The sequence below is a fragment of the Caballeronia sp. LZ008 genome, assembly GCF_031451435.1.
In the GTDB taxonomy this organism is placed as follows: Bacteria; Pseudomonadota; Gammaproteobacteria; order Burkholderiales; family Burkholderiaceae; genus Caballeronia; species Caballeronia zhejiangensis.
This window is the reverse complement of the sequence record NZ_JARUXK010000001.1, coordinates 1254832-1309781: the sequence shown is the minus strand read 5'-3', so window position 1 is coordinate 1309781 and position 54950 is coordinate 1254832. Positions and strand designations below refer to the sequence as shown.

General features: G+C 63.6%; 62 protein-coding genes and 1 tRNA gene (1 of these 63 running past the window's edge). 32 read left to right on the top strand and 31 right to left on the bottom strand.

What is annotated here, in order from left to right:
• Positions 1-941 carry the 5' portion of a pyridoxal phosphate-dependent aminotransferase gene (locus QCE49_RS06215; protein ID WP_175980108.1) on the bottom strand. Its footprint begins 298 nt before the window's first position, so only the first 941 of its 1239 coding nucleotides appear in the window; its start codon is at positions 939-941; the stop codon falls past the left edge of the window.
• A 419-nt stretch (positions 942-1360) separates the two neighbouring features.
• On the opposite strand from QCE49_RS06215, the gene QCE49_RS06210 reads away from it, so the two are divergent.
• The 12 genes from QCE49_RS06210 to QCE49_RS06155 all read left to right on the top strand — a co-directional run bounded on the left by QCE49_RS06210 (position 1361) and on the right by QCE49_RS06155 (position 14189).
• Complete coding sequence (locus QCE49_RS06210; RefSeq protein WP_008349815.1) at positions 1361-1735, top strand: Mth938-like domain-containing protein; 375 nt, start codon at positions 1361-1363, stop codon at positions 1733-1735.
• A gap of 312 nt (positions 1736-2047) precedes the next feature.
• The gene (locus QCE49_RS06205) at positions 2048-3721 is read left to right on the top strand and encodes a glycosyltransferase family 39 protein (RefSeq protein WP_250459687.1); all 1674 of its coding nucleotides are present in this window, start codon (positions 2048-2050) and stop codon (positions 3719-3721) included.
• A 97-nt stretch (positions 3722-3818) separates the two neighbouring features.
• A complete protein-coding gene (locus QCE49_RS06200) occupies positions 3819-4190 on the top strand; it encodes an SMR family transporter (RefSeq protein ID WP_008349817.1) in 372 nt (123 codons plus the stop codon).
• Between the two features lie 52 nt (positions 4191-4242).
• Positions 4243-5400 (top strand): DegT/DnrJ/EryC1/StrS aminotransferase family protein, encoded by a 1158-nt coding sequence (locus QCE49_RS06195; protein ID WP_250459685.1) that lies wholly within the window; start codon positions 4243-4245, stop codon positions 5398-5400.
• 29 nt (positions 5401-5429) lie between these two features.
• The gene (locus tag QCE49_RS06190) at positions 5430-6467 is read left to right on the top strand and encodes a glycosyltransferase (protein ID WP_008349819.1); all 1038 of its coding nucleotides are present in this window, start codon (positions 5430-5432) and stop codon (positions 6465-6467) included.
• The gene (locus tag QCE49_RS06185; RefSeq protein ID WP_250459683.1) at positions 6464-7450 is read left to right on the top strand and encodes a formyltransferase; all 987 of its coding nucleotides are present in this window, start codon (positions 6464-6466) and stop codon (positions 7448-7450) included. The genes QCE49_RS06190 and QCE49_RS06185 overlap by 4 nt, the downstream gene beginning before the upstream one ends.
• Positions 7447-8493 carry a bifunctional UDP-4-keto-pentose/UDP-xylose synthase gene (locus QCE49_RS06180; RefSeq protein ID WP_008349823.1) on the top strand — a complete coding sequence of 349 codons (1047 nt, stop codon included), beginning with the start codon at positions 7447-7449 and terminating at the stop codon, positions 8491-8493. Before QCE49_RS06185 ends, QCE49_RS06180 begins: the two co-directional genes overlap by 4 nt.
• 9 nt (positions 8494-8502) lie before the next feature.
• The gene (locus QCE49_RS06175) at positions 8503-9399 is read left to right on the top strand and encodes a polysaccharide deacetylase family protein (RefSeq protein ID WP_008349825.1); all 897 of its coding nucleotides are present in this window, start codon (positions 8503-8505) and stop codon (positions 9397-9399) included.
• A 71-nt stretch (positions 9400-9470) separates the two neighbouring features.
• Positions 9471-9932 (top strand): peroxiredoxin, encoded by a 462-nt coding sequence (locus QCE49_RS06170; protein ID WP_008349827.1) that lies wholly within the window; start codon positions 9471-9473, stop codon positions 9930-9932.
• A gap of 398 nt (positions 9933-10330) precedes the next feature.
• Entirely contained in the window at positions 10331-12196 is a 1866-nt protein-coding gene (locus tag QCE49_RS06165) for a PhoH family protein (protein WP_244808054.1), read from the top strand.
• A gap of 198 nt (positions 12197-12394) precedes the next feature.
• Entirely contained in the window at positions 12395-13324 is a 930-nt protein-coding gene (locus QCE49_RS06160) for a C40 family peptidase (RefSeq protein ID WP_033536115.1), read from the top strand.
• Positions 13325-13382: 58 nt separating this feature from the next.
• Positions 13383-14189, top strand: coding sequence for an SDR family oxidoreductase (locus QCE49_RS06155; RefSeq protein ID WP_175980104.1), 807 nt, complete (start codon positions 13383-13385; stop codon positions 14187-14189).
• Between the two features lie 39 nt (positions 14190-14228).
• Here the strand turns inward: QCE49_RS06155 and QCE49_RS06150 are convergent, their stop codons facing one another.
• The 8 genes from QCE49_RS06150 to QCE49_RS06115 form a co-directional block, all read right to left on the bottom strand.
• Complete coding sequence (locus QCE49_RS06150) at positions 14229-15239, bottom strand: inorganic phosphate transporter (RefSeq protein WP_008349834.1); 1011 nt, start codon at positions 15237-15239, stop codon at positions 14229-14231.
• A 95-nt stretch (positions 15240-15334) separates the two neighbouring features.
• Positions 15335-15961 (bottom strand): DUF47 domain-containing protein, encoded by a 627-nt coding sequence (locus QCE49_RS06145; RefSeq protein ID WP_008349836.1) that lies wholly within the window; start codon positions 15959-15961, stop codon positions 15335-15337.
• Positions 15962-16099: 138 nt separating this feature from the next.
• Positions 16100-17488 (bottom strand): replicative DNA helicase, encoded by a 1389-nt coding sequence (locus QCE49_RS06140; RefSeq protein WP_008349838.1) that lies wholly within the window; start codon positions 17486-17488, stop codon positions 16100-16102.
• A 123-nt stretch (positions 17489-17611) separates the two neighbouring features.
• Positions 17612-18067, bottom strand: coding sequence for a 50S ribosomal protein L9 (rplI, locus tag QCE49_RS06135; RefSeq protein ID WP_175980103.1), 456 nt, complete (start codon positions 18065-18067; stop codon positions 17612-17614).
• 29 nt (positions 18068-18096) lie between these two features.
• The gene (gene rpsR, locus QCE49_RS06130; RefSeq protein WP_007000150.1) at positions 18097-18372 is read right to left on the bottom strand and encodes a 30S ribosomal protein S18; all 276 of its coding nucleotides are present in this window, start codon (positions 18370-18372) and stop codon (positions 18097-18099) included.
• A 2-nt stretch (positions 18373-18374) separates the two neighbouring features.
• On the bottom strand, positions 18375-18674 hold the full coding sequence (gene priB / locus QCE49_RS06125; RefSeq protein WP_175980102.1) for a primosomal replication protein N: 300 nt from the start codon (positions 18672-18674) through the stop codon (positions 18375-18377).
• Between the two features lie 33 nt (positions 18675-18707).
• Positions 18708-19079, bottom strand: a complete 372-nt coding sequence (gene rpsF / locus QCE49_RS06120; RefSeq protein ID WP_008349848.1) for a 30S ribosomal protein S6 — start codon at positions 19077-19079, stop codon at positions 18708-18710.
• A gap of 131 nt (positions 19080-19210) precedes the next feature.
• Positions 19211-20164 (bottom strand): LysR family transcriptional regulator, encoded by a 954-nt coding sequence (locus QCE49_RS06115; RefSeq protein ID WP_008349850.1) that lies wholly within the window; start codon positions 20162-20164, stop codon positions 19211-19213.
• 168 nt (positions 20165-20332) lie between these two features.
• On the opposite strand from QCE49_RS06115, the gene gcl reads away from it, so the two are divergent.
• The 4 genes from gcl to lysM all read left to right on the top strand — a co-directional run bounded on the left by gcl (position 20333) and on the right by lysM (position 24714).
• On the top strand, positions 20333-22108 hold the full coding sequence (gcl, locus tag QCE49_RS06110) for a glyoxylate carboligase (protein ID WP_175980101.1): 1776 nt from the start codon (positions 20333-20335) through the stop codon (positions 22106-22108).
• Positions 22109-22178: 70 nt separating this feature from the next.
• Positions 22179-22979: a hydroxypyruvate isomerase gene (gene hyi / locus QCE49_RS06105; RefSeq protein ID WP_034473676.1), complete on the top strand. Its 801-nt coding sequence runs from the start codon at positions 22179-22181 to the stop codon at positions 22977-22979.
• 27 nt (positions 22980-23006) lie between these two features.
• A complete protein-coding gene (locus QCE49_RS06100) occupies positions 23007-23915 on the top strand; it encodes a 2-hydroxy-3-oxopropionate reductase (protein WP_008349855.1) in 909 nt (302 codons plus the stop codon).
• Between the two features lie 304 nt (positions 23916-24219).
• The gene (lysM, locus tag QCE49_RS06095) at positions 24220-24714 is read left to right on the top strand and encodes a peptidoglycan-binding protein LysM (RefSeq protein ID WP_244808052.1); all 495 of its coding nucleotides are present in this window, start codon (positions 24220-24222) and stop codon (positions 24712-24714) included.
• 783 nt (positions 24715-25497) lie between these two features.
• Here lysM and QCE49_RS06090 read toward each other — a convergent pair.
• The 6 genes from QCE49_RS06090 to QCE49_RS06065 all read right to left on the bottom strand — a co-directional run bounded on the left by QCE49_RS06090 (position 25498) and on the right by QCE49_RS06065 (position 31438).
• Positions 25498-26499 carry an asparaginase gene (locus QCE49_RS06090; RefSeq protein ID WP_309779723.1) on the bottom strand — a complete coding sequence of 334 codons (1002 nt, stop codon included), beginning with the start codon at positions 26497-26499 and terminating at the stop codon, positions 25498-25500.
• Positions 26500-26520: 21 nt separating this feature from the next.
• The gene (locus QCE49_RS06085) at positions 26521-27447 is read right to left on the bottom strand and encodes a CysB family HTH-type transcriptional regulator (protein ID WP_008349894.1); all 927 of its coding nucleotides are present in this window, start codon (positions 27445-27447) and stop codon (positions 26521-26523) included.
• A 25-nt stretch (positions 27448-27472) separates the two neighbouring features.
• Positions 27473-28531 carry a sulfate/molybdate ABC transporter ATP-binding protein gene (locus QCE49_RS06080; RefSeq protein ID WP_008349896.1) on the bottom strand — a complete coding sequence of 353 codons (1059 nt, stop codon included), beginning with the start codon at positions 28529-28531 and terminating at the stop codon, positions 27473-27475.
• Between the two features lie 16 nt (positions 28532-28547).
• Positions 28548-29444: a sulfate ABC transporter permease subunit CysW gene (gene cysW, locus QCE49_RS06075; RefSeq protein WP_250459681.1), complete on the bottom strand. Its 897-nt coding sequence runs from the start codon at positions 29442-29444 to the stop codon at positions 28548-28550.
• Positions 29441-30325: a sulfate ABC transporter permease subunit CysT gene (cysT, locus tag QCE49_RS06070; RefSeq protein WP_250459679.1), complete on the bottom strand. Its 885-nt coding sequence runs from the start codon at positions 30323-30325 to the stop codon at positions 29441-29443. Before cysT ends, cysW begins: the two co-directional genes overlap by 4 nt.
• Before the next feature lie 90 nt (positions 30326-30415).
• Positions 30416-31438, bottom strand: coding sequence for a sulfate ABC transporter substrate-binding protein (locus tag QCE49_RS06065; RefSeq protein ID WP_280519315.1), 1023 nt, complete (start codon positions 31436-31438; stop codon positions 30416-30418).
• Between the two features lie 258 nt (positions 31439-31696).
• On the opposite strand from QCE49_RS06065, the gene lexA reads away from it, so the two are divergent.
• The 3 genes from lexA to QCE49_RS06050 all read left to right on the top strand — a co-directional run bounded on the left by lexA (position 31697) and on the right by QCE49_RS06050 (position 33597).
• Positions 31697-32374, top strand: coding sequence for a transcriptional repressor LexA (lexA, locus tag QCE49_RS06060; RefSeq protein ID WP_008349903.1), 678 nt, complete (start codon positions 31697-31699; stop codon positions 32372-32374).
• 197 nt (positions 32375-32571) lie between these two features.
• Positions 32572-32898, top strand: a complete 327-nt coding sequence (locus QCE49_RS06055) for a hypothetical protein (protein ID WP_008349906.1) — start codon at positions 32572-32574, stop codon at positions 32896-32898.
• Positions 32899-32997: 99 nt separating this feature from the next.
• The gene (locus QCE49_RS06050) at positions 32998-33597 is read left to right on the top strand and encodes a DUF2939 domain-containing protein (protein WP_008349909.1); all 600 of its coding nucleotides are present in this window, start codon (positions 32998-33000) and stop codon (positions 33595-33597) included.
• Positions 33598-33632: 35 nt separating this feature from the next.
• On the opposite strand, the gene QCE49_RS06045 is transcribed toward QCE49_RS06050, so the two are convergent.
• Positions 33633-34142, bottom strand: a complete 510-nt coding sequence (locus QCE49_RS06045; protein ID WP_033535751.1) for a universal stress protein — start codon at positions 34140-34142, stop codon at positions 33633-33635.
• A 313-nt stretch (positions 34143-34455) separates the two neighbouring features.
• On the opposite strand from QCE49_RS06045, the gene nodI reads away from it, so the two are divergent.
• Entirely contained in the window at positions 34456-35418 is a 963-nt protein-coding gene (gene nodI, locus QCE49_RS06040; RefSeq protein WP_250459677.1) for a nodulation factor ABC transporter ATP-binding protein NodI, read from the top strand.
• A 4-nt stretch (positions 35419-35422) separates the two neighbouring features.
• Complete coding sequence (locus tag QCE49_RS06035; RefSeq protein WP_175980093.1) at positions 35423-36268, top strand: ABC transporter permease; 846 nt, start codon at positions 35423-35425, stop codon at positions 36266-36268.
• A gap of 61 nt (positions 36269-36329) precedes the next feature.
• Here the strand turns inward: QCE49_RS06035 and gnd are convergent, their stop codons facing one another.
• The 3 genes from gnd to QCE49_RS06020 all read right to left on the bottom strand — a co-directional run bounded on the left by gnd (position 36330) and on the right by QCE49_RS06020 (position 40751).
• The gene (gene gnd, locus QCE49_RS06030) at positions 36330-37310 is read right to left on the bottom strand and encodes a phosphogluconate dehydrogenase (NAD(+)-dependent, decarboxylating) (RefSeq protein ID WP_244808049.1); all 981 of its coding nucleotides are present in this window, start codon (positions 37308-37310) and stop codon (positions 36330-36332) included.
• 5 nt (positions 37311-37315) lie between these two features.
• On the bottom strand, positions 37316-39409 hold the full coding sequence (gene tkt / locus QCE49_RS06025; protein ID WP_250459675.1) for a transketolase: 2094 nt from the start codon (positions 39407-39409) through the stop codon (positions 37316-37318).
• Positions 39410-39698: 289 nt separating this feature from the next.
• Positions 39699-40751, bottom strand: a complete 1053-nt coding sequence (locus QCE49_RS06020; RefSeq protein WP_244808047.1) for an NADP(H)-dependent aldo-keto reductase — start codon at positions 40749-40751, stop codon at positions 39699-39701.
• 177 nt (positions 40752-40928) lie between these two features.
• Between QCE49_RS06020 and QCE49_RS06015 the strand changes: the two genes are divergently transcribed.
• The 5 genes from QCE49_RS06015 to QCE49_RS05995 all read left to right on the top strand — a co-directional run bounded on the left by QCE49_RS06015 (position 40929) and on the right by QCE49_RS05995 (position 43994).
• The gene (locus QCE49_RS06015) at positions 40929-42353 is read left to right on the top strand and encodes an MFS transporter (RefSeq protein WP_175980090.1); all 1425 of its coding nucleotides are present in this window, start codon (positions 40929-40931) and stop codon (positions 42351-42353) included.
• 54 nt (positions 42354-42407) lie between these two features.
• Positions 42408-42605: a hypothetical protein gene (locus tag QCE49_RS06010; protein WP_008349923.1), complete on the top strand. Its 198-nt coding sequence runs from the start codon at positions 42408-42410 to the stop codon at positions 42603-42605.
• Between the two features lie 176 nt (positions 42606-42781).
• A complete protein-coding gene (locus QCE49_RS06005; protein ID WP_033535749.1) occupies positions 42782-43171 on the top strand; it encodes a hypothetical protein in 390 nt (129 codons plus the stop codon).
• Between the two features lie 4 nt (positions 43172-43175).
• Positions 43176-43514 (top strand): hypothetical protein, encoded by a 339-nt coding sequence (locus tag QCE49_RS06000; protein WP_250459673.1) that lies wholly within the window; start codon positions 43176-43178, stop codon positions 43512-43514.
• An 18-nt stretch (positions 43515-43532) separates the two neighbouring features.
• Positions 43533-43994, top strand: coding sequence for a lytic transglycosylase domain-containing protein (locus tag QCE49_RS05995; RefSeq protein ID WP_250459671.1), 462 nt, complete (start codon positions 43533-43535; stop codon positions 43992-43994).
• A gap of 21 nt (positions 43995-44015) precedes the next feature.
• On the opposite strand, the gene QCE49_RS05990 is transcribed toward QCE49_RS05995, so the two are convergent.
• Complete coding sequence (locus QCE49_RS05990; protein WP_250459669.1) at positions 44016-44753, bottom strand: SDR family oxidoreductase; 738 nt, start codon at positions 44751-44753, stop codon at positions 44016-44018.
• A gap of 199 nt (positions 44754-44952) precedes the next feature.
• Here QCE49_RS05990 and QCE49_RS05985 point away from each other — a divergent pair, with 199 nt between their 5' ends.
• Positions 44953-45978: a methyltransferase gene (locus QCE49_RS05985; protein WP_008349933.1), complete on the top strand. Its 1026-nt coding sequence runs from the start codon at positions 44953-44955 to the stop codon at positions 45976-45978.
• Between the two features lie 25 nt (positions 45979-46003).
• Here QCE49_RS05985 and QCE49_RS05980 read toward each other — a convergent pair whose 3' ends face one another.
• The 3 genes from QCE49_RS05980 to QCE49_RS05970 form a co-directional block, all read right to left on the bottom strand.
• On the bottom strand, positions 46004-46207 hold the full coding sequence (locus QCE49_RS05980) for a hypothetical protein (RefSeq protein ID WP_008349934.1): 204 nt from the start codon (positions 46205-46207) through the stop codon (positions 46004-46006).
• Positions 46208-46318: 111 nt separating this feature from the next.
• Complete coding sequence (locus QCE49_RS05975) at positions 46319-46714, bottom strand: DUF5594 family protein (protein WP_008349935.1); 396 nt, start codon at positions 46712-46714, stop codon at positions 46319-46321.
• Positions 46715-46754: 40 nt separating this feature from the next.
• Positions 46755-47057 carry a hypothetical protein gene (locus tag QCE49_RS05970; RefSeq protein WP_008349936.1) on the bottom strand — a complete coding sequence of 101 codons (303 nt, stop codon included), beginning with the start codon at positions 47055-47057 and terminating at the stop codon, positions 46755-46757.
• A gap of 180 nt (positions 47058-47237) precedes the next feature.
• Here QCE49_RS05970 and dusA point away from each other — a divergent pair, with 180 nt between their 5' ends.
• The 4 genes from dusA (at position 47238) to QCE49_RS05950 (ending at position 49339) form a co-directional block, all read left to right on the top strand.
• Entirely contained in the window at positions 47238-48242 is a 1005-nt protein-coding gene (gene dusA / locus QCE49_RS05965) for a tRNA dihydrouridine(20/20a) synthase DusA (RefSeq protein WP_250434634.1), read from the top strand.
• A gap of 118 nt (positions 48243-48360) precedes the next feature.
• Positions 48361-48436: transfer RNA gene (locus QCE49_RS05960), tRNA-His, on the top strand.
• A 122-nt stretch (positions 48437-48558) separates the two neighbouring features.
• Positions 48559-48804 (top strand): hypothetical protein, encoded by a 246-nt coding sequence (locus QCE49_RS05955; RefSeq protein ID WP_033535750.1) that lies wholly within the window; start codon positions 48559-48561, stop codon positions 48802-48804.
• A 109-nt stretch (positions 48805-48913) separates the two neighbouring features.
• Entirely contained in the window at positions 48914-49339 is a 426-nt protein-coding gene (locus QCE49_RS05950) for a hypothetical protein (protein ID WP_008349938.1), read from the top strand.
• 48 nt (positions 49340-49387) lie between these two features.
• Here the strand turns inward: QCE49_RS05950 and QCE49_RS05945 are convergent, their stop codons facing one another.
• The 6 genes from QCE49_RS05945 to QCE49_RS05920 all read right to left on the bottom strand — a co-directional run bounded on the left by QCE49_RS05945 (position 49388) and on the right by QCE49_RS05920 (position 52689).
• Positions 49388-50497, bottom strand: coding sequence for an enoyl-CoA hydratase/isomerase family protein (locus QCE49_RS05945; protein WP_034473621.1), 1110 nt, complete (start codon positions 50495-50497; stop codon positions 49388-49390).
• Positions 50494-51189 (bottom strand): TetR/AcrR family transcriptional regulator, encoded by a 696-nt coding sequence (locus tag QCE49_RS05940; protein WP_250459695.1) that lies wholly within the window; start codon positions 51187-51189, stop codon positions 50494-50496. The genes QCE49_RS05945 and QCE49_RS05940 overlap by 4 nt, the downstream gene beginning before the upstream one ends.
• Positions 51190-51238: 49 nt before the next feature.
• A complete protein-coding gene (locus tag QCE49_RS05935) occupies positions 51239-51421 on the bottom strand; it encodes a hypothetical protein (RefSeq protein WP_008349944.1) in 183 nt (60 codons plus the stop codon).
• A gap of 211 nt (positions 51422-51632) precedes the next feature.
• A complete protein-coding gene (locus QCE49_RS05930) occupies positions 51633-51917 on the bottom strand; it encodes a DUF1488 domain-containing protein (RefSeq protein WP_008349946.1) in 285 nt (94 codons plus the stop codon).
• Between the two features lie 152 nt (positions 51918-52069).
• A complete protein-coding gene (locus tag QCE49_RS05925) occupies positions 52070-52423 on the bottom strand; it encodes a hypothetical protein (protein WP_008349948.1) in 354 nt (117 codons plus the stop codon).
• On the bottom strand, positions 52423-52689 hold the full coding sequence (locus QCE49_RS05920) for a hypothetical protein (RefSeq protein WP_033535792.1): 267 nt from the start codon (positions 52687-52689) through the stop codon (positions 52423-52425). Before QCE49_RS05920 ends, QCE49_RS05925 begins: the two co-directional genes overlap by 1 nt.
• A 303-nt stretch (positions 52690-52992) precedes the next feature.
• Between QCE49_RS05920 and QCE49_RS05915 the strand changes: the two genes are divergently transcribed.
• The gene (locus QCE49_RS05915; RefSeq protein ID WP_008349952.1) at positions 52993-53331 is read left to right on the top strand and encodes a hypothetical protein; all 339 of its coding nucleotides are present in this window, start codon (positions 52993-52995) and stop codon (positions 53329-53331) included.
• A gap of 6 nt (positions 53332-53337) precedes the next feature.
• Here the strand turns inward: QCE49_RS05915 and QCE49_RS05910 are convergent, their stop codons facing one another.
• Together QCE49_RS05910 and QCE49_RS05905 are read right to left on the bottom strand one after the other, a co-directional pair.
• On the bottom strand, positions 53338-53676 hold the full coding sequence (locus QCE49_RS05910) for a multidrug efflux SMR transporter (protein ID WP_008349954.1): 339 nt from the start codon (positions 53674-53676) through the stop codon (positions 53338-53340).
• A gap of 18 nt (positions 53677-53694) precedes the next feature.
• Entirely contained in the window at positions 53695-54192 is a 498-nt protein-coding gene (locus tag QCE49_RS05905; protein WP_034473617.1) for a heme-degrading domain-containing protein, read from the bottom strand.
• Positions 54193-54950: the final 758 nt, after the last annotated feature.

Genomic DNA, 54950 nt, shown 5'->3' with positions numbered 1-54950 from the left:
CGCTGCTTGAAGAGGCGCCCGCTCGGGACGATCAGGTCGTTGATGCTCTGATAGCCGCCGAGCGCCGTCTGGATCGCATACTGGCCGGGTACGTTCGGGCACAGGCGCATCGACGCGAGAATGCCGAGGCCTTCGAGATAATCCTTCGCGCGGCGGCGGTTCTCTTCGATCAGCCCTGAGATCGCCATCCAGCCCGCGCGATACCCGCACGAGCGGTAACTTTTCGAAAGGCTGTTGAACGTGACCGTGACGACGTCTTCGGAGAGCGCGGCCATCGACGTGTGCGTCTTGCCGTCGTAGACGATCTTGTCGTAGACCTCGTCCGCGAAAATGATGAGGCCGTGCTCGCGCGCGATCGCGATCAGATCGCGCAGCAGTTCGTCGGAGTACAGCGCGCCTGTGGGGTTGTTCGGGTTGATGACGACGAGCGCCTTCGTGTTCGGCGTGATTTTCGCGCGGATGTCGTCGAGATCGGGCATCCAGCCGTTGCTCTCGTCGCACATGTAGTGGCGCGGCGTGCCCGACGACAGGCTCACCGCGGCCGTCCACAGCGGATAGTCCGGCGCCGGAAGGAGCACTTCGTCGCCGTCGTTGAGAAGCGCCTGCATCGCCATGACGATCAGTTCCGACGCGCCATTGCCGATGTAGATATCGTCCAGTTCGACGCCCGTCACACCCTTTTGCTGCGTGTAATGCATGATCGCCTTGCGCGCGGCGAACACGCCCTTCGAATCCGAATAGCCCGACGAACCCGGCAGATTGCGGATCATGTCCTGAATGATCTCGTCCGGCGCCTCGAAGCCGAACGGCGCCAGATTGCCGATATTCAGCTTGATGATGCGATGGCCTTCTTCTTCGAGGCGCTTCGCGTGTTCGAGCACGGGCCCGCGAATGTCGTAGCAGACGTTTTGCAGCTTGTTGGATTTGAGAATCGGTTTCACGGCTGGCGCTCTGGGTCTGATGTGAATGCGGACGGGTTCTGGTGATGTCGGTCGCGTGCGGCTCGGAATTCGGGGCAGCCAGCCTCGCGCGCGGCGGACGGGCGTTGCAATAAATACCGAGGTGAAAGCCGATGGCGGCTCGCCCGGACGGCCCGCTTTTCCCGAGCGCCGAACGATGCATTTTAGACGCCGCGCCAGGTAAGGCATGGGCGATGCGGACCGGATTGCGTGTCGAAGGCGGCTTGTGGCGGCACGCGAGCGCAACGGGTGGCGCACGAGCGAGCCCGGCAGCCAAAAAGTTATAATTTACTGATTATGGCCCAGTTCCGCAATGCACCAATCGAATGCGCCGGAACCGGCGCAAACGGCGCTGCGCGCGCCCGCCGGGCCTCTCTCCTTTTCCTTGCCGGATCATTGTTTTGAAACTGCACCAGGATTCCACCAGCGCGCTCAATACCATCACGAGCTACGGAGACGGTTTCGTGGCGATCAATCTCGAAAGGCACGAAGGCAGCGTGATCGTCATGCCGCAGACGCCCGTCGCGGCGTGGCCGGTGTCGTCGTTCGATGCGCTCAAGCCCGAGGATTTCGATGCGCTCGTCGAGGCCGCGCCGGAAGTCGTCATTTTCGGCAGCGGGTCGCGGCTGCGCTTTCCGCATCCGCGCCTCACCGCGCAACTGGCGAAACACCGCATCGGCGTCGAAACGATGGATTTCGGCGCGGCCTGCCGCACCTACAACATACTGATGTCCGAAGGCCGGCGCGTGGCCGCCGCACTGCTGATCGAAGCCTGAGGGGATCGCTAAGGCGGCGCTAAGGAAGCGTTGGCAGACTCCCGCCGCCCGTCCGATATCGGCAGCAGCCGTCGCTTGCCAGTCGTCAATTTTGACGGATGCCGGTCGGCCGTGCGCTACACTCCCGCCCGGCATCGTCGTTACGCCGGGCGTTTCGACGTCGGACAAGTGCGCAGCGCGCGCTCGAACGTGCGAACTCGCATCGACAATGCGTGCCTGAGCATGCACGAGTTGCATCCTCGCGCGGCGCGCATTCATCGCTCAATTCGTTTCATTAGCGCCGCGCATCGCGGCATCGGACAGGTCGACTTCATGAACGATACGCCTACCCGGCTACCGCTCACGCGTCTTTCGCTCATTCTTCTGGTACTCGCACTCGCGATCATCTGGTTCGCGCCGCTCGGGTATCGTCATCTCGTGCCCAGCGACGAAGGCCGTTACGCCGAAATGGCGCGCGAGATGTTCGTGACCGGCGACTGGATCACGCCGCGCTACAACGGCTACAAGTATTTCGAAAAGCCGCCCCTGCAAACGTGGGCGAATGCCCTTACCTTTGCGTGGTTCGGCATCGGCGAATGGCAGGCGCGCCTTTATACGGCGCTCACGGGCTTTCTGGGCGTGCTGCTCGTCGGCTATACCGGCACGCGCGTATTCAACGCGATGACGGGCTTCGCCGCCGCGGTCATCCTCGCGACGTGCCCGTACTGGAACCTGATGGGCCACTTCAACGCGCTCGACATGGGCCTGTCGTTCTGGATGGAGCTGACCCTCTGCGCGCTCCTGCTCGCCCAGCGCCCCGGACTGCTGACCCGCGAAGTGCGTCTCTGGATGTGGCTCTGCTGGGCCGGCATGGGCGCCGCGGTGCTGTCGAAGGGTCTCGTCGGCGTGATCCTGCCGGGCGCCGTGCTCGTTCTGTATTCACTCGTGTCGCGCGACTGGGCGCTCTGGAAGCGGCTCTATATCGGCAGTGGGCTGATCGTGTTCCTGATCGTGACCGGCCCGTGGTTCGCGCTCGTGCAGATGAAGAACCCGGAGTTCTTCGACTTCTTCTTCATCGTCCAGCAGTTCAAGCGCTATCTGACGCCCGAGCAGAACCGCCCCGGCGCGTTCTATTACTTCGTGCCGGTTCTGATCGTGGGTTTTCTGCCGTGGCTGTCGATCGCCTTTCAGAGTGTGCGCCACGGCTTGAAGACGCCACGCCAGCCCAACGGCTTCGCGCCGGTCACGATGCTGCTGATCTGGTCCGCGTTCATTTTCCTGTTCTTCAGCGCGTCGCATTCGAAGCTCATTTCGTACGTGCTGCCGATCGCGCCGGCGCTCGCGCTCGTCATCGGGCTGTATTTGCCCTCGCTGACGAAATCGCAGTACCGCATGCATCTGATCGGCTATGCGGTATTTCTGATCGCCGCGGCCTTCGGAGCGATTTTCCTCGGCCGCGCGGGCAGCGCCAACACGCCTAACGCGCTTTATCGCGAGTTCCAGATCTGGGTGTACGCGGGCCTCGCCGTCGCTTTCGTCGTGACGATATTCGCGCTCTGGCTGAACCGGCGCAGCGTGCTCGCGGGCGCGACGGGACTAGGCGCGGCCTGGCTGCTGCTGGGCACGATCGCGGGCTCCGGTCACGATGTCTTCGGCACGCAGAGTTCCGGCGTGCGGCTCGTGCCGGCCGTGAAGGCCGCGATGGCCAAGCTCCCGCCCGACACGCCGTTTTACTCGATCGCGAAGCTCGACCACACGATGCCCTTCTACCTCGGCCACACGATGATCATGGTCGGCGAAGCCGACGAGCTGACCTTCGGCGTACAGACCGAGCCGCAAAAATGGGTGCCGAGCGTCGACGAATGGGTCAGGCTGTGGGATTCGGAGCGCTACGCGTTCGCGCTGATGCCGCCCGCACGCTACGACGAGCTCATGGCACGCCACGTGCCCATGCAGGTGATCGCCCGCGACGAGCGCCGCGTGATCGTGGAGAAACCGCAGCCGTGAGCGCGCGTTTTCCTCCCGGTCGCGATGCTGCGCTGCACGATCGTTCGGCATTTCGCGATGAACCGAGTATCCTTGTTCCGCATTTGAAAAACGCGCGATGAACCCGATCTCCTTTATTTGCATCGTCATCGGCGTATCGTTGAACGCATGCGCCCAGCTCCTGCTCAAAGCCGGCGTGAACGCGGTGGGCCATTTCGACATGACGCCCGCCAACATTCTGCCGGTCGGCATCAAGATCGCGACGCAGTGGCCGATCATCGGCGGGCTTGCCTGTTATGTGCTGAGCGTCGTCGTGTGGATCGTCGGGCTGTCGCGCGTGGACGTGTCGATCGCCTATCCGATGCTCTCGCTCGGCTATGTCGTCAACGCGTTCGCCGCGTGGTACCTGTTCGGCGAAGTGCTGTCGATGCAGCGGCTCATCGGCATCGGCATCATTCTGGTCGGCGTCGTGGTGCTCGCGCGCGGCTAGTTGCCGGACCGAAGCGTCCGCCGGATCAATTCATTTTTTAAACGCATAGTCCATGACTCAAACAACGCGGCCGTTCCTGCCCTTCGTGAAGCCCGATATCGACGAAGAAACCATTCAGGGCGTCGTCGAGGTGCTGCGCTCGGGCTGGATCACGACCGGCCCGCAGAATCAGCAGTTCGAGGCGGAGTTGTCGGCGTACGTGGGCGGCCGCCCGGTGCGCGCCTTCAACTCGGGCACCTGCACGATGGAAATCGGCTTGCGCATCGCGGGCGTCGGCCCCGGCGACGAAGTCATCACCACGCCGATGACCTGGGTGTCGACCGCGAACGTGATCCTCGAAGTCGGCGCTACGCCGGTGTTCGTCGATATCGATCCGGTCACGCGCAACATCGACCTGAATCTGCTCGAACGCGCAATCACGCCGCGCACCAAGGCGCTGATGCCCGTCTATCTGGCCGGCCTGCCCGTCGACATGGACAAGCTCTACGAGATCGCGCGCGCCCACAAGCTGCGCGTGATCGAAGACGCCGCGCAGGCGTTCGGTTCGACGTGGAAAGGCCAGCGCATCGGCGCGATCGGCGACATCGTGTCGTTCAGCTTCCACGCGAACAAGAATGTGACGTCGATCGAAGGCGGCGCGCTAGTAATGAATAACGAGGACGAAGCGGAACTGGCGCGCAAGTACCGTCTGCAAGGCATTACGCGCACGGGCTTCGACGGCATGGATTGCGACGTGCTCGGCGGCAAGTACAACCTGACGGACGTGGCGGCGCGCGTCGGCCTCGGCTCGTTGAGGCGCGTCGAGAGCCTCACGCAGCAGCGCCGCGAACTGGCGCGCCTCTATTTCGATGCCTTCAAAGGCGGCGCGGCGGTCGAGCTCGGCGTGGGTCTGCCGGTCGAGAACTTCACGGACCACAACTGGCACATGTTCCAGATCGCGCTGCCGCTCGAAAGGCTCAAGCTCACGCGCGCGGAATTCATGGCGCAACTGAAGGAGCGCAACGTCGGAAGCGGCGTGCATTACCCGGCGCTGCACTTGTTCACGCTGTATCGCGCGCGTGGCTACAAGGAAGGCATGTACCCGCATTCGGAGCATTACGGCGCGTCGAACGTGACGCTGCCGCTCTTCCCGGGCATGACCGCCGACGACTTGACGCATGTCGTCCGGTCCATCGACGAAATCTGCGAGCAGTTCGGACACAACGGGTAACACGGACCATCAAGGACAATCAGCGCAACATGAGTCATTTCGATTTTCCGGCGACGTCCCCCGAGCTTTCGGTGATCATCCCGGTGTACAACGAAGCGGACGGCCTCGCCGCGCTTTTCCAGCGCCTCTATCCGGCGCTCGATGCGCTCGGCACGTCGTACGAGGTGATCTTCATCAACGACGGCAGCCGCGACAAGTCGGCCGCGCTGCTCGCGCAGCAGTTCCACGTGCGGCCCGACACCACGCGCGTCATTCTGCTCAACGGCAATTACGGGCAGCACATGGCGATCCTCGCGGGCTTCGAACAGTCGCGCGGCGAGATCGTCGTCACGCTCGATGCCGACCTGCAGAATCCGCCCGAGGAAATCGGCAAGCTCGTCGCGAAGATGCGCGAGGGCTACGATTACGTCGGCACGATTCGCCAGCAGCGGCAGGACAGCCTGTGGCGCAAGAAGGCGTCGCGCGCGATGAACCGCCTGCGCGAGCGCATCACAAAGATCAAGATGACGGACCAGGGCTGCATGCTGCGCGCGTACAGCCGCCATATCATTGATACGATCAATCGCTGCGGCGAGATCAACACGTTCATTCCGGCGCTCGCGTACACCTTCGCGCAAAACCCGATCGAAGTCGATGTCGCACACGAGGAGCGGTTCGCGGGCGAGTCGAAGTATTCGCTCTATAGCCTCATCCGCCTGAACTTCGATCTCGTTACCGGCTTTTCGGTCGTGCCGCTGCAATGGCTGTCGTTCATCGGCGTGATTCTGTCGGTCGGCTCGGCGGGCCTGTTCCTGCTGCTGTTGATTCGCCGCTTCATGTTCGGCGCGGAAGTCCAGGGTGTGTTCACCCTCTTCGCCATCACGTTCTTCATGCTCGGCGTCATCATCTTCGCGCTCGGGCTGCTCGGCGAGTACATCGGGCGCATCTATCAGCAGGTGCGCGCGCGGCCGCGCTATCTCGTGCAGACGATTCTCGAACAGCGCGACGGCGTATCGGTCGCCGCCAAGCCGTTGCAGGACGCCGTGCAGCAAGTGGTCGCCGTCACGCGCGAGGAAGACGACCGATGAAGCCGCGCGCAGTCGTCTTCGCGTATCACAACGTCGGCGTGCGCTGTCTGCAGGTGCTGCTCGCGCGCGGCGTCGATGTTGCGCTCGTCGTCACGCACGAAGACAGCGCAAGCGAGAACATCTGGTTCGGCAGCGTCGCGCAGGTCGCGGCGGAACACGGCATCGACACGATCACGCCTGCCGATCCAAAGTCGCCCGAGCTTTTCGGCGCGGTGGAGAAAATCGCGCCGGACTTCATCTTCTCGTTCTATTACCGGCACATGCTGCCCGTCTCGCTGCTTTCGCTCGCAAAGCGCGGCGCCTACAACATGCACGGCTCGCTTCTGCCCAAGTATCGCGGCCGCGTGCCGACGAACTGGGCCGTCATCAACGGCGAAACCGAGGCCGGCGCGACGCTGCATGAAATGCTCGCGAAACCCGATGCAGGCGCGATCCTCGCGCAAACGCCGGTGCCCATCCTGCCCGACGACACAGCAGCGCAAGTCTTCGACAAGACCGTCGTTGCCGCCGAGCAGACGCTCTGGCGCGTGCTGCCCGCCTTGCTCGCCGGCGAAGCGCCGCATCTGCCGAACGATCTCGCGGCGGGCAGCTATTACGGCGGACGCAAGCCGGAAGACGGCCGCATCGACTGGTCGCAGCCGGCGCAGCGTGTCTACAACCTGATCCGCGCGGTCGCACCGCCGTATCCGGGCGCGTTCACGGATATCGGCGCCGATCGTTTCATCGTCGCGCGGGCGCGGCTCGTGCCCGAAACGGGCGCGCCGGGCGTTTCACCCGAAAGACTCCGTGAGCTGCGGGGTTTGCCCCCGGGCCTGACCGTGGCGGATAATGCGCTGTTTGGCGTCTGCGGCGATGGCCGCGTCATCGCCATCCACGAATTGCGTCACCGGCCCCTGAACGCCGACGCGCAACCGTCGGGCGAAGAACGCACCGTCGATCCTTCCGAATTCGGCCGAATCATTCAATCCTCTCGTCATTCATGAAAAAAGTTCTGATCCTGGGTGTCAATGGCTTCATCGGCCATCACCTGTCCAAGCGCATCCTCGAAACCACCGACTGGGAAGTCTTCGGGATGGACATGCAAACCGATCGCCTGGGCGACCTCGCGAATCACGAGCGGATGCATTTCTTCGAGGGCGACATCACGATCAACAAGGAGTGGGTCGAGTATCACGTGAAGAAGTGCGACGTGATCCTGCCGCTCGTCGCGATCGCCACGCCCGCCACGTACGTGAAGCAGCCGCTGCGCGTGTTCGAGCTCGACTTCGAGGCGAATCTGCCGATCGTGCGTTCGGCCGTGAAGTACGGCAAGCATCTGGTGTTTCCGTCGACGTCCGAGGTGTACGGCATGTGCACCGACGAGCAGTTCGATCCGGAAAACTCCGTGCTTTCCTACGGCCCGATCAACAAGCCGCGCTGGATCTACGCGTGCTCCAAGCAACTCATGGACCGCGTGATCTGGGGCTACGGCATGGAGGGTCTCAACTTCACCCTCTTCCGTCCGTTCAACTGGATCGGCCCGGGCCTCGACTCGATCTACACGCCGAAGGAAGGTTCGTCGCGCGTCGTGACGCAGTTCCTCGGGCATATCGTGCGCGGCGAGAACATCAGTCTCGTCGACGGCGGCGCGCAAAAACGCGCGTTCACCGACATCGACGACGGCATCGGCGCGCTGATGAAGATCATCGAAAACAAGGGCGGCGTGGCGTCGGGCAAGATCTACAACATCGGCAATCCGACGAACAACTTCTCGGTCCGCGAACTCGCGAACAAGATGCTCGCGCTCGCAAACGAATTCCCCGAGTACTCGGACAGCGCGAAGCAGGTGCAACTGGTCGAGACGTCGTCGGGCGCGTACTACGGCAACGGCTATCAGGACGTGCAAAACCGCGTGCCGAAGATCGACAACACGATGCAGGAACTCGGCTGGGCGCCGCAAGCGTCGATGGACGACGCGCTGCGCAAGATCTTCGAAGCGTACCGCGGCCACGTGGGCGAGGCCCGCAAGCTGGTGGAACAGGCGTAAGGCGCGCGCGTGGCTCGCATCGTTCTGAAAATCGACGTCGATACGCTGCGCGGCACGCGCGAAGGCGTGCCGAACCTCGGGCGGCTCCTCGACAAGTACAGCGCCCGCGCGACGTTCCTCTTCAGTCTCGGCCCGGATCACACCGGCTGGGCGCTGCGGCGGGTCTTCCGGCCCGGCTTTCTGAAGAAGGTGTCGCGCACGTCGGTGGTCGAGCATTACGGCGTGAAGACGCTCATGTACGGCGTGCTGCTGCCGGGGCCGGATATCGGCCGCGAAGCGGTGTCGGAAATGCGTGCGATCCACGAGGCCGGCTTCGAATGCGGCATCCATACGTGGGATCACGTCTACTGGCAGGACAACGTGCGCGGGCGTGATCGCGACTGGACCGTCGCGCAGATGCAGCAGAGCCACGCGCGCTTCATCGAGATTTTCGGCGGACCGCCCGTCACGCACGGCGCCGCCGGCTGGCAGATGAACGGCTACGCGTTCGAGCAGATCGACGCGTGGGGCATGCGCTACGCATCCGACGGGCGCGGCCACACGCCGTATATTCCCGTGCTCGACGGCCGCACGCTGAATCACATCCAGATGCCGACCACGCTGCCGACGCTCGACGAAGTGCTCGGCGTCGACGGCGTCGACGAAAGCAATGTCGCGGCGCACGTGCTGCGTCATACGGCGAACAATCCGCACGATCAGGTGTTCACGCTGCACGCCGAACTCGAAGGCCAGAAGCTCGCGCCGGTGTTCGAGCAACTGCTCGCCGGCTGGCGCGCGCAGGGACACAGCTTTGCCACGATGGGCGATTACCATGCGGCGCTGGACCGCGCGTCGCTGCCCACGTACCCTGTGACGTGGGGCGAGATTCCGGGCCGCGCGGGCGAACTGATCGTCCAGCCGGGCTGAAGCGGCGCGTGGCCGCTTTCTCCCCGCCTCGCTTTTCTCACCGATAAACCAGAACGACCGGAGAAACCTACGTGTCAGTTGCAGTCGACCAGCCCGTTCCCGACTTCACCGCACCCGCGACGGGTGGCGAGTTCACCCTGTCCTCCTTGCGCGGCAGAAAGGTCGTGCTCTTCTTTTATCCGAAGGACAACACGCCCGGCTGCACCACCGAAAGCCTGCAATTTCGCGACCACTACGATCAGTTCAAGGCGGCCGGCGCGGAAGTGATCGGCATCTCGCGCGACAGCGTGAAATCGCACGACAACTTCAAGGCGAAGCTCGAGCTGCCTTACACGCTGGTTTCGGACGCTGACGAAGCGATCTGCACGCTCTTCGATGTCATCAAAATGAAGAAGATGTATGGCAAGGAAGTGCGCGGCGTGGAGCGCTCGACCTTCCTCGTCGACGCAAACGGCGTGCTGCGACGCGAGTTTCGCGGTGTCAAGGTGCCGGGCCACGTAGAGGCGATCGTCGAGGCTGTACAAGCGATTTGAGGCACGTTATATTGGTTCGCAATGAGCGCCTGCCTTCCCCATTTCCTTCGTTCCAGTGCAAGCCGCCGTGTGCCTGTGGGTACGGTGGGCATGGACCCGGGCTATGTGGATCCGGCAAGGGAAAGGCGCTCTGAAGCTGAAGTCAGCCGCTGGTTCCGGTAGTCGGAACGGCGGCTTTTTCATTTGGCGTCGCACGAAAGCCACGCTTCATCGGCTCGGGCGCGGCGTGTTGCACGCAACCTCCAAGGAGCAGATCGAAACTTAGGCGAACCGGCGATTTCGACAACGAAGCGCGCCTCCGGGCGCAAACTGCAGGATTCGTATCGCTTCGAGGGCGTACGAGCAGGATGCGACAGGCGGCGCACGATACACGACCCGATTCCTTTCGAGGGAACATCATGCCTTTGCCTACCGCCCCGGCCAAGCTCGGCCATCTCCTTCCGGCTGAAGAATACAAGGCCAAAGCCCGGCCTTCGAAGCAGTCGAAAAAACAAGCCGCGGCGAGCGATGACGACGCCTATGGCGCGGTCGAGACCGTCGCCGCCGAGCGTCCCGCCACGAATGCCGCGCACACGCTGCGCTCGATCGCGAACGAAGTGCTGACCCAGATTCCGGCCGAGCCGCACGTCGAAGCCGTCGTGCCGCCGCCCGCACCGGGCACCGTCCCTACGCGCGCCCGAAAATCGAAGCAGACCGCCGCGCTCCTGCAGCCGACGCCCGGCGCCCGCGCCACGCCGGATGCAGTCGAAGCGCGCACGGAGCGCGCCGAAACGCCCGTCGCGACCGAAGCACCTGTCTCGGCCACGACGCGCGATACGCGCGCGCAGAACAAACGTCGCAAGGGCACGGCTGCCGAAGCCGAATTGCGCAAGCTCTTCGTGCTCGACACCAACGTGCTGATGCACGACCCGAGTTCGCTCTTCCGCTTCGAGGAACACGACGTCTATCTGCCGATGATGACGTTGGAAGAACTCGACAACCACAAGAAGGGCATGTCGGAAGTGGCGCGCAACGCGCGTCAGGTGAGCCGGACGCTCGATGCGCTCGTCGCGCACGCGGGCAACGCCAGCAAGATGGCCGAAGGGCTTCCGCTCGCTGCGCAAGGCAATCGCGACGCGCTCGGCCGCCTCTACTTCCAGACGACGCTCACGGACATCGAGCCGGTCGAAGGCCTGCCCGTCGGCAAGGCGGACAACCAGATTCTGGGCGTCGTGCGCGCGCTGCAGAAGGAGCGGCCGGATCGCCAGGTCGTGCTGGTGTCGAAAGACATCAACATGCGCATCAAGGCGCACGCGCTCGGTCTGCCTGCCGAAGACTACTTCAACGATCAGGTTCTCGAAGACAAGGATCTGCTCTACTCCGGCGTGCGCGCACTGCCGCAGGATTTCTGGACCAAGCACGCGAAGGGCATGGAGAGCTGGCAGGACACCAAGACCGGCACCACGTATTACCGCGTGACCGGGCCGCTGTGCCCTTCGATGCTCGTCAACGAGTTCGTCTATCTCGAGCCGCAGAACGGCGAGCCGTCGTTCCATGCGGTCGTGCGCGAGCTCAACGGCAAGACCGCGCTCCTGCAGACCCTGCGCGACTACGGTCATCACAAGAACAACGTGTGGGGCATCACTGCGCGCAACCGCGAGCAGAACTTCGCGCTGAATCTGCTGATGAACCCGGAAGTCGATTTCGTCACGCTGCTGGGTCAGGCCGGCACCGGCAAGACGCTGATGGCGCTCGCCGCGGGCCTTGCGCAAGTGCTCGACGACAAGCGCTACAACGAGATCATCGTGACGCGTGCGACGGTTCCGGTCGGCGAGGACATCGGCTTTCTGCCCGGCACCGAGGAAGAGAAGATGCAGCCGTGGATGGGCGCATTCGACGACAACCTCGAAGTCCTCCAGAAGACCGATGACGCCGCCGGCGAATGGGGCCGCGCCGCGACGCAGGAGCTCATCCGTTCGCGTCTCAAGGTGAAGAGCATGAACTTCATGCGCGGACGCACGTTCGTCGACAAGTACGTGATCATCGACGAGGCGCAGAATCTCACGCCGAAGCAGATGAAAACGCTCGTCACGCGCGCGGGCCCCGGCACGAAGATCGTGTGCCTCGGCAACATCGCGCAGATCGACACGCCGTACCTGACCGAAGGCAGTTCGGGTCTCACGTATGTCGTCGATCGCTTCAAAGGCTGGACGCACAGCGGTCACGTGACCCTCGCGCGCGGCGAGCGTTCGCGCCTCGCCGATTACGCGTCCGACATTCTGTAAGCGCGCGGCTTTCAACGCGATGAAACGGCCCGGCGGAGCGATCCTGCCGGGCCGTTTCCTTTCGTCCTAACGTTCCGCACTTGCAACACTTACGGCACAGAGTTCATGTGAATCCTCAAGACATCTTGCCGCACGGCCGTGCGGCGGATTAGTATCGGCACACTGTCCTTCCTGGCGGGTTGCCGCTCGCCTTTTGCAATGCGTCGAATCTGCCTGCCGCTACTTGTTACCGTCATGCTCGCCGCGTGTGGATCCGCGCCGCAGCAGACGGCACGCAAGCCTGCGGCCAGCACGAGCGCCAACCGCACTTATAGCCCGCCGCCTGGTTTTCCGAAGTTCGTCGATCACAGTGTCGGGCGCGAGGAAATCTCCATTCAGGCGATGTCGCTCGTCGGCGTGCCGTATCGCTGGGGCGGCAACACGCCCGATGCGGGCTTCGATTGCAGCGGGCTCGTGCGGTATGTCGTCGACCGCGCGGCGTCCGTGAATCTGCCGCGTACGACCGCCGACATGAGTTCGCGCGGCGAATCGGTCGAACCGGACGAGATCGCGCCGGGCGATCTGATCTTCTTCAACACGACCGGACGGCCGCATTCGCACGTGGGCATCTATGTCGGCAAGCTGCGCTTCGTGAATGCGCCATCGACGGGCGGCACGGTGCGCCTCGACTATCTGACGAACCCGTACTGGGCGAAACGATTCGACGGCATTCGCCGCGTCGCGCCGCCGAAGACCGCGCCTACCCCGTTCGATGCGCCGACTTACATCGCGTCGCCTGCGCCCGTGCAAGCGCCTGCTCCGTCATCCGCCGACGCTTTCGAGCCACCGCCCTCGACGCTCAACGCGGCGCAACGCCAGGCTCGCGCCGCGAGCGCTACGACGCCTGGCGTCGCGACGATCAACGCTTCATCGGATCCGATTCAGGCCGCCGCCGACGCCTTCGAACCGCCGCCGCCGACATCGACCGCCGCGCGTCAGCAGGCGCGCTCCGCACAAGCCGCTGCCGATCCCTACGATTCCGCCGAGCCGCCCGTGCGCGTGATGCGCGCCTCCACCGGCTCGCTCGCCGCACCCCGCCCCGCACAGAACGACGATCCCATCGCCCGCTTCGCCACCGGCACGAACTGACGCGCGCTGCGCGTCTCTGCTATCGTGTTCCGATCATTCGTCGACGGAGCGCAACACCATGGACCTGGGACTCGCGGGCAAGGTTGTCCTGATTACGGGCGGCAGCAAGGGGATCGGATTTGCATGCGCCAGAGCGTTCGCGAGCGAAGGCGCGAAGGTCGCGATTGTTTCGCGCGACGCTGCGAATCTGGCCCGCGCCCGGGAGCAACTCGCGAGCGACGGGTATCACGTGCATCTCGCGCGCGCCGACCTGCACGAGGCCCACAGCGCCGAGGATGTCGTCGAGGAAGCGAGCACGGCGCTCGGGCCGATCGACATTCTTATCAACAGCGCCGGCGCCGCGCGCCGCTACGATCCGGACACGCTCGACGCCGCGGCCTACAGAGCGGCGATGGACGCCAAATACTTCTCCTATGTTTATCCGCAGCAGGTCGTTCTCAAGCGCATGGCGGAGCGCCTGCGTAACGATCCGAAAGCCGAGCCTGGCGCGATCGTCAACATCGTGGGAATGGGCGGCAAGATCGCGACGGACATCCACATCGCAGGCGGCGCGGCCAATGCGGCGCTGATGCTCAACACCGTCGGGCTCGCGCATCACTACGCGAAGCTCGGCATCCGCATCAACGCGATCAATCCGGGCGCGACGCTCACGGAACGCGTCGAGGAAGCGCTCGATCTGGAGGCGAAGCGGCAAGGCGTGACGCGCGATCAGGTGCTCGCCGACAGTCAGGCGAAAGTGCCGCTCGGACGCTATGCGAAGCCGGAGGAAATCGCCGACGTTGCGCTCTTTCTGGCGAGCCGCCGCGCGAGTTACGTGTCGGGCGCGATCATTCCGATGGACGGAGTGTCGTCGCCGATCATCTGACGCGCTGCGGGCCCGATGAGAGCCCGCAGGCGGAACGAATCAAAGGAAGCGGTGGCCGATCCACCAGCCGGCCGCCGCGAGCGCGGCGGACGCGGGAATGGTCAGAATCCACGCCCACACGATATTGCCCGCGACGCCCCAGCGCACGGCGCTGAATTTCTGCGTCGCGCCGACGCCGACGATCGCGCCGGTGATCGTATGGGTCGTCGATACGGGAATGCCGAGGAACGACGCGACGAAGAGCGTGATCGCCCCGCCCGTCTCCGCGCAGAATCCGCCGACCGGCTTCAGCTTCGTGATCTTCTGACCCATGGTCCGCACGATGCGCCAGCCGCCGAAGAGCGTGCCGAGACCCATCGACAGGTAGCACAGGCCGATTACCCAGACGGGCGGCGCTTCGGCTGTTGCGGAGGCGTAGCCGGTCGCGATCAGCAACATCCAGATGATGCCGATGGTTTTTTGCGCATCGTTGCCACCATGGCCGAGCGAATACAGGCCAGCCGAGACGAGCTGCATGCGGCGGAAGCGCCGGTCGACCTTGGAAGGCGGCGTGCGGAAATACAGCCACGACACGAGCAGCATGAAGAACGAGCCGAGCACGAAGCCGAGCAGCGGCGAGATGAAGATGAATGCGACGGTCTTGAGCAGCCCGTCCCAGTTGAGCGACCCCCAGCCGGATTTGGCGAGCGCCGCGCCGACGAGGCCGCCGATCAGTGCGTGCGACGAACTCGATGGAATGCCGTAGATCCAGGTGACGATGTTCCAGCCTATCGCGCCGACGAGCGCGCCGAAAATGACGTAATGATCGACGATTTCGGGATCGATCGTGCCCTTTCCGACGGTTGCGGCGACCTTGAGGTGAAAGATGAAATACGCGATGACGTTGAACGCCGCGGCGAAAGCGACCGCCTGCTGCGGCTTCAATACGCCGGTCGAAACGACCGTGGCGATGGAGTTGGCGGCGTCGTGAAAGCCGTTCATGAAGTCGAACGCGAGTGCGACTATTACGAGCAAGGCGACTGCCCAGATGGCGAGTTGAATCGAATGCATCGGTTGGTGTTGTTTTTACCGGCGCTCGAAGACGGCGCGGGATTGTGTCGTCGTTGCCCGCGTTGCGTGATGCGCCGCGGGCTCGGGCGGCATGATCAGGCGTTTTCCAGCACGATGCCTTCGATGATGTTCGCGACGTCTTCGCACTTGTCGGTAATCGTCTCGAGCAGTTCGTAGATCGCCTTCAGCTTGATGAGCGTCTTGACGTCGTCTTCCTCGCGGAAGAGCTTCGACATCGCCGAGCGCAACACGCGGTCCGCGTCCGACTCGAGCCGGTCGATTTCCTCGCAGATCTTCAGGATTTCGCTCGCGCGCTTCATGTCCGCCAGCAATTCGACGGCCTGCTGCACGCGCGTGACCGTGCTCGTGCAGATATGCGCGAGCTGGCTCGCCTCCGACGTCACGAAACGCACGTCGTACAGGGAAATAGCGGTGGCCACGTCCTCCATCAGGTCGAGGATGTCGTCCATCGTCGTGATGAGCTTGTGGATTTCGTCGCGGTCGAGCGGCGTGATGAACGTCTTGTGCAACAGGTCGATGGTTTCGTGCGTGAGCTTGTCGGCGCGCTTCTCGTTCGCCTGCACGTTCTGCTTGTGAACCTCGGCTTCGTCGAGGTTGTCGATCAGCAGTTCGAGCTCGCGGCTCGCGTCGACCATGCACTTCGCATGCGCGTTGAAAATCTCGAAAAATTTGCCCTCGGTGGGCATGAAACGACCGAACATGAAAATCCCGATAAATGGGTCAATCTGAGTCAGACATCAAACTGACATATTGTACCTGTGTGCACTACCCGACGCACCGCGCGCATCTGACGCGCGGCCGCTATTGCCCCGGACTTGACAGCGGTTGCGGTAACTGGCCTATTCGCCGCCGTAGAAGTTTTGTGCGCCCGCGAAGTTGTCGAACTTCGTGTATTGGCCGTGGAAGGTCAGGCGAACCGGCCCGATCGGACCGTTACGCTGCTTGCCGATGATGATTTCCGCCGTGCCCTTGTCGGGGCTGTCGGGATTGTAGACTTCGTCACGATAGATGAAGAGGATCACGTCCGCGTCCTGTTCGATAGCGCCCGATTCGCGCAGGTCCGACATGATCGGCCGCTTGTTCGGACGCTGCTCGAGACCGCGATTCAGCTGCGACAGCGCGATGACCGGCACGTCGAGTTCCTTCGCGAGGCTCTTCAGCGAACGCGATATCTCGGAGATTTCGGTCGCGCGGTTTTCGCCGCCGCCCGAGCCGGACATGAGCTGCAAGTAATCGACGATGATGAGGCCGAGCTTGCCGCACTGCCGCGACAAACGCCGCGCGCGCGAGCGCAGTTCCATCGGATTCAGGCCGCCGGTTTCGTCGATGAAAAGTTGCGCCTCGCTCATTTTCTGGACGGCGTGCGTGAGCTTCGGCCAGTCTTCGTCGGTGAGACGCCCGGTGCGCATGCGATGCTGGTCCAGCCGGCCGACCGAGCCGAGCATACGCATGGTGAGCTGCGTGCCCGGCATTTCCATCGAGAACACGGCGACGGGCAAGCCGTATTCCACGGCCACGTATTCGCCGATATTCATCGAAAAGGCCGTCTTACCCATCGACGGGCGGCCCGCCACGATGATCAGCTCGCCGCCGTGCATGCCCGACGTCATGCGGTCGAGGTCGACGAAGCCTGTCGGCGTGCCGGTCACATCGCTTGGATTGGCTGTGTGATAGAGCGTGTCGATGCGCTCGACGACTTGCGTCAAGAGCGGTCCGATTTCCAGAAAACCCTGCGTGCCGCGCGCGCCCTCTTCGGCGATCGAGAACACGCGCGCTTCGGCTTCGTCGAGAATCTGGCGGACTTCCTTGCCTTGCGGATTGAACGCATCGGCGGAGATTTCATCGGCGACGGAAACCAGACGGCGCAGCACCGCACGATCGCGCACGATCTCCGCGTAGCGGCGGATATTCGCCGCGCTCGGCGTGTTCTGCGCGAGCGCGTTCAGATACGCGAGCCCGCCCACTTCCTCGGCCTTGCCGGCCATCGTGAGCGCTTCGTAGACGGTGATGACGTCGGCCGGACGCGTCGAAGCAATCAGCTTGCCGATATGCTCATAAATGATGCGATGGTCGTAGCGATAGAAATCGCCCTGATGCATCACATCGGCGATGCGGTCCCATGCGGCGTTGTCCAGCAGCAGGCCGCCGATCACGGATTGCTCGGCTTCGATCGAGTGCGGCGGGACCTTCAGCGCGTCGAGTTGCGGGTCTTTGGACGGTGCGTTCATGGGGTGGAATTATCGATGAATTCAGCGCGTAGGAACAACGCTCAGACAAATAAAAAAGGCAGGAACCTCGACGGTTCCTGCCTTTCTTTCGTGCGTTGCGAGACGCGAGGCCTCGCCTGAAACTTACGCGTGCTCGCCGAGCACCGACACGTTGACGTCGACGAGGACGTCCGTGTGCAGCGCCACTTGAACCGGATGGTCGCCGACCATCTTGATCGGGCCTTGCGGCAGACGCACTTGCGCCTTTTCCACTTCCGCGAAGCCTTGCTTCTTCAGCGCGTCAGCGATGTCCGCATTCGTGACCGAACCGAACAGACGGCCGTCGACGCCAGCCTTCTGGGCGATCTGAACCGTGAAGCCGTTCAGCTTTTCGCCCTGAGCTTGTGCGGCTGCCAGCTTTTCAGCGGCGACCTTTTCGAGGTCCGCGCGGCGAACTTCGAATTCGGCGATTGCGTCCTTGGTCGCGCGGCGTGCCTTCTTGCCGGGGATCAGGAAGTTACGTGCGTAGCCGTCCTTGACCTTGACGATATCGCCGAGGTTGCCCAGGTTGACGACCTTTTCCAAAAGAATGATTTGCATTTTTGGCTTTCCTTAGTGCGTCGTCTGATTTAGGCCTTGTGCAGGTCGGTGTACGGCAGGAGCGCGAGGAAACGCGCGCGCTTGATTGCCGTGTCGAGCTGGCGCTGATAGTGCGCCTTCGTGCCAGTCAGACGAGCCGGCGTGATCTTGCCGTTTTCGCCAATGAAGTCCTTCAGCGTTTCCGTGTCCTTGTAGTCGATGTACTCGACACCGGCTGCCGTGAAACGGCAGAACTTCTTGCGCTTGAAGAGCGGGTTTTGTTGCTGACGACGCTTGTCGAATTTCTTACCAGTCGGGCGGGGCATGATTAGTCCTTTCCAATGTCCTGCAATTCTGTGATGTGAAACACCAAGGTTCGCGCGTTACGGCTTCTCTTCGCCAGAAAGCCCGTGAAGCGTGTTTCGACGCCCATCGGACAGCTTTCCAGTTTGCCGCTCGCTTCGCCGGCCGCGACCGCCTGCAGAGTCAGTTCGACTTTCCGGGCGATGCCCGCCTCGACGACTTCTGCCGCGTGTTGCAACGTGCAGCTCGCGATCGGGATGCCGGCGGGCGTGTACCGCACCGGTTCGCGTTCCACGACGCTCGCTGTCAGTTGCAGCCGGTTCACTTAAACCTTGGTGGCTGTGGCGAAAGATTCGCCTTAAGCCTGCGCTTCGGACGGCTGGCTGGCCGCCTTCTTGGCTTCTTCGCGCTGCACTTCCTTCATCATCGGCGACGGGCTGGTTTCAGCCTTCTTCATCTTGACGATAAGGTGACGCAGAACGGCGTCGTTGAACTTGAATGCGTGCTCCAGCTCTTCGAGCGTAGCCTGATCGCATTCGATGTTCATGCAGACGTAGTGAGCCTTCGCGAGTTTCTCGATCATGTAGGCCAGTTGGCGACGGCCCCAGTCCTCGATGCGGTGGATCTGACCACCGTGCGACGTGATCGTGCTCTTGTAGCGCTCGATCATCGCGGGCACCTGCTCGCTTTGATCGGGGTGCACGATAAAGACGATTTCGTAATGACGCATATTCACTCCTTGTGCTGACTTTTGGATGAAAGCCACCCGGGCGTCGGACCGGTGCGGCAAGTGAGAAGCCAAAGATTATAGCTTTTCGTGCGCGCTCGCGCAAATGCAAATTCGAACGCCTTTTCAAGCAGTTAGCGGCCGCGCGCGTGCTCGCGCTGCGGTTCGCCGGGAAGCGTCAGCCGACGGCTCCAATATCCGGGTTGCGCGTAGATTTCCTTAAGATAATCAATAAAGTAGCGCACGCGCGCAGGCACGTAGCGCTGCTGCGGATAGACCGCGAGGATGTCGTAATCGGGGAGTTCGAAGTCGTCGAGCACGGTTTCGAGTTCGCCCGATTCCAGTTGCCGCTGGATTTCCCACGTCGAGCGCCAGCCGAGCCCGAGCCCTTCCGAAGCCCAGCGATGCAGCAATTCGCCGTCGTTGCAGTCGAGATTGCCGGTCACGCGCACGGTCACGACCTTGCCATTGCGGCGGAAATACCAGCCGCGGTTCTGCCCGCCCTGCAGATTGAACGCGAGGCAATTGTGATTCGGCAGGTCTTCGAGCGTTTTCGGCCTGCCATGCTTCTTGAAGTACGCGGGCGTGCCGCAGACGACGCGCCGGTTGCTCGCGAGCTTGACCGCGACGAAATTCGGATCGACCGCGCCGCCGATGCGAATCGACAGGTCATAGCCCTCGCGCACCAGATCGACGACGCGATCGGTCAGATTGAACGACATCTGCAATTCCGGTTTGTCGCGCAGAAACGGCGGCGCGTGCGGCGCGACGTGCATGCGCCCGAAGGCCGCCGGCGCCGACACGATCAGATGCCCGCCCACCGCGCGCCGTCCCGCCGCCAGTTCGTTCTCAGCCTGATCCCAGTCCGCGAGCAGGTTCTTGCAGCGGTCGAGGAACGCCGCGCCCTCTTCGCTCACGACGAGCCGTCGCGTCGAGCGATACATCAGCTTCACGCCGAGGCGCTTTTCGAGCGCGTCGATGCGGCGTCCCAGAATCACGGGCGACACGCCCTCTTCCAGCGCCGCCGCCGCGAGACTGCCCGCCTCGGCCACGCGCACGAACGTTTCTATCTGCTTGAAGCGGTCCATCTGCGTCTCCCGCCGATGCCTCATCACTCGGGCATTCGATACTTTTTGTTTGGAAAAAAGCGACTGACGCTGATCTTATCAAACCTTTTTCACAGACTTAAAGTGCAACGGAACCCTGCTTGAATGCAGACAGCGATTTCGGATAGAGACCCCAGGAAGGAGACAACCATGCCCAAAATGAGAGCCGTCGACGCAGCCGTCCTCGTGCTGGAAAAGGAAGGAATCGATACCGCGTTCGGTGTGCCGGGCGCGGCCATCAACCCGTTTTACTCCGCGATGAAAAAGTCGGGCGGCATCAGCCACGTGCTGGCGCGTCACGTCGAAGGCGCATCGCACATGGCCGAAGGTTATACCCGCGCGGCGCCGGGCAACATCGGCGTGTGCATCGGCACGTCGGGCCCGGCGGGCACGGACATGATCACCGGCCTCTACTCCGCCCAGGCCGATTCGATTCCGATTCTCGCGATCACCGGCCAGGCGCCGCGCGCGCGTCTGTACAAGGAAGATTTCCAGGCCGTCGATATCGAATCGATCGCCAAGCCCGTCACGAAGTGGGCTGTCACCGTGCGCGAGCCGGCGCTCGTGCCGCGCGTGTTCCAGCAGGCTTTCCATCTGATGCGCTCGGGCCGTCCGGGTCCGGTGCTCGTCGATTTGCCGATCGACGTGCAGCTCGCCGAAATCGAATTCGACATCGACACGTACGAGCCGCTGCCGGTCTACAAGCCGAAAGCGACGCGCGCGCAGATCGAAAAAGCGCTGACGATGCTCAACGACGCCGAAAAGCCGTTGATCGTCTCGGGCGGCGGCGTGCTGAACGCGGCGGCGGAAGATCTGCTCGTGCAGTTCGCGGAAACGCTCGGCGTGCCGGTCATTCCGACGCTCATGTCGTGGGGCGCGATTCCCGACGATCATCCGCTGATGGCCGGCATGGTCGGCTTGCAGACGTCGCACCGCTACGGCAACGCGACGATGCTCGCCTCCGATTTCGTGCTCGGCATCGGCAATCGCTGGGCGAATCGCCACACGGGCAGCGTCGAGGTTTACACCAAGGGCCGTAAGTTCGTGCACGTGGATATCGAGCCGACGCAGATCGGCCGCGTGTTCGGACCGGATCTCGGCATCGTCTCGGATGCGAAGGCGGCGCTCGAACTGTTCGTCGAAGTGGCGAAGGAATGGAAGGCCGCGGGCAAGCTGAAGGACCGCGGCGCGTGGGTCGCGGACTGCCAGCAGCGCAAGCGCACGATGCAGCGCAAGACGCACTTCGACAATGTGCCGATGAAGCCGCAGCGCGTCTACGAAGAGATGAACCTCGCGTTCGACCGCGACACCTGCTTCGTCACGACGATCGGTCTGTCGCAGATCGCCGGCGCGCAGTTCCTGCACGTGTTCAAGGCGCGCAACTGGATCAACTGCGGCCAGGCCGGCCCGCTCGGCTGGACGATCCCGGCCGCGCTCGGCGTGCGTGCCGCGGACCCGCAACGCAAGATCGTCGCGCTCTCGGGCGACTACGATTTCCAGTTCATGATCGAAGAGCTCGCCGTCGGCGCGCAATTCAAGCTGCCGTACGTGCACGTCGTCGTGAACAACTCGTATCTCGGCCTGATCCGTCAGGCGCAGCGCGGCTTCGACATGGACTACTGCGTGCAGCTCGCGTTCGACAACATCAACGCACCTGAGCTCGAAGGCTATGGGGTCGATCACGTCGCGGTCGCCGAGGGTCTCGGCTGCAAGGCGCTGCGCGTGTTCAAGCCGGAAGACATCGCGGGCGCGCTGAAGCAGGCGCAAGCGTTGGCGGTGGAGCATCAGGTGCCGGTCGTCGTCGAGATGATTCTCGAACGCGTGACCAACATCGCGATGGGCACCGAGATCGACGCGATCAACGAGTTCGAAGAGCTCGCCGAAACGAAGGCAGATGCACCGACCGCCGTTACGCCGCTCGACTAAAGCATCGCCGCCGCGCGTTCATGCAGGAACGCGCGGCGTGCATCCACTGACCGACCATCAGGAAAGAACAATGCCGAAATTTGCCGCGAATTTGACCATGCTGTTCAACGAAGTCCCGTTTCTCGACCGCTTCGCCGCGGCCGCGAACGCGGGTTTCAAAGCGGTCGAGTTCCTGTTCCCCTATGCCTTCTCGATCAGCGACATCCAGACGCGCCTGAAGGACAACGACCTGCAGATCGTGCTGCACAACCTGCCTGCCGGCAACTGGGAAGCGGGCGAGCGCGGCATCGCGTGTTTGCCGGATCGTGTCGCGGAATTCCGCGACGGCGTGCCGCGCGCGATCGAATACGCGAAGGCGCTGAACGTGCCGCAACTGAACTGTCTCGTCGGGATTCCGACGGCGGGCGTATCGGCGGATCAGGCGCGCGCGACCATCGTCGAAAACTTGCGCTTCGCAGCGGAAGCGCTGAAGAAGGAAGGCATCCGCTTGCTCGTCGAGCCGTGCAACGCGTACGACATTCCGGGCTTCGCGCTGAATCGCTCGAAGGAAGGACTGGACGTGATCCAGGCCGTCGGCTCGGACAATCTGTTCTTGCAGTACGACATCTATCACATGCAGCGGATGGAAGGCGAACTCGCCGCGACGATCAGGAAGAACCTGCCGAAGATCGCGCATATCCAGCTCGCCGATAACCCCGGCCGCAACGAACCCGGCACGGGCGAGATCAACTACCCGTTCCTGTTCGGGCTGCTCGACGAGATCGGCTATCAAGGCTGGATCGGCTGCGAGTACAAGCCGCTCAACGGCACGGAAGCGGGCCTCGGCTGGCTGCAGAACATCGGCGGCGTGAAGCAGCACGCGACCGCTTAAACCAGACACATAGGAGGAGCTAGAAGTATGGCAACGATCGGTTTCATCGGCCTCGGCATCATGGGCGCGCACATGGCGCGCAATCTCATCAAGGGCGGCCACAAGCTCGTCGTGAACGGCAAGTTTCCGGTGCCGGACGATATCCGCGCGCAGACGCAGGTCGTCGCGGACTCGACCGAAGTCGCACAGGCGAGCGAAATCGTCATCACGATGGTGCCCGACACGCCCGATGTCGCCGCCGTGCTGTTCGCCGATGACGGCGTCGCGAAGGGTCTCACGAAGGGCAAGCTCGTGATCGACATGAGCTCGATCGCCCCGCTCGAAACGCAGGAGTTCGCGAAGAAGATCAACGCGCTCGGCTGCGACTATCTCGACGCGCCGGTGTCCGGCGGCGAAGTCGGCGCACGCGAAGCGACGCTCACGATCATGGTCGGCGGCCCGGAGAAGTCGTTCAATGTCGCGAAGCCGCTGTTCGAACTGATGGGCAAGAACATTTCGCTCATTGGCGACAACGGCGCGGGTCAGACTTGCAAGGTCGCGAATCAGATCATCGTCGCGCTGAACATCGAGGCGGTCGGCGAGGCGCTGCTCTTCGCGGCACGCTCGGGCGCCGACCCGGAGCGCGTGCGTAAAGCGCTGATGGGCGGCTTCGCGTCGTCGCGCATTCTCGAAGTGCACGGCGAGCGCATGACGAAGCGCACATTCAATCCGGGCTTCCGTATCGAACTGCATCAGAAGGACCTAAACCTTGCGCTCGACGGCGCGCGCAAGATGGGCCTTGCCCTGCCCCACACCGCGAGTGCGCAGCAGCTTTTCAGCGTATGCGCGGCGAACGGCGGCAAGGCGTGGGATCACTCGGCGCTTGTGCGTGCGCTCGAAATCATGTCGAACTTCCAGGTGGCCGACGAGCCGCAGCAGGCCAAAGCCGCTGCGTGATTCGCGTCACCTGAACCGTGGGGCGTCCCGCGTATGGGCACGCGGGACAAATGCCGCTCTGGGCTGAGGGCGGCAAAGTGGGGTCCGAGAAGCGGCACCCGGCGGTGCGCCGGGTAAGCCTTGGTCGGTCAGACGGTTTGTCGTCGGGTGTCCGCGTCGGATTGTTGCAAACTGCGTCCTAACGCCGATGCATAGGCGGTGCTACAAATCCTTTTGTTGAAACTCAGAACTATCCGGTGGTCATCGCGACTAATCTGCCTAGACTTCGCGGGCCGTAACACCACCGTCAACCAAGGAGTGAACAATGGGAATCCTCAGCTTTATCAAGGAAGCAGGCGAGAAACTCTTCGGCGCAGCCACGCCGAGCGCGCAGGCGGCGCCCGCTGCGGCACCCGTGGATGTCGCCGCGCTAAATCAGAAGGCAGGCGAAGCCATCGCGACGTACATTCGTTCGCAGGGTCTCAATGCGGACAATCTCGATGTGAAATACGACGGCGCTTCGCATACGGTGACCGTTTCGGGTCAGGCGCCGGATCAGGCCACGAAGGAAAAGATTCTCGTCGCCGCGGGCAATGTGCAGCATGTCGATAAGGTCGACGATAAGCTGACCGTGCCGAGTAGCGAGCCTGAATCGCAGTATTACACCGTCGTGTCGGGGGACAATCTTTGGAAGATCGCCGAGAAGTATTACGGCAATGGGTCCAAGAACGATGTGATCTTCGAAGCGAATAAGCCGATGTTGAAGAGTCCGGATAAGATCTATCCGGGGCAAGTGTTGCGGATTCCTGCTGTTAACTGATTGTCTCTGTTCTACTCGAGAACGCGGACTTCGGTTCGCGTTTTTGCTTTCTGCTGAGGTGGATCTTGGTTTGCCTGCGCTTCTCGGCAATCCTGTGATCGTGTCGGTCTATTAGCGTTGCCCCTGTGCGGGGCGGCACTCACTTTCTTTGCTGCTGCAAAGAAAGTAAGCAAAGAAAGCAGCTCCTGATACGCCCGCGGTCACACGCAATTTGGGTAGTCCTCTCGTCCTCGATGGCACTCGCCTAAAGAGTGCCCTCAAACACCTAATCGGGCTTGGCTCGCGCACGGTCTGCCACATCGCACCACACAATAAACTGGTTCAGCACCAAATAGCTCCAGCCCGCTTCGCGGCCGACCGGTCAATCGGGAATGCGCGTGCTTCTCTACTAACGTCTTCATCTCGCCGCCTTTGCCGTACGTTGGTTTCCCTTGCATACCCGGCGGCAGCGCGTAGCGCTGTGCCGAAGCTCTTTCGTGCTGAACCAGCGTTCACAACGGTTTCGGGCGGCGGACCGTGCGCGATCCAAGCCCGGTTATTGTGATGAGGGCACTCTTTAGGCGAGTGCCATCGAGGACGAGAGAACTACCCAAATTGCGTGTGACCGCGGGCCTGAAAAGCTGCTTTCTTTGCTTACTTTCTTTGCAGCAGCAAAGAAAGTGAGTGCCGCCCCGCACAGGGGCAACGCTAATAGACCGACACGAATACAGGATTCCACGACCGACCGCCAGACCAACCGGCAGCCCGCCGCCGCCCGCCCGCCCCACACCCCAGACACCCACCTCAATAAACATCAAAAACGCGCTGCACGTCCTGCACATTCGAAGCCACTGCAAGCATAAGCAGCACCCGCGCCTTATAAGGATTCAGCGTCCCCGCGCTGACTGTCCCGAGCGCATCATCGTTAGCGGCGCCGTTGCGCATCACATGTCCCGAACCCACGCGCGAAGCGCGCACCACGGCAACGCCCTGCTTCACCGCATCAGCGAGCGCCTGCGTGAGCACCGCATGCATCGAGCCGTTGCCCGTGCCCGCGACGACGATACCCCTCACGCCCGCAGCAACAAGCGCATCGACCGTCACACGAGACACATCCGCGTAGCTCGCGACGATCTCGACCATCGGCCATCGATCGGCGACAGCGAACTCGCTCGCGACGGTATGCGCCCGCACGACCGTGCGCTGAAACTCGACGCGTCCGTCCTGCACGAACCCGAGCACACCGGTCTCGGGCGAGCGAAACGCATCGACGGCATAAGTGCTCGTCTTGGTGACATCGCGCGCGCTGTGAATCTGATTGTTGAAAGCGACGAGCACGCCCTTGCCCGCGGCATCCTTCGACGCCGCGACCGTCACCGCATTGAGCAAATTCAACGGACCATCGGCGGAAAGCGCGGTCGATGGGCGCATCGCCGCCGTCAGCACGACGGGCTTCGCGCTCTTCACCGTGAGATGCAGCAGATACGCGGTTTCTTCGAGCGTATCGGTGCCGTGCGTGACGACGACGCCATCGATATCGTCCTGCGCAAGCAGCTCATCGATACGCCGCGCGAGTTGCGTCCACAGCGCGGCGCTCATGTCCTTGCTGTCGATGCTCGCGATCTGTTCCGCGTGGATTCGCGCAACCGAGCCGAGCGCGGGCACGGCATCGAGCAGCTTGTCGACGCCGACGACGCCCGCCTTGTAGCCCGCGGTCTTGGAGGAATCGCCGGCCTGACCGGCAATCGTGCCGCCCGTGGCAAGCACGGCGACACGAGGAAGCGAGGAAGTATTCATGCCGGCGATTGTAAAACAGCCGGCACGACTCTAAGCGGCTTCGCGAAGCTGCGCGGCGATCTGCGCTTCATCGAGTTGCGGCGCGAACATTTCGATCAGCCGATACGCATACGCGCGCAAGAACGCGCCCTTTCGCAAGCCGACACGCGTCGTGCTCGCCTCGAACAGATGCTGCGTATCGAGCGCGACGAGCTCGGTGTCGCGCTTCGCGTCATACGCCATCGCCGCGACGATGCCGATGCCCATGCCCAGTTCGACATACGTCTTGATGACGTCGGCATCGATCGCGGTCAGCACGATATCGGGCATCGCGCCCGCGCTCGCGAACGCCTGATCGACGTGCGAACGCCCGGTGAAATCGTTGTCGTACGTGACGATCGGATATTCGGCGATCTGCTCGAGCGTGATGTTCTCGCGCCCGACGAGCGGATGATCCTTCGGCACAACGACCGTGTGATGCCACGAATAGCACGCAAACGTGACGATGTCCGGATAACGGTCGAGCGCTTCGGTCGAGATGCCGATATCCGCTTCGCCGTTGATGATCATCTGCGCGATCTGCTGCGGGCTGCCCTGACGCAGCGCGAGATGCACCTTCGGAAACACCTCGGTGAACTGGCGGATGACCTTCGGCAACGCGTAACGCGCCTGCGTGTGCGTCGTCGCGACGACGAGATGGCCGTTGTCCTGATCCGCGAACTGGCGCGCGACGCGCCGCAGATTCTCGGCATCGAGCAGCATGCGCTCGATCAGCTGATGTACTTCCTTGCCCGGCTCGGTCAGTCCCGTCAGACGCTTGCCGCGGCGGATGAAGATATCGACGCCGAGTTCGTCCTCGAGATCCTTGATCTGCTTCGACACGCCCGACTGCGACGTGTAAAGGACGTTGGCGACCTCCGTCAGATTCATGTTCTGACGCACGGCCTCGCGCACGAAGCGCAACTGCTGAAAGTTCATGTCAGCCTCTTTGATTTTTATGATGTCACTGCGCGGGAAACACTCGCAACGCGCGTGGAACGGCGGTCACGCCATCGCCGATATCGAGCCTGAGCGCGCGCCACGCCTCGCGATCCAGTTCTGCCTCGATCACGCCGCCCGCGTTGCCTTCGAGCTCGACGCGCACCGAGCCGCCCAGCGTCACGACGCGCCGCACGCCCACCACGATGCCGTCGCGATGCGTGCCGTCGGCGGGATACAGCGCGAGATCATGCGGACGCACGTACGCGAGCGCCCGCCCGCTGAAATGCGCCTGAGCCGCGATCGGGCTCGCGGCGCCATCGGCGATGAAGCCGTTCGCGTTCACTTCGCCCTGCAGCCGGTTCGCGGCGCCGAGAAACTCGTAGACGAAGGACGTCTGCGGATGATCGTACACGTCTTGCGGACTGCCCACCTGCTCCACGCGGCCATGATTCATCACGACGATGCGATCCGCCACTTCGAGCGCCTCTTCCTGGTCGTGCGTGACGAAGAGCGTCGAGATATGCAGATCGTCGTGCAGCCGGCGCAGCCAACTGCGCAGTTCCTTGCGCACTTTGGCGTCGAGCGCGCCGAACGGCTCGTCGAGCAGCAGCACTTTCGGCTCGACGGCAAGCGCCCGCGCCAGCGCAATACGCTGCCGCTGTCCGCCTGACAGTTCCGACGGAAAACGCTCCGCGAGCCAGTCGAGTTGCACGAGCTTCAGCAGCTCATGCACTTTCTCGCGAATTTTCGCTTCGCTCGGACGCTCGCGGCGCGGCTTCACGCGCAAGCCGAACGCGACGTTCTCGAACACGGTCATGTGCCGGAACAGCGCGTAATGCTGGAACACGAAGCCGACCTGACGCTCGCGCGCGCCGACCGCCGCGACGTCTTCGCCGTGCAGCACGACCTGTCCCGCATCGGCGAATTCGAGACCCGCGATCACGCGCAAGAGCGTGGTCTTGCCGCAGCCCGAAGGCCCGAGCAGCGCGACCAGTTCGCCCGCCGGAAAGTCGAGCGACACGTTGTCGAGCGCGGTGAAATCGCCGAAGCGCTTTTGCAGATTGCGAACGATGATGCTCATGATGTTTATCGGCCTCTCAATTCTGTGCGGTGGCTTTTGCGGCGGTCAATGCTTGCGTCATGCGGCGCTCCGCGAGAAGTTTCAGCGCGAGCGTCACGAGCGCGAGCAGCGCCAGCAGCGACGCCACCGCGAACGCAGCCGAGAAGTTGTATTCGTTGTAGAGAATTTCGACGTGCAGCGGCATCGTGTCTGTCTGCCCGCGGATGTGCCCGGACACCACCGACACCGCGCCGAACTCGCCCATCGCGCGCGCGTTGCAGAGAATCACGCCGTAGAGCAGGCCCCACTTCACGTTGGGCAGCGTCACGCGCCGGAAGATCTGCCATCCCGATGCGCCGAGCACGTGCGCCGCTTCCTCTTCGTCGTTGCCTTGCGCCTGCATCAGCGGAATCAGTTCGCGCGCGACGAACGGAAACGTGACGAAGATCGTCGCGAGCACGATGCCGGGCACCGCGAAGATGATCTGCACGTCGTGCGCGGCGAGCCACGGGCCGAACCATCCTTGCGCGCCGAACATCAGCACGTAGACGAGACCCGAGATGACCGGCGACACCGAGAACGGCAAGTCGATGAGCGTCGTCAGGAGCGCCTTGCCGCGAAACTCGAACTTCGCGATCGCCCACGACGCCGCCAGTCCGAAGACGACATTCAGCGGCACGGCGATCGCGGCGGTGATCAGCGTGAGCTTGATCGCGGACCACGCGTCGGGATCCTTCAGCGACTCGAAGTAATAGTCGATGCCCTTGGCGAACGCCTGCACGAACACCGCGACGAGCGGCACGACGAGAAAGAACGCGAGAAACGCGAGTGCGATACCGGTCAGGAGCCATCGCACGGCGCGCGGCTCGGTGACGGGATTGAGGCCGTGCGCGTCGCGCTGTGTCGTCGTCTGCAATGGAAGCACCTTGCTCATGCCGTTTCTCCCGCTGCCAGGGAGACGTGGACCGGCGCCGCGCCCGTCTTGCTCGTGCGGCGCTGCAGCCACCATTGCAGCGTGTTGATCAACAGAAGCATCAGGAACGACACGCACAGCATCACGACGGCGAGCGCGGTCGCGCCGGCATAGTCGTACTGTTCGAGCTTCGTGATGATGAGCAGCGACGTGATCTCCGACTTCATCGGCACGTTGCCCGCGATGAAAATCACCGAGCCGTATTCGCCCAACGCGCGCGCGAACGCGAGTGCGAAGCCCGTCAGCAGCGCCGGAAAGAGCGACGGCAGCACGACGCGCCGGAACGTGAGCCAGCGCGTCGCGCCGAGGCACGCGGCGGCTTCTTCCTGCTCGCGCTCGAAGTCTTCGAGCACGGGCTGCACGGTACGCACGACGAACGGCAGGCCGATGAACGTCAGCGCGACGAGCACGCCGAGCGGCGTGAACGCGACCTTGATGCCGAGCGGCGCGAGATATTGCCCGATCCAGCCATTGCCCGCGTAGACCGCGGCGAGCGAAATGCCGGCGACCGACGTCGGCAGCGCGAACGGCAGATCGACCATCGCATCGACGATGCGCTTGAACGGGAACGTGTAGCGCACGAGCACCCACGCGACGAGAAAACCGAACACCGCGTTGATGAGCGCGCCGCCGAGCGCCGCGCCGAACGTCAGCCGATACGATGCGAGCACGCGCGGCGACGTCACCGCGCGCACGAACTGCGCCCAGTCGAGCGTCGCCGTCTTAGCGAAGGTGGCGGCAAGCGGAATCAGCACCACGAGGCTCAGATAAGCCACCGTGATGCCGAGTGTCAGGCCGAAACCGGGTAGCGCGCTCGGTTTCCTGAATGTGAGAGTCGTCATCCTTGAATCATCCTTTTTGCGCGCGGGGTGGGCGCGCGTTGCTGCTTCGGGCGCGCGGCGTCTTGAACGCGCCGCGTCGCCGGTTGACGCTTATTGCGGCTGATAGATCGAATCGAACACGCCGCCATCCGCGAAATGCGTCTTCTGCGCCTTGGTCCAGCCGCCGAAGGTGTCGTCGATGGTATAGAGCTTCAGCTTCGGAAACTGCTTCGTCAGATCGGCGGGCACCTTGTCCGAACGCGGCCGATAGAAATTGCGCGCGGCGATCTGCTGCCCTTCGTCGCTATACAGATACTTGAGATACGCTTCGGCGAGCTTGCGCGTGCCGTGTTTGTCGACGACCTTGTCGACCACCGCGACCGGCGGCTCCGCCAGAATGCTCACGGACGGCACGACGATCTCGAACTTGTCCGGACCGAATTCCTTCAGCGACAGGAACGCCTCGTTTTCCCACGCGATGAGCACGTCGCCCTGGCCGCGCTGCACGAAGCTCGTCGTCGCGCCGCGCGCGCCGGAATCCAGCACGCCGGCGTTCTTGTAGAGCTTCGTCACGAACTCCTTGGCGGTCTGCTCGTTGCCGCCCGGCTTGTGCTGCGCGTACGCCCACGCCGCGAGATAGTTCCAGCGCGCGCCGCCCGATGTCTTCGGATTCGGCGTGACGATCGACACGCCCGGCTTCGTCAGATCGTCCCAGTCCTTGATGTGCTTCGGATTGCCCTTGCGCACGAGAAACACGATCGTCGACGTGTACGGCGATGCGTTGTCCGGCAGGCGCTTCTGCCAGTCCGCGCCGACGAGTCCCTTGCCCGCGAGCGCGTCGATGTCATAAGCGAGCGCGAGCGTAACGACGTCCGCCTGCAGTCCGTCGATGACCGCGCGCGCCTGGCCGCCCGACCCGCCATGCGACTGCTTGAAGGTTACGGTCTCGCCCGTCTCCGCCTTCCACTTTTTCGCGAAAGCCTGATTGAAGTCCTGATACAGCTCGCGGGTCGGGTCGTAGGAAACGTTCAGAAACGACGTATCCGCCTGCGCCGGCGCCGTCATGATCAAACCCGCCGCGCCGAGCGTCGCCGCAGCAAGAAGCCGTCGCAATCCCGTGTTGATGCTTTGCATTCCCCGTTCTCCGTCTTATCGAATTGACGGAATCAGTCTAACGAGGCCTCTATATGATTGAAAATAATCGTTATTCACTTTTTTATACGTAAAACTGCTAAGAACGATATTCCTGGATGGAAGAAGCGCCGGCGGGCGCGATCCGACGGTGCGGAGGCTTCGTGGCCGCGAACTTAAAGTAAAGCTTGAAAAGCGCCAAATACTGTATAAAAATACAGTCACCTGTCCATTCATACAGTGCATCAGGGGCTCGAGCCAGTGACCAAAACATCAAAACTTACCGCGCGGCAGCAGCAGGTGTTCGAACTCATCCAGCGCGCGATCGACCGCACGGGCTTTCCGCCCACGCGCGCCGAGATCGCGGCGGAGCTCGGCTTCAGTTCGGCCAATTCCGCCGAGGAGCACCTCAGGGCGCTGGCCCGCAAGGGCGTCATCGAGCTGGCGGCGGGTTCGTCGCGCGGCATCCGGCTGCTCGGCGATGCATCTCGCATCGATCGGTCCGAGGAGCTGCCGCATCAGTTCACGCTGCCGCATCAGAGCATCATGCAATTGTCTCTGCCGCTCGTCGGCCGGGTCGCGGCGGGGAGTCCTATCCTCGCGCAAGAGCACATCTCGCAGCACTATGCGTGCGACCCCGCGCTCTTTTCCAGCAAGCCGGACTATCTGTTGAAGGTGCGCGGCCTCTCGATGCGCGACGCAGGCATTCTCGACGGCGATCTTCTCGCCGTGCAAAAGCGCAACGAAGCGAAAGACGGACAGATCGTCGTCGCGCGTCTTGGCGACGACGTCACGGTCAAGCGCTGGAAACGGCGCGCGGACGGCGTCGAACTCATCGCCGAAAACCCCGAGTATGAAAACATCTTCGTGCGCGCCGGCAGCGGCGATTTCGCGCTTGAAGGCATTGCCGTCGGGCTGATCCGCTCCGGCGAGTTCTGATGTTGGCCCGCGAACGGGCAAGGCACGAAAGTCGAAGCACATTACTTTCGCACCGAGACACGAAATGTCTCATTGACATCGCAAGATAGCCTCACCAACCGCTTTCGACACCTGATTCAGGCGTCTCACAACACAACAAGCATGACGGCCACCGCGCGCGGTGCGCCGCGGTGCGTCCTATCGTCTGGAGAGTCATCATGGAACGTTTTGCCCGTCTGCTGCCCTTCCGTCAATTCGGCCGCCTGCGCCATCTGCGCACGCTGATCGCCTGCGGCATGCCGCGCGCCGAAGCCACGCCCGATCTCTTCAACGAAATGCCCGCGTTGCCGTCCCGTCAGCCGGCCTTCGCTCGCGTTTCCCTCAACAGCACGGTGCACGCCGAGGCCGAGCAGCGCGCGCCAGTGCGCGTGTATCGCGGGCAATCGCGCGTGATTCTGGTGGGCAAGATCGACGAGGTTTCGCGCATGATCGACCGCTGCATCGCCGAGGAAAATGCCGGGCTGGCCGGCGGAATCCTCGCCTGAATGGAACGCCATCGCACGCACGACGTGAATTCACGGGATTTAACCGGCGCCCGCGCGGTCAATCGGTAATTCACGTTTTGCAAGAGGCTTGGCCCAAGCATGTCCCGCACTACCCGTTCTATTGTCGTTACGCTCGTCGTCCTGGTTATCGTCGCGGCGCTCGGTTTCGTTTACGCATCGCCTTACATCGCACTCGATCGCGTGAAGCGCGCGGCCGATGCGCGCGACGCGCAAACCGTCAACGAATACGTCGATTTTCCGGCGCTGCGCGCGAGCCTCAAGGACCAGATCGCGGCGCTGCTCACGCGTCGCGTGGATATTCAAAAGAGCGGGAATCCGCTTGCGATCATCGGTGCAATGATCGGCGCGGCGCTCGTCGGTCCGCTGGTGGATTCGTATGCCACACCGGACGGCGTCGCGGCGATTCTGAACGGCATCCCGCCGCGCGGCGATCCGGGCGAGCGTCCGCCGCAAGCTGGCGACGGCGCACCAGCGAATGCGGGGAATGCGCCCGCGTCCGGCGTCACGGCCGCACGGCAGCCGCCGAAAGAACCACCGCAGACGACGGCGGGTTATCGAAGCCTGAACACGTTCGTCGTCACGTATCAACACGGCGCCGGCGATGCGCGATACTCCGCGATCTTCCACCGCAACGGGCTCGTGTCGTGGAAGCTCGTCGCGGTCGATCTCAACGGTTGACGCGTCAAGCGTCGCGGTTCACGCTTCGCACCGCATCACGCCCCGGCTTCGGCCTTGACGGGCTTCGCCGCGTACGCCGCTTCGTCTTCCGCTTCGGCCGATTCACCGGCCTGACAGACGGCAACCAGGATGCTGCACTTCACGCGATCCAGCAGCGGCGTGTTGCCCGCGCCCATCCACCAGCGCGCGAGGCCGCTGCGGCAGCGATGCCCGACGACGACGAGATCGACCTGAAGGCTGTCGGCGAGCGCCGCGATTTCGTCGATCGGATGGCCGAACGCGAAATGTCCCTGTGCCTGAAGGCCACGCTCGCGCAGCCATTCGACGCCCTCTTGCAGGATGTCGCGCGCGGCCTCTTCGAAGCGTCCGCAGGCCATGTCGGTTAGCAGTCCGGCGCTCTGCGCGATGCTCGAGCGCATATCCACCACCGCGAGCACATGCGTCTCCGCATTCAGGTCGAGCGCGAGATTGGCGCCCTGACGCAGTGCCTTGCGGCCTTCTCTGGAGCCGTCGTAGCACAGCAGGATTTTTCGGTAGCTCTCCATCTTGACCTCCCTGGCCAACGTGCCGTTGAGCGCGACTTGCCCGCGGCGTTGATTCATCATCGTGCGTCGTCCCATGGGAGACAACGCTGGAAAACGCTTACCGGCGCGAACACGCTAGCTCGCACCGTGCCAGAACCACAAAAACGTCGACGGACAAGCCTCTGGCACTTTCGGCCGGAACCGGTTCGACGCGCCCCGCACGGGTTTGACACGCCCGCGCAGCATGCGGTTGCACGCCAAGCGCCGCCTTGGTGCAATGGATTACACTAGCCCGCTGGATTTCCCTCATCCGGCTTTCCCTGCGCACAGATGCATGACTGATCAAACTTTGCAACAAAGCGCTACACGCGACGCCGATGGAAACCGCGCACCCGCCATCGAATTCAGCGAAGTAAGGAAGCACTACGGCGAGCGCACGGTCGTCGACGGCCTGTCGTTCGATGTGCGGCCCGGCGAATGCTTCGGACTGCTCGGACCGAACGGCGCGGGCAAGACGACGACGCTCAAGATGCTGCTCGGCATCACTTCGCCCGATAGCGGCGCGATCCGTCTCGTCGGCGAGCCGGTGCCCGCGCGCGCCCGATTCGCCCGCGAGCGCGTGGGCGTCGTGCCGCAGTTCGACAATCTCGATCCCGATTTCACTGTCCGCGAAAATCTGACGGTGTTCGGCCGCTACTTCGGCCTGACGGGCGCGCGCATGGATGCGCTCGTACCGTCGCTCCTGGAGTTCGCGCGGCTGGAGAGCAAGGCCGATGCGCGCGTCGGCGAGTTGTCGGGCGGCATGAAGCGGCGTCTCACGCTCGCGCGCGCGCTCGTCAACGATCCCGATGTGCTCGTGATGGACGAACCGACCACCGGGCTCGATCCGCAAGCGCGGCATCTGATCTGGGAGCGTCTGCGCTCGCTGCTTGCGCGCGGCAAGACCATCCTGCTGACGACGCATTTCATGGAAGAAGCCGAGCGTCTCTGCGACCGCCTGTGCGTGATCGAGGAGGGCCGCAAGATCGCCGAAGGACGGCCGCGCGAGCTGATCGAATCGGTGATCGGCTCGGACGTGATCGAAATCTACGGACCCGATCCGCAAGCGCTCGCCGCCGAGCTTGCGCCGCTCGTCGCGCGCATGGAAGTGAGCGGCGAGACGCTCTTTTGCTACGTCGACGATCCGCAGCCCGTGCATGCGCGCGTGAAGGGCCGCGCGGACGTGCGCTATCTGCATCGTCCGGCGAATCTCGAAGATGTTTTCCTGCGTCTCACCGGACGTGAGATGGTGGACTGAGCCAATGGATACGCTCGAACGATCCCGCATCGACAAACAGCGCGAGCCGAAGCGCGCACAAAACCTCACGCCGCTTTCCAGCGCGTTGCCCGCGAACGCCACGCACTGGATGTCCGTGTGGCGGCGCAACTATCTCGTCTGGAAGAAACTCGCGATCGCCTCGATGATCGGCAATCTCGCCGATCCGATGATCTACCTCTTCGGCCTCGGCCTCGGTCTGGGCCTGATGGTCGGGCACGTCGACGGCGTGTCGTATATCGCGTTCCTCGCGGCGGGCACGGCGGCGTCGAGCGTGATGATGTCCGCGAGCTTCGAATCGATGTACTCCGGCTTCTCGCGCATGCACGTTCAGCGCACCTGGGAAGCGATCATGCACACGCCGCTCACGCTCGGCGATATCGTGCTTGGCGAGATCGTCTGGGCCGCGAGCAAGTCGGTGCTGTCGGGCGTGGCGATCATGATCGTCGCGGGCGCGCTCGGCTATGCGAGCTTTCCGTCGATGCTGATCGCGTTGCCGGTCATCGTGCTGACAGGACTCGCGTTCGCCAGCACGGCGATGGTCGTCACCGCGCTCGCGCCGAGCTACGACTTCTTCATGTTCTATCAGACGCTCGCGCTCACGCCGATGCTCCTGCTCTCCGGCGTCTTCTTTCCCATCGCGCAACTGCCCGCGATCGCGCAACACGTCACGCAGGTCTTGCCGCTGTATCACGCGGTGGAGCTGATCCGTCCGGCGATGCTCGGCCGCCCGTTCGACGGCTTCGCGCTGCATGCGCTCGTGCTCTGCGCGTATGCGGTCGTGCCGTTCTTCCTGTGCGCGTGGCTTTTCAGGCGGCGCATGATGAAATGAAAAACGGCGATGGACTTCGAAAGCCGATCGCCGTTTTGACATCGCCGAAAAGGAAAGCGCGCTACTTCACCGGAAACTCGTGATGCCCGCCGAAGCCGAAGCGCATCGCGGACAACATGCGTTCCGGGAACGATTCGGCATCGCGCGAACGGAACCGCGTGTACAGCGCCGCCGACAGCACTTGCGCCGGCACCGCTTCCTCGATTGCCGCTTCGATCGTCCATCGTCCTTCGCCGCTGTCCGCGACTTCGGTGGAATAGCGATCGAGCGAGCCGTCGCCCGCGAGCGCGCCCGCGGTCAGATCGAGCAGCCACGACGACACCACGCTGCCGCGACGCCACACTTCCGCGATATCGGCGAGATCGAGCGAGTAACGCTCGTTCTCCGGCAGTTCCGTCGAGTCCTTGCGCTCGAGCACGTGAAAGCCTTCGGCATAGGCCTGCATCAGTCCGTATTCGATGCCGTTGTGCACCATCTTGACGAAATGCCCCGACCCGACCGGCCCGCAGTGCATGTAGCCGTTCTCGACGCGCGCATCGCGTCCTTCGCGGCCCGGCGTCGCGGGAATGTCGCCGCGTCCCGGCGCGAGCGTCGCGAGAATCGGATCGATGCGGCGCACGACCGGCTCGTCGCCGCCGATCATCATGCAGTAGCCGCGCGTCAGGCCCCACACGCCGCCCGACGTGCCGACATCGACGTAATGGATGCCCTGCTCGCGCAACTGCGCGGCGCGGCGGATATCGTCCTTGTAGAAGCTGTTGCCGCCGTCGATGATCACGTCGTCCGCGCCGAGGATCTTGTGCAGATCGTTGAGCGTGTCTTCGGTGATTTTCCCCGCCGGCAGCATCAGCCAGACGACGCGCGGCGCGGTCAGTTTCGCGACGAGATCGCCGAGATCCTTCGCGCCCGTCGCGCCTTCGCTCGCGAGCGCTTCGGTGGCCTCCGGATTGTGGTCGTACACGACGCACGTATGTCCGCCGCGCATGAGCCGCCGCCCGATGTTGCCGCCCATGCGCCCCAGTCCCACGATGCCGATCTGCATGATGGTCACTCCTTCCCGTTGGATTTCACGCGTTCGATCTGCTTCTTCGCGGCGTCGTAGACCGCTTCGGGCGTGAAGCCGAACTTCGTCTTCAGCGCCTTCAATGGCGCGGATGCGCCGAACGTGTGCATGACGATCTGCGATCCGAGGCGGCCGACGTAGCGGTCCCAGCCGAGCGTCGCGGCTTGCTCGACGCACACGCGCGCATGCACGTCCGGCGGCAGCACCGATTCCTTGTACGCGAGATCCTGCTTCTCGAAGATGTCCCACGACGGCATCGACACGACGCGCGCCGCGACGCCTTCGCTTGTCAGCTTCTCGTACGCCTCGACGCAAAGCGACACTTCGCTGCCCGTCGCGAGCAGCAGCACCTCGGGCTTCTTGCCGCCTTCGGTATCGGCGAGCACGTAGGCGCCGCGCTTCACGCCTTCGGCGGACGCGTATTTCTTGCGGTCGAACGTCGGCAGCGGCTGGCGCGTCAGCACGATGCACGACGGCTCCTTCCGATGCGTCAGCGCGACGCGCCACGCTTCTGCGACTTCGTTCGCGTCGGCGGGACGCAGCGTGCACAGGCCCGGCACGCCGCGCAGCGAGGCGAGCTGCTCGATCGGCTGATGCGTCGGACCGTCTTCGCCGACGCCGATCGAATCGTGCGTGAACACGTAGATCACCGGCACTTCCATGATCGCGGACAGGCGGATCGGCGGCTTCATGTAGTCGCTGAAAATCAGGAACGTCGATCCGTACGGACGCAAGCCCGACAGCGCGAGGCCGTTGCAGACTGCGCCCATGCCGTGCTCGCGAATGCCGAAGTGCAGATTGCGTCCGCCGTAGCTGTCGTGCTCGAAGCTGCCCGCGCCTTCGAACTTCAGATTCGTCTTCGTCGATGGTGACAGGTCTGCCGCGCCGCCGATCAGCCAAGGCACGCGCGGCGCAATCGCATTCAGCACCTTGCCGGACGAATCGCGCGTCGCGAGGCCCTTGGCGTCCGCCTCGAAGGTCGGGATGTCCGCGTCCCAGTTGTCGGGAAGCTTGCCTTCGAGCATCTGCCACGCTTCTTTCGCGAGTTCCGGATTGGCCTTCTCGTAGGCGTCGAAGCGCTGCTTCCACTCGGCGTGCAGCTTCTTGCCGCGCGCGCCCATGCCGTCGGCGAAGTGCTGCATGACGCCGTCGGGCACGTAGAACTGCTTGTCCTCCGGCCAGCCGTAGAACTTCTTCGCGAGCTTGACCTCTTCCTCCCCGAGCGCCTCGCCGTGCGCGCTCGCGGTGTTCTGCTTGTTCGGCGCGCCCCAGCCGATGATGCTTTTCACGACGATCAGCGTCGGCTTGTCGGTGTGCGACTTCGCCTTGTTGATGGCCGCTTCGAGCGCGTCCGCGTCGTTGGCGTCGTCGACGTGCAGCGTGTGCCAGTTGTAGCCGTGAAAGCGCGCTTCCACGTCGTCGCTGTAGGCGAGCTCCGTATGGCCTTCGATGGTGATGGTGTTGCTGTCGTAGATCCAGATGAGATTCGACAGCCGCAGATGCCCCGCGAGCGACGCCGCTTCGTGCGACACGCCTTCCATCATGTCGCCGTCGCCGCACAGTGCATAGACGCGGTAATCGAAGAGCTTGTCGTCGCCCTTGTTGAAGCGGCTCTCCTTCCAGCGCGCGGCCATCGCCATGCCCACGCTGTTGCCGAGGCCCTGCCCGAGCGGTCCGGTCGTCGTCTCGACGCCGGTCGTCATGCGGTATTCCGGATGGCCCGGCGTCTTGCTGTCGAGCTGGCGGAACTGCTTGATATCGTCGATCGACACGGCGGGCTTGCCGGTCGGCTTGCCGTCGCCGTCGAACTCCTTCACGCCGGCAAGATGCAACAGCGAGTACAGCAGCATCGACGCATGCCCGACCGACAGCACGAAGCGGTCGCGATTCGGCCATAGCGGCGCGTCGGGATCGTAACGAAGATGGTTCTGCCACAGATGGAATGCGACCGGCGCGAGCGCCATCGGCGTGCCGGGGTGGCCGGAATTGGCCTTCTGCACGGCGTCCATCGAGAGCGTGCGGATGGTGTCGATCGTGAGGCGATCGAGATCTTTGGCCTGAGGTGTTGCTTGAGACATGAGCGACGACTCCTTTGCGAAGAGCGCGCTGTGGCGAGGGGCGCCGCAGCGGGCAACCAGGACCATCGAGCAAGTGCAGTGCCTTACGAAAAGCACCGCACCGCGAATGACACGGGAGCGCGCCGCGAATCCTCGGGTGCGGGATTCGGGCGGCGTTACGGCAGAGTACGGGCCAAAAATTAGGCCGGTATTACAGAGCGATAAACGACGGGCACGCGAACGTCAATGCTGACACATTCGCGGCAAAGGCATGCAATTCTTCGCCAAATGCTTGAGCCGGCGAAGGAAATCAGGGCGCCGGATTCGGCTGACGCTCGTGCAGCGCTTCGATTTCGGCCAGGATTTCGTCCGACAGTTCGATGTTCACGCTACCGATGTTCTCCTTCAACTGCGGCATCGACGTCGCGCCGATCAGCGTGCTCGTCGTGAACGGGCGCGTGTTGACGAACGCGAGCGCGAGTTGCGTCGGCGTGAGTCCGTGGCGTTTCGCCAGTTCGACGTACGACGTGATCGCGGCGATCGCCTGCGGCTTGCTGTAGCGCTGGAAACGCTCGAATAGCGTGATGCGCGCGCCCGCCGGACGCGCCCCGCCCTCGTACTTGCCCGACAGCCAGCCGAACGCGAGCGGCGAATACGCGAGCAGCCCGACGCCTTCCTTGTGCGTGAACTCCGACAGCCCGAGCTCGTAAGTGCGATTCACGAGGCTGTACGGATTCTGAATGCTGACGATTTTCGGCAGCCCCGCCTTTTCGGCCGCGCGCAGGAATTGCGCGACACCCCACGGCGTTTCGTTCGACACGCCCACATGACGGATCTTGCCCGCCTTCACGAGATCGGCGAGCGCCGCGAGCGTTTCCTCGATCGGCACCGTGTATTCATCGTCGATATAGGGATAGCTGGATCGGCCGAACGTCATCGTGCTGCGATCGGGCCAATGCAGCTGATACAGATCGACGTAATCCGTTTGCAGGCGCTTCAGGCTGCCGTCGATGGCTTCGTTCAGATTCTTGCGATCGAACTGGTTGCCCGCGCCGCGGATATGCCGCGGATTGTGCGGCTGGCGCGCGGGCCCGGCGATTTTCGTCGCGAGGACGATATCGGCGCGCTTCGCCGGATGCTTCGCGAGCCACGTACCGATGTATTCCTCCGTGCGGCCCTGCGTCTCGGGGCGCGGCGGCACCGGATACATCTCGGCGGCGTCGATGAGATTCACGCCTTGGGCGAGCGCGTAATCGATCTGCTCGTGCGCTTCGCTTTCGGTGTTCTGCTCGCCCCAGGTCATGGTGCCGAGCCCGATCAGGCTGACGTCGATACCCGAATCGCCGAGTTTCCGAAACTTCATTGCTCATTCCTCTTGTTGACGAGTTGTTTGCGCGCTGTGGGGAGACCGCAGGCGCTTTGTCGGACAGGCTGCCTGGCTGATTTTCCGGCAATCGCAAAACCTACCATAGGCGCGAAAGCTCTGCTCTCGCGGCTAGAATGGCAAGCTTCCAACCCGTCAGGCAGGAGCACGCAACCGATGCCGTTAGCACGCGATCGCAAGACAAAAGGCTCGTCGCTCATCGTCATGCTCGTCGCGGCGACCTTCTTCATGGAGAACCTCGACGGCACGATCATCGCCACCGCCTTGCCGCAGATGGCGCGCTCGTTCAACGTGCATCCCGCCGACATGAGCCTCGGCATCACGGCGTATCTGCTAACGCTCGCCGTGTTCATCCCGATTTCCGGCTGGGCCGCCGACCGCTTCGGCCTGCGCACCGTGTTCGCGAGCGCGATCGCGGTGTTCACGGCCGCGTCCGTGCTGTGCGCGACGACCTCGACCTTGCCCGCGTTCGCCGCCGCGCGCGTGTTGCAGGGCATCGGCGGCGCGATGATGGTGCCCGTCGGGCGCCTGGCCGTCTTGCGCGCGACGCCCAAGGAGGGCCTGATGCGCGCCATCGCGATCATCACGTGGCCGGGTCTCGTCGCGCCGGTGATCGGCCCGCCGCTCGGCGGCTTCATCACGACGTATTCTTCGTGGCGCTGGATCTTCTATCTCAACGTGCCCCTCGGGCTGATCGGCTTGCTGCTGACGCTGCGCTACATCGGCAACGAACGCGAGGATGCGACGCGGCGCTTCGACTTGCCGGGCTTCGCGCTGTGCGGCATCGCGTGCACGACGCTGCTCTACGCGATGGAACTGATCGGACGCAGCGACGTGGACTGGCGCTTCGTCGGCGCGCTGGTGGCGGTAGGCGTCGTCGCGGGCATCGCGTCGTGGCGGCATCTGCGGCGCGCGGCGCATCCGGTCGTGGATCTGTCGGCGCTGAAGGTGAAGACCTTCGCCGTGGCGATGGGCGGCGGCTCGCTCTTTCGGATCGCGATCAGCGCCGCGCCGTTCCTGCTGCCGCTGATGTTCCAGGTCGGCTTCGGCATGAACGCGTTCGATTCGGGCCTGCTCACGCTCGCGGTGTTCGCGGGCAATCTGTCGATGAAGCTCGTCACGACGCCCGTGATGCGTCGGTTCGGCTTCCGGCCGGTGCTGATCGTAAACGGCGTGCTCGCCGCGCTCTCGCTTGCCGCGATGAGCCTGCTCACGCCCTCGACGCCCACGTTCGTGATCGTCGCCGTGCTGTTCGCGAGCGGCCTGTCGCGTTCGCTGCAGTTCACGGCGCTCAACACGCTTTCCTTCGCCGACGTGCCGAAAGCGCAGATGAGCGGCGCGTCGGCGCTATCGAGCACGCTCTTCCAGATGACGATGGGCATCGGCGTGGCGGCCGGCGCAATCGCGCTGCGCATCGGCGAATGGATCCACGGCCACGATGCCCATTCCATCGGACCGGAGGATTTCAGCGTCGCGTTTCTGATCGTCGGGTTCGTGGGGCTCGTCGGCGTCGTCGATCTGTTCGGGCTCGCGAAGGACGCCGGCGCGCTCGTTTCCGGGCATCGCAAGCCGAAGGCGTGAAGGTTTTATGACGGAAAGGCTCAAGCCTTCGCCGCGCCTGCCGTAATCCGCGGTATGAACTCGCACACGCTCGACGCCCTCTCCGCCCTGACCGAAACGGTTGCCGTCCTCCGCCACGCGCGCGGCCTGAAGAATCCGCACGATTTCCCCGACGGCACGCCCGAGCGGCAACTCACCGCCGACGCCTTCGCCGAAGATTTTCTCCGCGCCCTCGATGCCGAGCCGAGCATCGGCGCGTGGTGGCGCATCTGATCGAAGCGTCACCACGGCAAGGTCGCGGCATCTATTACCGACGTCCGCGCGATCCGATTCCCCGAATCGGCAAATTCTGAGTCAAGTCTTCCTATTTGGCGAAACGTTTGCGCGCGGCTATCAAGTCGCGCCCGTGCGCGCCGACAACTCGCATATCGCCATGACCCAATCAGGAGATGCCAGTGAAGTGGGCAGCGTCACTTTTTGCCATCGCCGTCGCGCTCGCCGTGACCGGCTGCGCGCCGATGCCGGCCGCCAATACGGCTCAGATCGAAAAACCGGCGGCTTCCGCCGAGATCATCCGCTTCGAGATTCCCGCTGACGCGCTCGGCGCCCGCGACCCGCAACTCACCGCGATCCTCGCCAAAGCGGGCGCGCTCGCAGCCGCTCAAAAGCAGCCGACGACCATTCTCGTCACCGCGCTCGCGCAGGACTTTCCCTATCTCAATCAGGCGATCTGGAAAGGCATTCCCGCGCGACATGCGGTCAAGCTCAGTCTCGAAAACCTGACCGCCGGCGCGCGCCAGCCGTACAGCGTGTCCATCAAGCCGACGCAGGGAGGCTGACGCGATGCGCCCATTTCTCATCCTCGCGACTGCGCTGTTTTCGATGCACGCCGCCGCCGGTCCGTTCGACGTGAGCGCGCCCGCGTCCGTGCAAACGCTCGCGGCGCTCGGACCTGCCGCGCAGAAGGTCTATCCGCCGCTGCCGACGCTCGCGATGCTTCCGCCTTCCAGCGGCGAAGAAGACGATGCGCCTGCCAGATCCGCGAGCAAGAAAGCGAAGAAAACGCGCCGCGTCGCCGATTGCAAATGCAACGGACCCGAGCCGCGTCTCGTGGTGTCCGACGAGTCGCGCACGTATATGAAAGACGTCGAGCGCCGCATCGACATCGCGCTCGCGCCGTAATCGAAGGAGCCACGTTCCATGTTCCGTCCGTTTTGCGCGGCGCTGGCCGCCTGCGCGCTGCTCGCCGCGTCGCTCGCGCCGCGCGCCGCTCACGCCGACGATTGCTTCGAACAGGCCGGCGCCTATCAGGGCGTCAATCCGCTTGTGCTGCGCGCGGTCGCCTGGCGCGAATCGAAAGGCGACGCGGCCGCGCTCAACCGCAACGCCAACGGCTCGATCGATATCGGCCAACTGCAGATCAACTCGATCCATTTTCCCGATCTCGCGCGTCAGGGCATTCCGCATCGCGCGCTCGCCGATCCGTGCGTCAACGTGTTCGTCGCCGCCTGGCTGCTCAAGCAGAAGATGGTGAAGCACGGCAACACATGGCGCGCGATCGGCGCGTATCACTCCGAATCGCCGAAACATCGCGACGCCTACGCGCGCAGCATCCAGCAGATTCTCGTCAACTGGGGCGAGTTGCAGCCCCAGATGCGTTGAGGGTGCAACTCGGCCATCGGCTCAAAGCTGGCTCATGCCGCCGTCGATGATGATCTCCGTGCCGACGATGAAACCCGATTCCGGCGACGCCAAATGCAGCACCGTCGCCGCCACTTCGCTCGACTTGCCGAAGCGGCCGAGCGGAATTTGGCTTTGAAGCTGCGCGGCGGCTTCATCGATGAGGCCGAGCTTGTCGTGGAGCGGCGTCGAGACCGGACCGGGACTCACGACGTTCACGCGCGCGCCGCGCGGCAGCAATTCCGCCGACAGCGTCTTTGCGAGCGACACGAGCGCCGCCTTGCTCGACGCATAGACCGATGACATCGGCATGCCGATATGCGCGTTGATCGAACCGTTCAGCACGATCGACGCGCGTTCGTTCAGCAAGGGCACGAGCGACTGGATCTGGAAGTACGGTCCTTTCACGTTGATCGCGAAGGTTTCGTCCCACGCTTTTTCGTCGATGTCCGTGAACGGCCCGAAGGTGGCGACGCCCGCGTTCACGAAGATCGCATCGAGCCGGATGTTCGCGTCGGTCAATGCTTGCGCCAGTTCGCGCGCAGCGCTTACCGTGCCCGCCACGTTGCGGATCGCGATGGCGTTCGCGCCGAGCGACTCGCGTGCCGTCGCGAGCGCGCTTTCATCGCGGCCGGTGATGACGACGCGCGCGCCTTCCGCAGCAAACGCCTGCGCTGCCGCGAGACCGATGCCGCTGTTGCCGCCAGTGATCAGAACTGTCTTGCCTTCGAAGCGTTTCATGACGTTCTCCTTGTGAACGTTGCAGGGTGTGAAGGCATTATGGTCGGGCATGCGCCCTTTTCCGTACGACGCGGCCGGCGCACTCGTTCGATATCGTCGAACGAGTTTTTGTCTGAGTGAGGCGCCCCACAGATGCGCCTTGAAGCGAACGCGATCGCCTCCTAGAGTTACGCAGTTCCTTCCCGACAGGAGGCGCATCATGCAAGACGCGCAACGCGGCGCACAGCCCAATCCCGAGCGGCTGCTGCAAATGGGGATGGCGTTCTGGGCGTCGAAGACGCTGCTTTCGGCGGTCGAACTCGGCGTGTTCACGCAACTGGCGACCGGCCCGCGAACGGCCGACGATCTCGTGCAGGCGCTGGCACTGCATCCGCGGGGCGCGCTGGATTTCCTCGATACGCTCGTCGCGCTCAACCTGCTCTCGCGCGAGGGCGGCTTCTACGCGAACGCCGACGACGCCGATTTCTTCCTGGATCGCAACAAGCCTTCATATGTCGGCGGATTGCTGGAAATGGCGAACGCGCGCCTCTATCCGTTCTGGGGTTCGCTCACGGAGGCGCTGCGCACCGGCCTGCCGCAGAACGAATCGAAGCACGGCGGCAACGTCTTCGAGACGCTCTATAGCGACCCGGCACGTCTGCGCGGCTTTCTCCAGGCGATGAGCGGCGTCAGCATGGGCGCGGCGCACGCGATCGCGCGACAGTTCCCGTGGAGCGAGTACCGCACGTTCATCGATATCGGCGCGGCGCAGGGCGCGTTGCCGGTGCAGGTGGCGCTTGCGCATCCGCATCTGACGGGCGGCGGCTTCGATCTGCCGGTGGTGGGTCCGGTCTTCGACGCGTACGTCGCCGCGCACGGACTCCAAGACCGGCTGCGCTTTTATCCCGGCGATTTCTTCAAGGAGCCGTGCCCGTCGGCGGATGTGCTCGTGATGGGGCACATCCTGCACGACTGGGATCTGCCGCAGAAGCTCGAACTGCTCGCGAAGTGTCATGCGGCGTTGCCGGCGGGCGGCGCGTTGATCGTGTACGACGCGATCATCGACGATGAGCGCCGTCAGAATGCCTTCGGGCTTCTGATGAGCCTCAACATGCTGATCGAAACGCCCGGCGGCTTCGACTACACCGGCGCGCAATGCTGCGCGTGGATGCGGCAAGCGGGATTCGCGACGGCGCGCGTCGAACCGCTCGTCGGCGCGGAGTCGATGGTGATCGCGACGAAGTGAGCGGGCCGCGCGCCTGAACGCTTCGTCAGCGGTCGTTCGACATGCCTTTCAGGCGATCGTTGCCGGCGTCGCGGGCGGCGTCGGCGGTGGAGAAATTCTCTTCGGAAACCAGCGCGCGCTTGACCTCGCGCGCCGCGAAATCGACGAGCGTGATGACCCAGACGAAACCGCCCGCCTGCTCCGCGGTCTGCACGAATGCGCGCAGATCGCCTTCATTCGACGATGCCATACCGACCTCCTCGTTCAAGTTGATGCGCCCTGCCGGCCGCGCGAGACGCGTATCGACCGGCGATGCGATGCGTCGGCTGAACGGGCGCTAACGGGCGGCAGCCGGCCGCCTTCAGGCTTCGAAATCGAGACCGCCGAAGAGCACCGACGGTTCCGCCTGCGAGCGCGTCGCGAGATCGACCTCGCGCGCGCCCTGCCACGCGTCGAGCTTCGCGCCGATGGCGTCGAGATAACGCAGGAATCGAGCCTCGCCGCCCGCGCCCATCAGCCGTTCGATCTCGTCGTCGTCCCAGGTCAGAAATACGTTCAGCGGATACGGATAAACGCGCCGATGTTCATCGCCCTGTCGCGGTGCACGTTCGGCGCTGACATGCAGACGTGTCGGCACGGCCGGGCTTTCGTAGCCGAGGATGTCGACGCGCACGCCGTGATCGACGACGCGCGTCACACGTTCCACGATGCGCGGCATGAATTCGGTTTCGAACCGGAGCGCCTGTTGCCGGTTCAACGGGCTTCTCCGCGAGCGCTCGACTGCATCAACGGCATCGTCAGACGGCGGGCAAGTCTTCGAGCGATTTCTCGATCTGACCGTCCTGCACGCGCGCTTCGATGCCGATGTGTCCGTTCGTGTAAGGCAGCGCGCTGACTTTCGGGCCGAGGAAGGCGCGGCCGCCGAGCTTGAAGAGCGTGCGGACTTCCTTGCCGCTCTTGATGGCGTCCACGACCTGCTGGACATCCACGATGGTGGTGGGCGCGGCCCAGTCGTTCGTGGCCGGATCGAAACTGCCCCAGCGCACGCTGGTCACGCGGTCGTTGACCCAGCGCACACCGTCGATCGCCAAAGTAGCCATGTCTGCCTCCGATGCCGTCGTTGGGTTGATCTCGAAATCCTAGCATTGTTGGACGAAGGCGGCTGACGTTTGCGCGGGCGAAACGGTCAGCCGGCGCGAACAAACTGCCGCGCTGCGGTAAAATCGCGGATTCCCCTTGAAATTCAAGCGGTTCGCATGAAGGTGCGGCCGCCGTCGCCCATGTCAGCCGTATCGAAGATCAGTCCCCGCCGCGTCTCCGTCGCTCCTATGATGGATTGGACCGACCGCCATTGCCGGTCCCTGCATCGGCTGGTATCGCGTCATACGTGGCTCTACACGGAGATGGTGACGACGGGCGCGCTGCTCTACGGCGATGTCGCGCGGCATCTCGCGTTCACACCCGCCGAAGCGCCCGTTGCGCTGCAGCTCGGCGGCAGCGAGCCGGCCGATCTCGCGAAAAGCGCGAAGCTCGGCGAGCAATGGGGCTACGACGAGATCAACCTGAATTGCGGCTGCCCTTCCGAGCGCGTGCAGCGCGGCGCGTTCGGCGCTTGTCTGATGAAGGAGCCGCAGCTCGTCGCGGATTGCGTGAAAGCGATGCGCGACGCGGTGTCGATTCCGGTAACGGTCAAGCATCGCATCGGCGTCGACACCGTCGAGGAATATGAGTTCGTGCGCGATTTCGTCGGCACGATCGCCGATGCCGGCTGCGAAGTGTTCATCGTGCACGCGCGCAACGCGATCCTCAAAGGCTTGAGCCCGAAGGAGAATCGCGAGATTCCGCCGCTCAAGTACGAATATGCGTATCGGTTGAAGCGCGACTTTCCGCAACTTGAGATTTCGATCAACGGCGGCATCAAGACGCTCGATGAAGTCGAGGAGCATCTCAAGCACGTCGACGGCGTGATGCTCGGGCGCGAGGCTTATCACAATCCGTACGTGCTCGCCGGCGTCGACACACGCTTTTACGGCGCGGATACGCCGGTTCCGTCGCGCGAAGAAATCGAGGCGGGACTCATCGACTATGCACGCGGCGAACTGACGCGCGGCACGTATCTCGGCGCGGTGACGCGGCATGCGCTCGGGCTGTATCGCGGCGTGGCCGGCGCGCGCGGATGGCGTCGCGTACTGTCCGACAATCGCCGTCTCGCGAAGGGCGATCTGACGATTTTCGATGAAGCGCGGGCTCACCTACGCGAGGCGGTGGAAGCGCTCGATGCATGATGCGTGGCCGTCGGAAAAAGATGCTAAAAGGGACTAGGCAAGCGCAATCATTGTTCGTATAATCTCGCTTCTTGATTGCTGCAGCGGTTTTGAAGCAGTCGAGATCGCGGTAACAGTGGTGGCTGTAGCTCAGTTGGTAGAGTCCAGGATTGTGATTCCTGTCGTCGTGGGTTCGAGTCCCATCAGCCACCCCACCGAGAATTCATGCAAAAAGCCCAGTCGAATGACTGGGCTTTTTGCTTTGCGGCTTCTGATTCGGACGGCCCTCGGGCACGCGCCGTGCACATCGAAAGTCTCCCCTTGGCGGAGACTCATCATGTCCCGACATCACCTCGCAACAGCCGCCCTTCTCCTCGCCACGACCTTCGCGACCCAAGCCCAGACCGCGCGCCCCGACGAGAGTGCCTCAATGGTCAAGCCGCCGGGCGCACCCGGCGCGCCGTCCGCGAGCGCCACCCGCCCCGACAATCCCGACAACATGCCGGTGAAGCGCCCGAATCCACCGCAGAACAGCGATCGCATGCTGCATCACAGCCCCGCGAGCGACGCGATCGCGAAATAACCCGCAACGGCCCCGAACCCGCGCTGGAAGCACGCGCGACGCCACTATAATGGCGCTCGTCACGATAATCGGAGCCTACCGCGTGCTCATGCTCCAAGCGGTCTAGCCAATGCAAAAAGTCATTCTGCCGTTCGTTTCCGGTTTTCTCGCCGCACTCTTTTTTCGCGAATCGACCCTGGCGCTGTTGCACGCAGCGGGTCTCGTCGATCCGGCCGGCTTTTCCACCGCACCGTTTGTTCCGCTCGGCATCCCGGAATTCATCGCGAATGCGCTGTGGAGTTCGATCTTCGGCGTGCTGATGGCGTGGCTGCTGCGCGTCGCGCCCGAGCGCAGCGCGCCCTGGATCGGCGCACTCGTGTTCGGCGGCATCGTGCTGACGGCCGTCGGCGTATTCGTCATCGATCCGGCCCGCGGCATCTGGCCGAGCGGCAACATGCTGCCGCGTCTCGCGCCGAACTTCATCGCCAATGCGATCTGGGGCTGGGGCGCGCTCGTCTTCATGCGCGCGTTCATGGCGGGTCACGAGCCGCACTGACCCGCCGCCGGAAACGAAAGCGGCCCGCGCGGGCCGCTTTTCACAGCGTCAGTCCTTCAACAGCCGCAGCGGATGCGCCGCGGGCGTCCACGCGCTTTCGAACATGCGATCGACATCGGCGGCGTTCACATCCTCGGCGCGCGCGATCTTCCAGCGCGGCTCGTTGTCCTTGTCCACGATGCGCGCGCGGATGCCTTCCAGCACATCGCCGCGCTCGAACATCGTGCGCGTCAGATCGAGATCGCGGCGCAGCGTCTCGGCCATCGTCGAGAATTTCGCGCGATCGACCTGCTGCAACGCTACATCGACGGACAGCGGCGAGCGCTCGCGCAGCTCGGCGGCCGTGCGTTTCGCCCAGTCGTTGCCGATGTCCGCCTCGCGTTCGAGCGACGCGAGGATCGACGCGCCGTTGCCCGCCGCGAAGTGCTTGTCGATCATCGTGCGCGCGGCGGCCAGCTCGCCCTTTTCGGGAATCGGCGCGACCTTGTACTTCGTCGTTTCGTTCTGCACGAAGCGCACGATCTCGACGCCATCGAGAAAGCGCTGATGCCTGAGCGATTCGATGAGGCCCGGCAGCGCGCCGTCGTCGAGATAAGCGTCCGCCATGCGGGCGTACAGCGCGTCCGCGGCGGAAAGGCTCGCGCCCGTCGCCGCGAGATAACGGCCGATCGCGCCCGGCGTGCGCGCGAGGAACCAGCTCACGCCGACATCGGGAAAGAGACCGATGCGCGTCTCGGGCATCGCCATCTTCGTCGATTGCGTGACGACGCGCAGGCCGCCCGTGTGATGCGCGCCCTGCGAGATGCCCATGCCGCCGCCCATCACGACGCCGTTCACGACCGCGACATACGGCTTCGGGAACGTGAAGATCGCGTGATTGAGCTTGTATTCGTCGGTGAAGAACGCGTCGATCGCCGCCCGGTCGCCCGCCTGCGCGGACTCGTACAGAAAGCGGATATCGCCGCCCGCGCAAAACGCGCGCACGTGCGGGCTATAGACGATGACGGCGCGGATCGCCTGATCGTGGCGCCACGCGCGCAAAGCCTCGCTGATCGCGCGCAGCATCGGCGGGGTCAACGCGTTGAGTGCCTTCGGACGATCGAGCGCAATGAAGCCGATGCCGTTGGCGGTGTCGATACGGATGTCTTCGGTGGTCATCGTGTTGAAGTGTCGGGTCGATTCGCTGAGATGAATCGAGGTTCGGTTCGGTTGGCCGGCGCGAACCACGCGTCGAGCGACAACTCGACGAGCGTCGTGGCCGGCGTCTCGGGCAGCGCCGCGCCGGTCAGCTTCAGCGCGACGATGCCATGCAGATTCGCCCACAGGCCTTCCGCGCACGCGAGCGGCGCGGCGTGCGCGGGCAGCCGGTCGGCGGCACGCAATTCGGCGAACGCGTCCGCGATCAGCGAAAGCGTCGCCGCGCCTTGCTCCGTCGCGTGATCGTCGCCTTTACGCTGGGCCTCGGCGACTGCCTGCGCGGAATCCGTGTGCTCCATGAACATCAGCCGATACGTCTCGGGCTCGGCCAGCCCGAATTCGACATACGCGCGGCCCATCGCGTTCAGGCGCGCGGCCGGATCTGCAATCGATGTATGGGCGAGGAACGCGTCGCGCAGACTCGCGTGCCCTTCCACGCGCAACGCCCGCGCGATATCGCCACGGCTCTTGAAGTGAAGATAGAGCGCGGCGGGCGAATAATCGATCGCCTCGGCCAGCTTTCTCATCGATAGCGATGCAAAGCCTTCGCGCTTCACGATCTCGCGCGAGACCTCGAGTATGCGCTCGCGCAGCGCCTCGCGCTGCTCGCGTCTTTGCTCCGTGCGGCGCTCTTGCGAACCCATGCGAGGCATTGTCGGCACCGCCTCTTTCGAAGTCAAATTGCGACGCGCGGGCGCGCGCTCAGACGGTCATCTTGCCGTCGTCGTCCCGTCGCGAAGCCGCGCGATAAAGCGGCTCGTCCGAGTCGCGCAGCACGACCGACGCGAACACGATGCACAGCGCAAGAATCAGCACACCAACGGCTGCCCAGATGAGCCATAGCGCATTGGACTCGACAAGTGAGTGAAGAAAGGATTGAAGCATGACGACCCCGCGCGATTTTTATATTTGACCGCCCAAGCGCATGGCGTTGAGCAAGTAATGTGCCGAGCGAATCGCATCGCGTGCGGCGAATAGATGGATGGTACTCCGTTGCGCGATCACGCGGAAGGAGGCGCGGCGTGTCCCGCGCGAATAAAGAGGCGGCGCGATGCAGGTCTTACATCGCGCCGTGTAAGAGATGAACGAAGGTGCGTCAGACGGTGACGCGCCCCGGCGGAAAGTGTCCGCTTTTCAGGAGCACGGGCATGCCGTTGGTCACGCGCAGATGCTCCCGCGCGACCGCTTCGATGCGCGTGCGGCCCGCATCGAATGCGTCGATCCAGCCGGCGCTGTCATAGGTCTGCGCGCCGAAGTGATCTTCGAGCGCTTCGACCGAAATGGCGCACGGCACGCGCCGGCCATCTACGATCGCGGCGAACTCGACGGTCAGGTTGGAATCGCGGTAATCGGGCGCGTCCGGAAGGAATCGGATATTCATGATTGTCTCGTTGCTGAAGACGTTCAAGCGCTGAATTCACTTCTATCGCTGCGTTCGATGCGGGTCCGCTCGCGGCGCCGCGAACGATCGCACGAATCGATTCGGCGACTATGGTACTCGCGCTCGCGCCGCGCGGTCCAGCGCCGCGCCGCTCATGCCGCAAGCACGGATTCGTCGACATCGACGACGAGCAGCGAGCTTGCAAGCGGATCGGCATAGTTGAAGTCGAGCAGCCGGCTCATTTCGCGCACGCGGTCGCACACGCGTTGACGCGCATCCAGCGACAGATGCGGATAGTCGCGCAACACTTGCGCGTCGAATCGGTAATGCACGCCCCACGCGACATTGCCCGGATGATTCGCCACGCCGCCCGTGCGCCAGCTCACGAAAAGCGCCGGCGTCGGCTCCGCGCCGATTTCCGCGACGTCCGCGCCGCTCGGAAACAGATCGATCAGGCTGTTCGCGACGTCGTACAGCACGGTATGTCGAAGATGAACGGGGCGCATTACGTCGATTGCAGCAAGCGGTCGATGTATTCGCGCGCGGCCTGCTCGACGTGTGCGAGCGCCTCGTCTTCGGTTGCGAAGCGCCGCTCGGGACCGAGATCGACGAGCGCTTCGAAACGATGGACATCGTCCGGGCCGCCGCGCGCGAGGCTCACCGAGCCGACATAGATCGGCGCTTCACCGTCGTTTTCGCCGTGCGACTGCACGAGCCGCGCCGAAGCGCTGATGTAATACCCACGATATGGCCCCGTGACTCGTTCTGCCATGGTTTTGCCTCCGTTCAATTGGCCGCGCATGCGCCGGTTTTCGCCGATATCGGCGGCAATTTCAACCGAAACGCCAGATGAATAAGGCGCGCGATCCGGAAAATAGTTCATCGGGCGGCTTGACGCGCATACGGGCGCTCTCACGGTTTGATCGCAAGCATCGCGCCCGCGCGGGTTGCGCTAACAACCGCTTACGTGTCGCGTAAGGCGCGTATGGGACAATGCGTCTCTCAAAAAACGCGCCCTCGCCGCGAAGCTCGAGGCACTGCGGCGCGCATCGCAATTCGCTCTCACGAGGTAAAGATGAAGGAATCCGGTCGGCGCTTGCGCCGTATCTCCGCACGCGTCGCGACGCTCGGCGCTGTCGTCGCGATCTCGGCTCTCGGCGCGTGCGCGTCGTCGAACGAAGCATCGCTCATCAATCTGCCCGATGGACAGACCGGCTACGCGGTCAACTGCAGCGGCGCCGACGCCGGATCGAGCTGGGCGAGCTGCTACGTGCTCGCCGGCAAGAAATGCGGCGCGACCGGTTACGACATCGTGTCGAAGGACAACGAGGAAGGCGGCCCGACCGGCGGCGGCATCAGCAACGTGGTCTCCGCGAACGTCAAGAACCGTTCGATGATCGTGCGTTGCAAGTAGAGCGCATCAATGCGCGCTCATCTTCGAGAAGGCGTTGAGCACGACCACGCCGGCGACGATGAGACCCATGCCGAGCATCGCGGGCAGATCGGGCGTCTGTTTGAAGAGCAGCGCCGCGACGAGCGTGATGAGCACGATGCCCGCGCCCGACCACACCGCATACACGATGCCGACCGGCAACGCGCGCAGCGTCAGCGACAGCAGATAGAACGACAACCCGTATCCGGCCACGACGATCGCGGCGGGCAGCGCGCGCGTGAAGCCATCGGAGGCGCGCAGCGCGGAAGTCGCGATGACTTCGGCGACGATCGCGATGGCGAGAAGCACATAAGCGGTTGAGCGCATCGGCGTCGGGGCTCTCTTTTAGTCGCGTCCGAGAGACAGGTCGCCGAAGTTCTGGCCGAGCACGGCGCATAGTGCTTCGACCACAAGCTGATGGTCGTCGCGCTGCGGAAGTCCCGACACCGCGACGGAACCGATCACGCCCGCGCCCTGCACGCGCAGCGGGAATGCGCCGCCGTGCGTCGCGAACGCTTTGGGATCGAGCGTGTACTTGTCCGCGAGCGTCGTGCCGGCCTGTTGCAGCGTGAGGCCGATCGCATACGAACTGCGGCGGAAATGCTCGACCGTGCGCGACTTGCGCTCGACCCAGCGCGCGTTGTCGGGTGTGGTGTTGTCGAGCGCTGCGTAGAAAAGCTGGCGCCCGAAGGTACGCACATCGATGACGATGGCCGCATCGCGCGCCAGCGCCATCTCGCGCAATTGCGAACCGATTTGCCACGCGTGTTCCGAGTGAAATTGCGGGAACACGAGCGTGTGCTCCTGATGCGCGATGGCTTGCAGAACGTGGGGAATGTCCATGGACGGGTCCTTTGGCGTGCTTGAAGCGAAGATGGTGGGTGTGGAGGAGATTTTCGCACGCGTGGGGGAAGGCGCGATGTCTGCGTTGGTCGTGAAGGAGTGGAAATGCGACTTGGGGTTTGGAAGTCGAGGACGACGTTGATGCGAAAAGCCTGACTGACCAGGCTGATTGCGCCCCCAGAAACCGAACACGACGGACGCTGCCTGCGCGACAGCGAATGTGTCGTCTGCGAGCATTGCGGACACAGCGGGTTTCTCAGCCACCTACGACCGACGCCTTGTTTGTCTCGCGCAGCATCGTGACCATCAGTTCTTCCGTGAATCGGCTCTGCTTCATGACTTCCATATCTCGGTTGGAAGCCATTTCTCAGTTTCGGTTGGCCCAAACTCACCAGGCAAGGCAACGAAATCAGGTTATACGGTAATGCGATCAGGCTCACGTTTCGACAGCGGCTCGACATCGCTGTGAATCAGCGCCGGCATCGCTCACTTCATGAAGTTGCAATGCTCGCGCGTAGCGGGCTACAGCGGGCCAGCCGAATTCGTCTGCCTGAGCATGCAGTTGGCGAGTTAAGGATCACTCTTCCGAGGGGCGCTCCGAAAATTGTCATTTGGAAAGCAACCCGCCGGCGCTCGTCGAGAGCGAACTTGCGCTCGCTTTGGCGCTTGTGAGCGCGTCGGTCGCCGTGTTGACGCTCTGCGCCGCCGCTTTGCTCGCGGCGGCGGCTCCCGAGACACTCGACGCCGCCGACGCGGCA

Excerpts from the sequence above, each read along its gene's own strand:
- QCE49_RS05955 (WP_033535750.1), top strand. The coding sequence starts at position 48,559 with ATGTCCCGACATCACCTCGCAACAGCCGCCCTTCTCCTCGCCACGACC.
- QCE49_RS05995 (WP_250459671.1), top strand. The coding sequence starts at position 43,533 with ATGTTCCGTCCGTTTTGCGCGGCGCTGGCCGCCTGCGCGCTGCTCGCC.
- QCE49_RS06180 (WP_008349823.1), top strand. The coding sequence starts at position 7,447 with ATGAAAAAAGTTCTGATCCTGGGTGTCAATGGCTTCATCGGCCATCAC.
- QCE49_RS05945 (WP_034473621.1), bottom strand. The coding sequence starts at position 50,497 with ATGACCACCGAAGACATCCGTATCGACACCGCCAACGGCATCGGCTTC.
- QCE49_RS06200 (WP_008349817.1), top strand. The coding sequence starts at position 3,819 with ATGAACCCGATCTCCTTTATTTGCATCGTCATCGGCGTATCGTTGAAC.
- nodI (WP_250459677.1), top strand. The coding sequence starts at position 34,456 with ATGACTGATCAAACTTTGCAACAAAGCGCTACACGCGACGCCGATGGA.
- QCE49_RS06055 (WP_008349906.1), top strand. The coding sequence starts at position 32,572 with ATGGAACGTTTTGCCCGTCTGCTGCCCTTCCGTCAATTCGGCCGCCTG.
- QCE49_RS05950 (WP_008349938.1), top strand. The coding sequence starts at position 48,914 with ATGCAAAAAGTCATTCTGCCGTTCGTTTCCGGTTTTCTCGCCGCACTC.
- QCE49_RS05935 (WP_008349944.1), bottom strand. The coding sequence starts at position 51,421 with ATGCTTCAATCCTTTCTTCACTCACTTGTCGAGTCCAATGCGCTATGG.
- QCE49_RS06205 (WP_250459687.1), top strand. The coding sequence starts at position 2,048 with ATGAACGATACGCCTACCCGGCTACCGCTCACGCGTCTTTCGCTCATT.
- QCE49_RS06005 (WP_033535749.1), top strand. The coding sequence starts at position 42,782 with ATGCCAGTGAAGTGGGCAGCGTCACTTTTTGCCATCGCCGTCGCGCTC.
- QCE49_RS06145 (WP_008349836.1), bottom strand. The coding sequence starts at position 15,961 with ATGTTCGGTCGTTTCATGCCCACCGAGGGCAAATTTTTCGAGATTTTC.
- QCE49_RS06155 (WP_175980104.1), top strand. The coding sequence starts at position 13,383 with ATGGACCTGGGACTCGCGGGCAAGGTTGTCCTGATTACGGGCGGCAGC.
- tkt (WP_250459675.1), bottom strand. The coding sequence starts at position 39,409 with ATGTCTCAAGCAACACCTCAGGCCAAAGATCTCGATCGCCTCACGATC.
- QCE49_RS06165 (WP_244808054.1), top strand. The coding sequence starts at position 10,331 with ATGCCTTTGCCTACCGCCCCGGCCAAGCTCGGCCATCTCCTTCCGGCT.
- rpsF (WP_008349848.1), bottom strand. The coding sequence starts at position 19,079 with ATGCGTCATTACGAAATCGTCTTTATCGTGCACCCCGATCAAAGCGAG.
- dusA (WP_250434634.1), top strand. The coding sequence starts at position 47,238 with ATGTCAGCCGTATCGAAGATCAGTCCCCGCCGCGTCTCCGTCGCTCCT.
- QCE49_RS05915 (WP_008349952.1), top strand. The coding sequence starts at position 52,993 with ATGAAGGAATCCGGTCGGCGCTTGCGCCGTATCTCCGCACGCGTCGCG.
- lysM (WP_244808052.1), top strand. The coding sequence starts at position 24,220 with ATGGGAATCCTCAGCTTTATCAAGGAAGCAGGCGAGAAACTCTTCGGC.
- QCE49_RS05970 (WP_008349936.1), bottom strand. The coding sequence starts at position 47,057 with ATGGCTACTTTGGCGATCGACGGTGTGCGCTGGGTCAACGACCGCGTG.
- cysW (WP_250459681.1), bottom strand. The coding sequence starts at position 29,444 with ATGAGCAAGGTGCTTCCATTGCAGACGACGACACAGCGCGACGCGCAC.
- QCE49_RS06020 (WP_244808047.1), bottom strand. The coding sequence starts at position 40,751 with ATGAAGTTTCGGAAACTCGGCGATTCGGGTATCGACGTCAGCCTGATC.
- QCE49_RS05985 (WP_008349933.1), top strand. The coding sequence starts at position 44,953 with ATGCAAGACGCGCAACGCGGCGCACAGCCCAATCCCGAGCGGCTGCTG.
- QCE49_RS06190 (WP_008349819.1), top strand. The coding sequence starts at position 5,430 with ATGAGTCATTTCGATTTTCCGGCGACGTCCCCCGAGCTTTCGGTGATC.
- QCE49_RS06045 (WP_033535751.1), bottom strand. The coding sequence starts at position 34,142 with ATGGAGAGCTACCGAAAAATCCTGCTGTGCTACGACGGCTCCAGAGAA.
- QCE49_RS05990 (WP_250459669.1), bottom strand. The coding sequence starts at position 44,753 with ATGAAACGCTTCGAAGGCAAGACAGTTCTGATCACTGGCGGCAACAGC.
- QCE49_RS06065 (WP_280519315.1), bottom strand. The coding sequence starts at position 31,438 with ATGCAAAGCATCAACACGGGATTGCGACGGCTTCTTGCTGCGGCGACG.
- QCE49_RS05940 (WP_250459695.1), bottom strand. The coding sequence starts at position 51,189 with ATGCCTCGCATGGGTTCGCAAGAGCGCCGCACGGAGCAAAGACGCGAG.
- QCE49_RS06160 (WP_033536115.1), top strand. The coding sequence starts at position 12,395 with ATGCGTCGAATCTGCCTGCCGCTACTTGTTACCGTCATGCTCGCCGCG.
- QCE49_RS06150 (WP_008349834.1), bottom strand. The coding sequence starts at position 15,239 with ATGCATTCGATTCAACTCGCCATCTGGGCAGTCGCCTTGCTCGTAATA.
- QCE49_RS06115 (WP_008349850.1), bottom strand. The coding sequence starts at position 20,164 with ATGGACCGCTTCAAGCAGATAGAAACGTTCGTGCGCGTGGCCGAGGCG.
- QCE49_RS05920 (WP_033535792.1), bottom strand. The coding sequence starts at position 52,689 with ATGGCAGAACGAGTCACGGGGCCATATCGTGGGTATTACATCAGCGCT.
- QCE49_RS06000 (WP_250459673.1), top strand. The coding sequence starts at position 43,176 with ATGCGCCCATTTCTCATCCTCGCGACTGCGCTGTTTTCGATGCACGCC.
- cysT (WP_250459679.1), bottom strand. The coding sequence starts at position 30,325 with ATGACGACTCTCACATTCAGGAAACCGAGCGCGCTACCCGGTTTCGGC.
- QCE49_RS06050 (WP_008349909.1), top strand. The coding sequence starts at position 32,998 with ATGTCCCGCACTACCCGTTCTATTGTCGTTACGCTCGTCGTCCTGGTT.
- QCE49_RS05905 (WP_034473617.1), bottom strand. The coding sequence starts at position 54,192 with ATGGACATTCCCCACGTTCTGCAAGCCATCGCGCATCAGGAGCACACG.
- QCE49_RS06195 (WP_250459685.1), top strand. The coding sequence starts at position 4,243 with ATGACTCAAACAACGCGGCCGTTCCTGCCCTTCGTGAAGCCCGATATC.
- gnd (WP_244808049.1), bottom strand. The coding sequence starts at position 37,310 with ATGCAGATCGGCATCGTGGGACTGGGGCGCATGGGCGGCAACATCGGG.
- QCE49_RS06015 (WP_175980090.1), top strand. The coding sequence starts at position 40,929 with ATGCCGTTAGCACGCGATCGCAAGACAAAAGGCTCGTCGCTCATCGTC.
- QCE49_RS06140 (WP_008349838.1), bottom strand. The coding sequence starts at position 17,488 with ATGAACGCACCGTCCAAAGACCCGCAACTCGACGCGCTGAAGGTCCCG.
- QCE49_RS05930 (WP_008349946.1), bottom strand. The coding sequence starts at position 51,917 with ATGAATATCCGATTCCTTCCGGACGCGCCCGATTACCGCGATTCCAAC.
- QCE49_RS06185 (WP_250459683.1), top strand. The coding sequence starts at position 6,464 with ATGAAGCCGCGCGCAGTCGTCTTCGCGTATCACAACGTCGGCGTGCGC.
- QCE49_RS05925 (WP_008349948.1), bottom strand. The coding sequence starts at position 52,423 with ATGCGCCCCGTTCATCTTCGACATACCGTGCTGTACGACGTCGCGAAC.
- QCE49_RS06010 (WP_008349923.1), top strand. The coding sequence starts at position 42,408 with ATGAACTCGCACACGCTCGACGCCCTCTCCGCCCTGACCGAAACGGTT.
- hyi (WP_034473676.1), top strand. The coding sequence starts at position 22,179 with ATGCCGAAATTTGCCGCGAATTTGACCATGCTGTTCAACGAAGTCCCG.
- QCE49_RS06080 (WP_008349896.1), bottom strand. The coding sequence starts at position 28,531 with ATGAGCATCATCGTTCGCAATCTGCAAAAGCGCTTCGGCGATTTCACC.
- rplI (WP_175980103.1), bottom strand. The coding sequence starts at position 18,067 with ATGCAAATCATTCTTTTGGAAAAGGTCGTCAACCTGGGCAACCTCGGC.
- QCE49_RS05980 (WP_008349934.1), bottom strand. The coding sequence starts at position 46,207 with ATGGCATCGTCGAATGAAGGCGATCTGCGCGCATTCGTGCAGACCGCG.
- gcl (WP_175980101.1), top strand. The coding sequence starts at position 20,333 with ATGCCCAAAATGAGAGCCGTCGACGCAGCCGTCCTCGTGCTGGAAAAG.
- rpsR (WP_007000150.1), bottom strand. The coding sequence starts at position 18,372 with ATGCCCCGCCCGACTGGTAAGAAATTCGACAAGCGTCGTCAGCAACAA.
- QCE49_RS06085 (WP_008349894.1), bottom strand. The coding sequence starts at position 27,447 with ATGAACTTTCAGCAGTTGCGCTTCGTGCGCGAGGCCGTGCGTCAGAAC.
- QCE49_RS05910 (WP_008349954.1), bottom strand. The coding sequence starts at position 53,676 with ATGCGCTCAACCGCTTATGTGCTTCTCGCCATCGCGATCGTCGCCGAA.
- QCE49_RS06100 (WP_008349855.1), top strand. The coding sequence starts at position 23,007 with ATGGCAACGATCGGTTTCATCGGCCTCGGCATCATGGGCGCGCACATG.
- QCE49_RS06035 (WP_175980093.1), top strand. The coding sequence starts at position 35,423 with ATGGATACGCTCGAACGATCCCGCATCGACAAACAGCGCGAGCCGAAG.